The organism is Pseudomonas lundensis (genome assembly GCF_002269125.1).
Classification (GTDB): Bacteria; Pseudomonadota; Gammaproteobacteria; order Pseudomonadales; family Pseudomonadaceae; genus Aquipseudomonas; species Aquipseudomonas lundensis_A.
The window spans coordinates 56,320-113,140 of the sequence record NZ_NQKI01000003.1 but is presented as its reverse complement, the minus strand read 5'-3'; the positions used below and the strand labels follow the sequence as shown (position 1 = coordinate 113,140).

Sequence of the window (56,821 nt, the reverse complement as noted above, 5' to 3'; positions counted from 1 at the left end):
GGCCGGCCCTCTCCCCCAGGGAGAGGGTCACGGCGCGATGGAAACGACGTCCTGCTCTAACACCAACTGCTGTTTATCTGCATCCAGACGCACGTGCGCGCCCATTGGCAAGGTCAGGTTCGGGTCGCAATGCCCGCTGCGCCATCCAGCGAGTACTGGGATACCCAGAGGCCCCAGTTCCTGCCCGATCAGTCGCATCAACGCCTGAGGGTCCACCCCGGCCACATCCCCCACCAATACGCCCCGAACCTGTGCCAACTTGCCTGCCAGCCGCAACTGGGTGAGCAAACGATCAATCCGGTACAGCGGTTCGTTAACGTCTTCAATGAACAAAATGATGCCGTCTGCGTCCAGCTCGAATGCGGTGCCAAGCGTGCCGCAGATCATGGCCAGGTTGCCGCCCAGCAATCGCCCACTGGCCACACCCGGCGCCACGGTGGTCAACGCAAAGGCGGCGGGATGGGTCAAAACGGCGGCTTGTCGGCCACTGATCATGTCCAGCAGTGAGGTTTCAGTCGGCGCCTGTTTATTGCCCAGCAAGTCGGCATTAAGCATCGGCCCGTGAAAAGTCACGAAGCCTGCATAACGGGTGATTGCCAGGTGCAGCGCCGTAATGTCGCTGTAGCCGATAAACGGTTTGGGATGGCGCTTAAGGCACTCGAAGTCGATGCCATCGAGTAAACGCGGGCTGCCATAGCCGCCGCGCATGCATAAAATCGCGTCAATGCTGTCATCTGCAAAGGCGTCGTGCAGGTCCTGCAGTCGGGTGGTATCAGCGCCCGCCAGGTAACCGTCTTTTTCCCATACCCCCGGAAAGACCCGCAGTTGATAACCGCGTGCCTGTATCCATTGGGTGGCAAGGTGAAGATCGAGTTCGGCGGGGCCTGCCGGGGCGATCAGGCCGATCACCCCGCCAGCACGCAGCGCGGGCACCGCGCAGTGAGCCTTGTAAGACACCTGCGCGGTGAACCGGCTATTCATGGAGTCACTCACTGACCAGCATGTTTTTGACCAGTTTGGCCTGCTCATCCGCGTGGTACGACGAACGAACCAGCGGTCCGGAAGCAACGTTTTTGAAACCCATTTTGTAACCTTCCTCAGCGAACCAGGCAAAGGTGTCAGGGTGCACGAAACGCTGAACCGGCAAGTGGCTGCGCGACGGTTGCAGATACTGGCCAAGAGTCAGCATGTCGATATCGTGCTCACGCATGCGCTTCATCACTTCGATGACTTCTTCATCGGTTTCGCCCAGGCCCAGCATCAGGCCGGATTTGGTCGGGATATGCGGCATCATTTGTTTGAAGCGTTGCAGCAATGTCAACGACCACTGGTAATCCGAGCCCGGACGCGCAGCCTTGTACAAGCGCGGTACGGTCTCGAGGTTGTGGTTGAACACGTCAGGCGGCTCGGCGGCCGTGATGTCCAGGGCTACGTCCATACGGCCACGGTAATCGGGCACCAGGGTTTCAAGCAGGACGTTGGGTGACAGCTTGCGGATTTCGCGGATGCAATCAGCAAAATGCTGAGCGCCGCCGTCACGCAGGTCGTCACGGTCTACCGAGGTGATGACCACGTACTTCAAGCCCAGGTCAGCAATGGCGATGGCCAGGCTTTCAGGCTCATTGACGTCCAGAGGCTTCGGTCGACCATGGCCCACGTCACAGAACGGACAGCGACGGGTGCAGATATCGCCCATGATCATGAAGGTGGCAGTACCGCCCGAGAAGCACTCTCCCAGGTTCGGGCAGGACGCTTCTTCGCAGACGCTGTGCAGTTTGTGTTTGCGCAGCAGTTGCTTGATACGGTCGACTTCCGGCGAAACCGGGATGCGTACACGAATCCAGTCAGGCTTTTTCGGCAACTCGGTGGTCGGAATGATTTTGACCGGGATACGCGCAACCTTTTCGGCACCGCGCAGTTTGACGCCGGTCTCAACCTTGGAACGGGCCTCGCTGGCGCGGGCTGCACGTTCAGAGATGTCCAGCGTAGGGATCAGGGTTTCAACAGCGTCTTGCGCAGTAGTCATATCAATCGATTCCGCCCGTCAGGGTCGTCTGCTCAGCATAGTCGAGGTGTTTGACGAGCTGCGCACGCAGCCGGGCACGCACCTCGGCAAATTCAATCGGGCCTGTATGGTCACGCAACTGGGTCATCGCCAGCCCCGCGTATCCACAGGGGTTAATCCGTCGAAACGGTTCCAGGTCCATGTCCACATTCAGGGCCAGGCCATGGAAAGAGCAGCCATTGCGGATCCGCAAGCCCAATGAGGCGATTTTCGCGCCATTCACATAAACCCCCGGCGCATCGGGCTTGGCCTCGGCACTGACGCCATAACTGGCGAGCAGCTCGATCAGGCAGCGCTCCATCCGGCTGACCAGTTCGCGGACCCCAAAGCCCAGACGCCGCACGTCCAGCATCAGGTAAGCGACCAACTGGCCAGGCCCGTGATACGTCACCTGGCCGCCGCGATCCGATTTGACCACCGGAATATCACCCGGTAACAGCAAGTGCTCGGCCTTGCCGGCCTGCCCCTGGGTAAATACTGGCGGATGCTCTACCAGCCAGATTTCGTCTTGCGTCTCGGGCCGGTCTTTGCGCTGGTCGGTAAAACGTTGCATCGCCAGCCAAGTGGGCTCGTAGTCCAGCACCGACAACTCGCGAAAACCCAGGGCCCGCGACATCACAACACCATGTGAACGAAGCCGGTGGCCCGCAGTTCGCTGTTGATGTTGTACAGCTGGTCTTGATCCGTGGCCACAATGTGCAACTGGATGGTGGTGTACTTGCCGTTGGTGCTCTGGCGCTCGTCAACACGATCATCGTTGATCGTCGCGTGTTTTTTCACGATCACGAGGATTTTGTCCTTGTTGCCCACACCGGTGTCACTGATCACCTTAATCGGGTAATCGGTTTGAGGAAATTCGATCTTTGGCGCCTTTACTTCGTTATCGCTCATGGCGTATTGGCCTCGTAAGCCCGGAACTACAGACATGACCCCGCGCCGGGTAAGCGCAGGGTCACACAGGTGGGTGCAATCAGTTGAACAACCCGTAGAAGAATAGACGGATGCTATCCCACACGCGGCGGAAAATGCCACCTTCCTCAACCGGCTCAAGTGCGATCAAGTCCGCACTGTGAACAACTTTATCGTCGAGTTTGACTTCAACCTTACCGATCACGTCACCTTTGGCGATAGGCGCCATCAGTTGCGGGTTCATGGTCATGCTCGCGGCCAGCTTTTTCAATTGGCCTTTAGGCAGGGTCAGGGTCAGGTCGTTGGCCAGACCGGCTTTGACCTGGCTGGTGGTGCCTTTCCAGACGGGAGCTTGCGCCAGCTCGGTGCCTTTTTGATAGAAGGTCTGGGTTTCGAAGAAGCGGAAACCGTAGGTCAGCAGTTTTTGCGTTTCGGCCGCACGGGCCGCTTCGCTGTTGGTGCCAAACACCACGGCAATCAAACGCATGCCGTCACGTACTGCCGAAGACACCATGCAGTAGCCCGCTTCGTCGGTGTGACCGGTTTTCAGGCCGTCAACCGTCTTGTCGCGCCACAGCAACAGGTTGCGGTTAGGCTGCTTGATGCCATTCCAGAAGAACTCTTTCTGCGAGTAGATCGCGTAGTGAGTGGGGTCTTCGTGGATGATCGCGCGGGCCAGCAGCGACATGTCATGCGCCGACGAATAGTGCTCAGGGTTTGGCAGACCGGTCGGGTTCATGAAGTGGCTATTGGTCATGCCCAGCTCGGCGGCGGTCTTGTTCATCAGGTCCGCGAACGCATCTTCACTGCCGGCAATGTGTTCAGCCAATGCAACACTGGCGTCGTTACCCGACTGAATGATGATCCCGTGCAGCAGATCGCTGACCGACACTTGGGAGCCGACCTTGATGAACATGCGCGAACCACCGGTGCGCCAGGCGTTCTCGCTGACGGTGACCGGGTCGTTCTCACCGATCTGGCCACGACGGATTTCCAGCGTCGCAATGTACGCGGTCATCAGTTTGGTCAGGCTGGCTGGGGGCAGGCGCTGGTCGCCATTGTTCTCAACCAGCACGTTGCCACTATTGGCATCCATCAGCACGTAGGATTTGGCGGCAAGCTGTGGCGGCGACGGCATCATTTCGGCTGCCCAGGCGGCAGGCGTAATGATCAGCGGGACAAGCAGGCACAGGCGTTTGGCAAAGGTGGTGATGTTCATCCGTCTCTCGAAATTGTTGATGGAAACTTACCCTCGCGGGCAAAACTGTTCTGACAGCCCTGTTATAGAGGCTGTCGCGTATTCAGTTGCAGGCACCCCCTCGCAGGGCTTTTGTTCTTTGTCGCTGCAACTGCGTTTGAGCCCCAAACCTTCAGGGCCCAACGCGTTAATCAGTGTTACTGATCCGATGTCACAACGCTTGGCTGGCCCAGATTGGCCAGTCTCACGCTGTTTTGCGCTTGCTGTACTTCGCCGGCCGAGGCAATCGGCCCCAGCCGCACACGGTGCAAGGTCTGCTGATTGCGCACAATCGAGCTGATAAATACGGGGGCACTGACCATGCCACTGAGCTTGGAACGAAGCAACTCTGCAGCATCCGGGTTGGCAAAGGCGCCGACCTGCAAGTACGTGCCCTGACCGCCAGCCATACGCGGCACTGGCACGACATCAGTAGCGTGCTGCTGCGCAGGCGGCGTCCATTGCTCCACCTTGCCGGTGGCGATGGTAGGGCCCGGCGCATTCTGGGCCATTTTCGGCTCATTGAGCATCAACGGCGCAGGTCGACCGCGCTGCGCCCACCATTGTTGCGGGTCGATGCCTTCCACCTTGACGCGCGCCGTTCCGGTTTCGGCATAACCGAGCTTTTTGGCCGCTGCGTAGGACAAGTCGATGATACGGTCCGAATAGAACGGGCCACGGTCATTAACCCGCAGCACCACGGCTTTACCGTTGTCCAGATTGGTCACTTTGACGTAGCTGGGCAGCGGCAAGGTTTTGTGCGCTGCGCTCATGCCGTACAGGTCATACACCTCGCCATTGGCGGTGTTCTGACCGTGAAACTTGGTGCCGTACCAGGACGCCGTGCCCGAGGCCACGTATGTCTTGGATTCTTGCATCGGGAAATAGGTTTTACCCAGCACGGTATACGGGTTGGCCTTGTACGGTCCGGTGTGCAGGGTTGGCGTCGCGTCCGGGATACGCGAGACGTCTACGTCCCACCACGGTGCGCCGTCCTTGTGCGCCCGGTTGATATCCAGACCGGGGGTGGCGCGCACCACAGGGGCCGACTTTTGCTGCGGCGCGGTAGAGCGACTGCTGGAACAACTCACCACCAGCAATGCGACGGCGGCGCAGGCAGCGACTTTCAAGGGTGTACGGATCGCTAGAAACGGCATTACTTGTTGCCCCGTGCTTGAACCAGCAGGTCGGACAGTTGGTGCACTGCCATGGCGTACATCACGCTACGGTTGTAACGCGTAATCGCATAAAAATTCTTCAGGCCCATCCAGTATTCAGGGCCGTTATCGCCTTCGAGACGGAAAGCGGTGACCGGCATGTCGTCACGCAGCGCATCATGACTCGACCACCCCAGCGCTCGCAACTCCCCGACTGTTTTCACAGGCTCAATACCCTGGGTCAGGCCTTGGTCTGCGCTATCACCCTGGACATCGGCGCGAATCACCACCGGCTCCCCCGCGACCCAACCATGGCGCTTGAAGTAGCTGGCCACACTGCCAATGGCGTCGTCCGGGTTGCTCCAGATATTAATGTGGCCGTCGTTATCAAAGTCCACGGCATAGGCGCGGAAGCTGCTCGGCATAAACTGCGGCAAACCCATTGCTCCGGCGTACGAACCTTTGAGGGTCAGCGGATCAACCTGTTCCTCGCGGGCCAGCAGCAAAAATTCGCGCAGCTCTTTGCGGAAAAACTCAGCACGCGGCGGGTAATCGAAGCCCAGCGTCGACAACGCGTCGATCACCCGGTAGCTGCCCGTGTTGCGGCCGTAGAAGGTTTCAACGCCGATAATCGACACAATCACTTGCGCCGGTACGCCATATTCCTGCTCGGCGCGGGCCAGCGCGGCTTCGTGCTCACGCCAAAAATCGACACCACGTGCCACGCGGGCATCCGAAATGAAGATCGGGCGGTATTCCTTCCACTGCTTGACGCGCTCGGCCGGGCGCGAAATGGCGTCCAGGATGCTCTGCTTGCGCTGAGCCTCACGGAATACGTCCATCAGCTGTTCACCGGCGAACCCGTAATCGCGGGTCATCTCACCGACAAATTCAGCCACTTGGGGCGAGCCTTCATAGTCGCCGGCCACTGCGCTTTGCGCCGCCCCGAACAGACCCAACAGGCCTACCCAGGACGCGTATCGAGCAGCCCAGCCACGCATTACTTGCATTGAATTCTTCACCTTAATCAAACTTGCGCGATCCACTTGCGATGTGTGTGGATCGACATCAAAACCCCAAACGCTGACAGCAGCGTCACGAGCGAAGTTCCGCCGTAGCTAATGAACGGCAATGGCACGCCCACCACCGGCAACAGGCCACTGACCATACCGATGTTGACGAAAACATAAACAAAAAACGTCATGGTCAGGCTGCCCGCCAGCAATTTACCGAACAGCGTCTGCGCCTGGGCCGTAATCACCAGGCCGCGACCGATCAACAACAGGTAAATCAGCAGCAAGGCACAAATGCCCACCAGGCCGAACTCTTCGCCCATGACCGCGATAATGAAGTCGGTGTGGCTTTCGGGCAGGAAGTCCAGGTGCGACTGGGTGCCCAGCAACCAGCCTTTGCCAAACACGCCGCCTGAGCCGATGGCGGCCTTGGATTGAATGATGTTCCAGCCGGTGCCCAGCGGATCGCTTTCAGGGTCCAGGAAGGTCAATACGCGCTGCTTCTGGTAGTCGTGCATCACGAAAAACCACATGGCCACAGCGACCGGGACCGTGGCCGCCAGCACGCTGAGAATCCAGCGCCAGCGCAGGCCGCCCATGAACAGTACAAACGCGCCGCCGGCCAGTACCAGCAGCGCAGTGCCGAGGTCGGGCTGACGCACAATCAGCGCAAAGGGCACGCCAATCAGCATGAGGCTGATTGCCACGTGTTTGAGTTGGGGCGGCAGCGTGCGCTTGGAGAGGTACCAGGCGATGGTCGCTGGCATCAGGATCTTCATGAACTCCGAAGGCTGGAAGCGGATCACCCCCGGAATGTTGATCCAGCGCGTAGCGCCCATGGCGTTGTGGCCCATGACGTCCACCACCACCAGCAGCAACACGCCGATCAGGTAGCCAACCGGCACCCAGCGCGCCATGAAGCGGGGTTCAAGCTGGGCAATGATGAACATGGACACCAGACCGATACCAAACGAAGTGGCCTGCTTGCTCAGCAGGTCCCAGCTCTTGCCGCTGGCGGAGTACAGAACAAACAGACTGCCGGCCGCCAGGGTCAACAGCAAAATCAGCAGCGGGCCGTCAATGTGCAAGCGCTGCAACAGCGAGGCACGTCGACGCATCACATCCTCACTGGAGAGCATGCGATCAAAATTACTCATCACGGGCCGTAACCTCCGCCTTTGAAGGGCTGGCGTACTCAGGTTTGAGCTTGCCTTGTGCATCCAGCAACCAGGCATCCATGACCTTGCGCACGACCGGCGACGCGACGCGGCTGCCCGCCTCGCCGTTTTCAATCATGACCGAGACCGCAATCTGCGGGTTGTCAGCCGGGGCAAAGCCTACGAACAATGCGTGGTCGCGATGGCGCTCCTGAACTTTGGAGCGGTCATATTTTTCGCCCTGCTTGATCGCCACCACCTGCGCCGTACCACTCTTGCCAGCGATCAGGTATTGCGCACCAACGCCCGCCACCCGCGCCGTCCCACGTGCGCCATGCACCACTTGCTGCATGCCGTGGGTGACCTTGGCCCAGTTGGACGGGTCACGCAGCACGATGTCGGGCATCGGGTTCGGGTCAACGGGCGGTACGCCTTCAATGGTCTTGGCCAGGTGCGGACGGATCCATTTGCCCTTGCTGGCAATCAGTGCCGTGGCCTGGGCCAGTTGCAGGGGTGTGGACTGCATGTAGCCCTGGCCGATGCCCAGAATCAGGGTTTCGCCAGGGAACCATGCCTGGCGCCGCGTCGCCCGCTTCCACTCGCGGGACGGCATCAGACCGGCGGACTCTTCGAACATGTCGAGCGAGACTTTCTGGCCGATACCAAACTGATTCATGTACGACGACAGACGATCAATCCCCAGCTTGTGGGCGAGGTCATAAAAGTAGGTGTCGTTGGAACGCATGATCGCCGTGTCCAAGTCCACATAGCCATCACCGCTGCGGTTCCAGTTACGGTACTTGTGATCGTAATTGGGCAGCATGTAGTAGCCAGGATCGTAGACCCGTGAAGCACCGGTAATCACACCGCTGTCGAGTCCGGCAATCGCCACCGCAGGCTTGATGGTCGAACCCGGCGGGTAAAGCCCGCGCAAGATGCGATTGAACAGCGGACGGTCGATCGAATCGCGCAATTCGGCATACGCCTTGAAGCTGATACCGGTGACAAACAGGTTGGGGTCGAAGCTAGGCTGACTGACCATCGCCAGGACTTCGCCGGTATTCGGATTCAACGCCACCACGGCGCCACGTCGCCCGGCCAGCGCTTCCTCGGCAGCTTCCTGCAATTTGATGTCGAGACTGAGCACGATATCTTTGCCGGGAATCGGGTCCGTTCGCTTGAGCACGCGCAACACGCGGCCGCGGGCGTTGGTCTCGACCTCTTCGTAACCCACCTGACCGTGCAGCTCAGCTTCATAGAAGCGCTCGATGCCGGTTTTACCAATGTGATGGGTGCCGCTGTAATTCACCGGATCGAGGGTTTTAAGTTCTTTCTCGTTGATCCGCCCCATGTACCCCACCGAATGCGCAAAGTGCGCGCCCTGCGGGTAGTGACGTACCAGTTGCGCAACCACTTCAACCCCGGGCAGGCGGAACTGGTTCACGGCAATTCGGGCGATCTGTTCTTCAGTGAGCTCAAACAGAATGGGCACCGGCTCGAAGGGCCGACGCCCCTGCCGCATCCGCTTTTCGAACAAGGCGCGGTCTTCCGGCGTGAGCTGCAACACCTCGACAATCACATCGAGCACTTGCTGCCAGTCACCGGAACGCTCGCGGGTCATGCTCAGGCTGAAGCTGGGCCGGTTGTCCGCGATCACCACACCGTTGCGGTCAAAAATCAGGCCGCGTGTCGGGGGGATCGGCTGCACGTGCACCCGGTTGTTTTCAGACAGGGTCGAGTGGTACTCGTACTGCACGACTTGCAAGTAGTACAGACGCGCAATCAGCGCACAAATGAGCGCCACCACCACAATTGCGCCGACCACGACGCGGCTGCGCACAAGACGTGCGTCTTTCTCGTGGTCTTTGAGGCGAATTGGCTGAGACATTCGGGACGCTGACTATTTGTGATAAGGGTGCCCGGACAAAACCGTCCAGGCGCGATACAACTGCTCACCAATCAGAATCCTTACCAACGGGTGCGGCAACGTCAACGGCGACAGCGACCAGCGCTGATCGGCACGTGCACAGACTTCCGGCGCCAGCCCTTCGGGGCCGCCGACCATAAAGTTCACGGTGCGCGAGTCCAGGCGCCAGCGGTCCAGTTCGACCGCCAGCTGCTCGGTGCTCCAGGGTTTGCCATGCACTTCCAGCGTGACAATGCGCTCGCCCGGACCGACCTTGGCCAGCATGGCCTCGCCTTCCTGACGGATGAAGCGGGCCACGTCGGCATTCTTGCCGCGGGTATTGAGCGGTATTTCTACCAGTTCAAGGGCCAGCTCGGATGGCAGGCGCTTGGCATACTCATGCCAGCCTTCTTCCACCCATTTAGGCATACGCGAACCGACAGCGATCAAACGCAGGCGCACAGCTAACCCTTACTCTTGGTCTTTGTTGAGCTTGAGGAAATGCTCGTGGGTGTTTTCCGGGCTGTGGTGAGCAGCGCTGCCTGCACGGCTTTGTTCCGCACCGGCCCACAGACGCTCCAGGTCGTAGAACTGACGTGCACTGGCGGTCATCATGTGAACGATCACGTCGTCCATGTCCAGCAGAACCCAGTCGCTGTCGCCCTTGCCTTCTTCGCCCAACGGTTTGACACCCAGTGCCTTGACCGCTTCGCGAACCTTGTCCAGCATCGCGCCGATCTGACGGTTCGACGTACCGGTGGCAATGATCATGAAGTCGGTGATGCTGTGCTTGTCGCGCACGTCGATCACTTGAATGTCCTGAGCCTTGACGTCTTCCAGAGCCGTCACGGCCACTTTGACCAGTTCTTCGCCTTTCAGGATTTCAGTCGGCTGGGCTTTTTCAGGCAGGGGTGCGCTCTTGAACGTGCCTTTGCGCTTAACTTTGCTTACATCTTTGTTGGTCATATAAAACTCGTTTTGCTCGTATGTTCGGGTGTTTCAATACACGTCAAATCGCGCCTTGAAACACGCCTTTTCAGTTCGACGCACGGTACAGTCCGTGCGCATCGATGTAGGCCAGGACCGCGTCGGGCACCAGATAACGTACCGACTTACCGCTGGCCAGCAGTTGACGGATCTGGGTGGCGGATACCGCGAGCGGTGTCTGCCAGACGAATGCAATCTGTCCGCTCGGCCCTTTCAAGGCCAGCGGGTCGCTTACCGAGCGCGCTGCCAGCAGGTTGCGCAAGGCATCCGGCGGTTCGCTGTCGGCATCCGGGCGCTGAAGCACCAGGATATGGCAATGCTGGAGCAACTCTTCCCAGCGGTGCCATGTGGGCAGGCCGCAAAACGCGTCCCAACCCAGCAATAAAAACAACTGGTCATCAGCGGCCAGTTCGGCGCGCATCAGTTCCAGGGTGTCAATGGTGTAGGACGGCTTGTCCCGTTGCAGTTCCCGGGCGTCTACCACCAGCGTAGCCACTCCTTCAACCGCGCACTGGACCATCGCCAGACGATCATGCGCCGACACCTGTGGCGTGTCGCGATGGGGCGGCCGGGCGTTGGGTGTCAGACGCAGCTCATCGAGTTCCATCATCTCGGCAACTTCCAGCGCGCCGCGCAAATGCCCGATGTGCACCGGATCGAAGGTTCCACCCAGGACGCCTATGCGCCGGGGTAACGCGTCGTTCTTCGCTGCGTGCGCGGACGCTTCAAGGTCGATCAAATCACACCGGCTCCTGACCGCGCAGTTGTCCGTCACCGACCACAATGTACTTCTCGCAGGTCAGACCTTCGAGACCCACCGGGCCGCGGGCGTGCAGCTTATCAGTAGAAATGCCAATCTCCGCACCCAATCCGTATTCAAATCCATCCGCGAAGCAGGTCGGGGTGTTGAGCATCACCGAACTGGAGTCCACTTCAGCCATGAAACGCCGGGCGTCGCCTTGATGTTCGGTGACGATCGAGTCGGTGTGATGGGAGCCATAGTGGTTGATGTGTTCAATCGCCGCGTCCAGCCCGTCGACCACGCGGATCGACAACTTCGCGTCCAGATATTCGGTGTGCCAGTCGTCTTCTGTGGCCGGCGCAACGTCAATCAGCGCCTGGGTGCGCTCGCAACCACGCAGTTCGACGCCCTTGGCGCGAAATTGCTCAGCCATCGCGGGCAGAAATTCGGCCGCAACGGCTTGATCCACCAGCAGTGTTTCCATCGCCCCGCAAATGCCGTAGCGGTACGTTTTGGCGTTGAACGCAATACGTTGCGCCTTTGGCAGGTCGGCATGGGCGCTGACATACACATGGCAAATGCCGTCCAGATGCTTGATGACCGGCACCCGTGCATCACGGCTGACTCGCTCGATCAGGCCTTTGCCGCCACGGGGCACGATCACGTCCACGTATTCAGGCATGGTAATCAAGGCACCAACCGCTGCGCGATCGGTCACTTCAACGACTTGCACCACCGCCGGCGGCAGACCGGCCTCGGCCAGACCTCGCTGGATACAGGCTGCAATGGCCCGATTGGAGTGAATCGCCTCGGAGCCTCCGCGCAGAATGGTGGCATTGCCGGATTTCAGGCACAGGCTCGCGGCGTCGATGGTCACATTGGGGCGCGACTCATAAATGATACCGACCACGCCCAACGGCACGCGCATCTTGCCCACCTGAATACCCGAAGGGCGGTAGCTCATGTCACGAATGGCGCCGACCGGGTCCGGCAGGCTGGCCACCTGGCGCAGACCGACGATCATGCCGTCGATGCGCGCTGGGGTCAGCGCCAGGCGCTCCAGCATGGCAGGCTCAAGACCATTGGCCCGACCCGCCGCCAGATCCTGCTCATTGGCGGCAGTCAGTTCCGGTCGCGCAGCGTCCAGGGCAGCGGCAGCCGCCAGCAAGGCACGGTTTTTTTGCCCGGTGCTGGCTCGGCCAATCACACGGGAAGCTTCACGGGCAGCGCGACCCAGGCGGGTCATGTAGTCAAGAACGGACTCAGTCATGGTCTCAATGGTCTTGGCAGAGAGGAAAGCGGCCGATTATAGCGATCATGCTGCCTTACGCACAGCGGTGGCAGGCGGATGGTCGAAATGGACCACAAATACACAGTGTTCAGCGCGAATTAAGCAGGTCTTGCTATGATCTGCGCCCTTTTAGCCACTGATGTGATAGCCCTGAAGATGCCAAACGTGCTGCCGGATTCCTTTTTCGACCGAGATGCTCAACGTGTTGCCCGCGAACTCTTGGGCAAGGTCATCCGCCACCGGGTCAACGGCCTGTGGCTCAGTGCGCGCATTATCGAAACCGAAGCGTATTACTGCGTCGACAAAGGCAGCCATGCCTCGCTGGGCTACACCGAAAAGCGCAAGGCGCTGTTTCTCGATGGCGGGCACATTTATATGTACTACGCTCGCGGCGGCGATTCCTTGAACTTCAGTGCCCACGGCCCGGGCAATGCGGTACTGATCAAATCGGCTTACCCATGGGTCGACGACTTATCAGGCCCGGACAGTCTGGCGCTCATGCAGCGCAACAACCCCGATACTCAAGGTCGACCGCGCCCCGACCAAAAGCTCTGCGCCGGGCAAACCCTGCTGTGCAAGGCGCTGGGCCTGAAAGTGCCTGAATGGGATGCAAAATGTTTCGACCCCGAACGTTTACGGGTCGATGACGTCGCACAACAACCCTCGCATGTGATTCAAACCACGCGCCTGGGCATCCCCCACGGGCGGGATGAATACCTGATGTACCGCTTTGTCGACGCTGACTACGCTGCGTATTGCACGCGCAACCCGTTGAGGCGCGGCCAGGTTGAAGGCAAGGACTACGTGATCCTGGATCACGCGTAATTGCCACTGCTTAAAAGACTTAACCGACGATCAAAAGGAAATTGAAACATGGGCCCATGGCTCGATAGCGTAACTGGCTGGCTAACAGCCAACCCGCAGTGGCTGGGCCTCGCGGTATTTATTGTGGCGTGCGTTGAATGCCTGGCCATTGCCGGGATTATTGTGCCGGGCACCGTGCTGTTGTTTGCAATCGCCGTTATGGCGGGCAGCGGCGCCTTGTCCCTGGGCGAAACGTTATTGCTCGGCTTTCTCGGCGGCTTGCTGGGAGATGTTGCCTCATACGCGCTGGGCAGACGCTTCCATCAGAATATTCGGCGCCTGCCGCTGCTGCGCACTCACCCCGAGTGGATGAACGGCGCCGAAGGTTACTTTCACAAGTACGGCATCGTCAGTTTGCTGGTGGGGCGCTTCATCGGCCCGCTACGCCCCATGTTGCCGATGGTGGCAGGCATGTGCGACATGCCCATCCCGCGGTTTATCGGCGTCAGCCTGCTGGCCGGCATTGGCTGGTCGGTGGCGTACCTGCTGCCCGGCTGGGCGACCGGCGCCGCCATCCGCTTGCCATTGCCTGACGGCTTCTGGCCACAAGCGGCGATAGTCGCGGTCGGGCTGGCGGCCTTGTTGGGGTTGAGCATCAACGCCAGCATTCGGCGTCAATCCAGGGCCACCTTGCTGATCGGTGCACTGAGCCTGACGCTTCTGTTGGCGTTGTTCGTTGGCTACCCGTACATGACAGCGCTGGATCAGGGCATTTCTGCGCTGGTGCAGGAACATCGCAGCAGCACCATGGACATGGCCGCCGTGCTGGTGACGCAAATCGGCAACTTCCGCACCCAGTTTCTGGCGGCGGCACTGGTGTGCATCATCCTGTTGCTGACCCGGCAATGGCGCGCGATGTTTTTCTTCGGCGGGGTGACGTTATTCACAGCGCTGGCCAATACCGCCACCAAGCTGTTTTTCGCCCGGGTTCGCCCTGACGTACTGGTTGATCCGCTGACCAGTTACAGCATGCCTAGCGGCCACAGCTCGGGCGCGTTTGCGTTCTTTGTGGCGTTGGCGATTCTTGCCGGGCGCGAGCAACCGCAGCGTATGCGTATCACGTGGGTATTGCTGGGATGCCTGCTGGCGATCACCGTCGCCATGTCGCGGGTGTACCTCGGCGCTCACTGGCCAACAGACATCATGGCCGGTGCGTTGTTGGCAATCACGGTCAATGCCTTCGGTCTGGCCCTGTGTCAACGCTACATGCCATTAAACCCCGTACCGCAGAAAGTCTGGTGGCTGATCCTGCCCGCCAGCATGGCGTTGTATGGCTTTTTTATGTTGGCGCACATGTCCAAAGAGCTGCTGCGCTACGCGTATTGACAGCTGAAACGCAGGGCGGGGATCAATTCAAGGTTTCGCCTTGATACTCGCCCTGCATTTCGTCCAGCAACACCTGAATACCGTCCAGACGCTGCTGCGGGTCATCGACTTGCAGCAGTTCAAGCTTGTCTTCCTCGGCAAAAGGCAGCAAGTAGGCCAGTTGATTGGCCAGCGATTGCTGCCCCACAACGTCAGGGTTCATGTTCAGCGCCGCCACCATGGGGTGCTCGGCCAACGCTTTGAGCAGCGCCAGCAAGTCTTGGTCTTCGTCCGTCAGGGGTTGTTCGGGGATCTCGTCCAGCCATTCAACGTCGGCCTGTAATAACTGGTCGCGCTGCAGGTCCATGCTCAGAATTTCAAAGCGGCGCCCGCCTTCGACCCGTATGCCCAGCAGGCCGTTGTCCTGCTGTTGAAAATCGCGGATGAGCGCTTCGCACCCGATGAGTGCAATGTCTTCGGGGGCATCGCCCACTTCACTACCCTCCAGAATGCACACCACCCCAAAGCCGGTCCCCTGCTTCATACAACGGCTAATCATGTCGAGGTAGCGCGCCTCAAAAATTTGCAGATCCAGTACACACCCGGGAAACAGCACAGTCTTGAGAGGAAACAACGGCAATGTCATGTCTACGTCCTTACACCATGAGGCTGACGGCCAACGGTAGAAATACCGCTGTGCCCACACCCATTAAACTCATCGCCAACGCCGCGAAGGCGCCGCACTCTTCACCTTCCTGCAAGGCCACTGACGTCCCGACTGCGTGAGCCGTCATGCCCAGCGCCATGCCCCGCGCTTCAGCGCTGTGAACATGCAGCAGGCTAAGCAAGCCCGGCCCGGCAATCGCGCCAATGACCCCGGTAATCAGCACAAACACCGCCGCCAGTGCTGCGACACCGCCAATTTGCTCCGCCACCAGCATAGCAATCGGCGAGGTCACCGACTTGGGCGCCAGCGTCATCAGCACCATGTGCTCGGTGCCGAACCACCAGCCCAACACCACCACGAGACCGGTGGCAAACACCCCCCCAATCACCAGCGTAGTAAAGATGGGCCAGAACAGTTGCCGGATTCTTCGCAGGTTCAAGTACAGCGGCACGGCCAGCGCCACAGTGGCCGGCCCCAGCAGGATGCTCAGAATATCGGTGCTTTTGCGGTATTCGTCGTAGCTCAGGCCACAACTGAGCAGCACACCGATAACCAGCAGCATCGAAGCCAATACCGGTTGCAGGAAAATCCAGCGGGTTTTCTCAAAAGCCGCCAGCACCATCTGATAGGCACCCAGGGTAATGCCAATGCCGAACAGCGGATGATGGATCACAGCCTGCCATGCGCCTTGCCATTCCAGGGTCATGGCCGCTCCTCCGGCGCTTGATGACGCTTGAGCAAACGCTGCATCAGCACACCCACGAACGCCATCGACAACAGCAGCGACAGCACCAGAGCGCCAACAATCGCCCAAAAATCGGCAGCAATATCACTGGCGTAAACCATCACGCCCACCGCCGGTGGCACCAGCAGCAACGGGAGATAGCGCAACAGACCGCTGGCCGCCTGACTCAAGGGCTCGCTGACTTCACCGCGCACGATCAGAAAGACCAAAAGCAGCAACAACCCGATGATCGGGCCGGGCAGCACAGGGATGAACAAGTGATTGAGGGCAGTGCCGAGCAATTGAAACAGCACCAGCCAGGTCAGGCCGCGTAACAACATCTCTCATCTCCAGCGATCTTTTTTTGCGCCGCATTATAAGCACGCTCACCACAGCCTGGCTTGGCTAAAGGCAGGGGCCTTCGGGAATATCACAGGATGTTTCATGTCGCCCTATAGAGCGGCTTCCATTGCTGCGGCATACTCGCAGGCCTAACTTTTCGGATCCTGCCATGCGCCCATTTGTACCCCTTGCTCTGACGTTGCTGCTGACGGCCTGCGGTGACGGCGAATCGCTGTTGCCCCCGGACGCTCGCCTGCCCGATGGGGGGCGCTACCGCGGCGAAGTGGTCAATGGGCTGTTGCAGGGCCAAGGCCGCATCGACTACCCGAACGGCAATTGGTACGCGGGGGAATTCAGCAATGGGGTGTTTCAGGGCCAGGGCGAATGGCACGCCAGCAATGGGGACGTGTACCGCGGCAAATTCGAGGGTGGCCTGTACAACGGACAAGGCAGCCTGACCACCCACGACAGCGACTACGTCGGCGGCTTCAAACAAGGCCGCCGCGAAGGTGAAGGCACCCTCAAACAAGGCGGCATGAGCTATCGCGGCGACTTCAAAGATGACCAGTTTTCCGGCTTCGGCCACCTGGAACTGGAGGATGGCAGCGAGTATCAGGGCCAGTTTGCCCACGGCAAACCCCATGGCGAAGGCAAGCGCAGCGATGCCAGCGGCAACGAATTCACCGGCACCTTTGTCAATGGCCAGCTCGAAGGCAATGGCATTTTTAATAGTGCCGAAGGGGATCAATACGAAGGCGAGTTCAAGGACAACCAGCTCAACGGCAAGGGCCGCTTCGAAAACGCTGACGGCGACGTGTGGATCGGTGAGTTCAAGGACGGCGCGCTGACCGGCAAAGGCGAGTTCATCGGCGTTGATGGCAGCCACTACCGCGGCCAATTCAACGAATGGCGCTTCAATGGTCCCGGCCAGCTCAACATGGCCGATGGCAGCCGCTATGTCGGTGATTTCGCCAATGACACGTATCAGGGCTATGGCACCCTGACGCTGAGCGACGGCTCGGTCGAGAAAGGCTACTGGATCAACGGGCTGCGCGTGCGCGACGAAAAAGGCGAGCTGCTGCCGGACCCGCTTGAACTGGGCCTGCTCAATCAGGGCAAGTTGCTTGACCAAGCCCTCAAAGCGGTTCCACACACCACCCCGGCGGTAGAGCTGTACAGCCTGGTGCTGGGCGGCGACGGCAAGCAAAGCGTCTTTCTGCGTGAAGCCGATTACGTCAGCGACATGCTCACCAGCCGTTTCGGCAGCCGCGGCAACATCAGCCTGGTCAACCATCGCGACCACTTGATGGATCGCCCCATGGCCACCCGTGAAAACCTGCACCGTGCCGCCAAGACCCTGGCCGAGCGCACGGGCCCGGAAGACTTGGTGTTCATCTACCTGACCAGCCACGGCACCCACGATCACGAACTGGTGCTCGACCAGCCGCGCCTTGAACTGGCAGACCTGCCCGCCGAGGAGTTGGCCGCCGCGCTTGCCCCGTTGAAGCATCGCGACAAGATCATTGTGATTTCTGCCTGCTACTCGGGCGGATTCATCCCGGCGCTCAAGGATGAAAAAACCTTGATCATGACCGCTTCCGACGCTGACAAGGTTTCGTTTGGCTGCTCGGAAGAAGCCTACTTCACCTACTTCGGCAACGCACTGTTCGCTCAGGCCCTGAACCAGACCGACGACCTGCAGCAAGCGTTCACACTGGCCAAGCAATACGTGGCCGAGCGCGAACAGGCCGACAATTTCGATGCATCCGCACCTCAAATCTGGGCACCGAAAGGCGTCCTGAACCACTGGCAGCGCCTGCGTGAGCAACAAGCGCGGCAAGCGTTGCATTAATCCGATGGAACAGCATGGACGCCCAGAGTGACTAAGCTGAATGTATCAAGGGAGATTTCGCATGTACCTGACGCCTCAGCACATCCTGATAGCGGGTGCCTCCGGCCTGACCGGTGAACATTTACTCGACCGTGTGCTCAACGAACCTACGGTAGTACGCGTACTCGCCCCTTCGCGCAAACCGCTGGCCGCCCACCCGCGCCTTGAGAACCCGGTCGGCGAACCCGAAGCCTTTTTGCCCCTGCTCAGTGGCGAGGTCGAGGTGGCGTTCTGTTGCCTGGGGACCACCATCAAGCAGGCTGGCTCCGAAGAAGCCTTTCGCGCCGTGGATCACGACATGGTCGTGGCTTTTGGCAAACGCGCGCGTGAAATGGGCGCCAGGCATTTGATCGTCATCAGTGCAATTGGCGCAGACCCGGAGTCGTCCATTTTCTACAACCGGGTCAAAGGTGAGATGGAGCAATCCTTGCGCGCGCAGGGATGGCCTCAACTGACCATTGCCCGCCCATCGCTGCTCATCGGCGAACGCCTGGACGAACGGCCAGCAGAGAAAATTGCAGGTTTGTTTTCAAAACTGATCCCAGGCAAGTATCACGGCATTGAAGCCTGTGACCTGGCCCGGGCGCTGTGGCGCCTGGCGCTCGAAGAGCAGAAGGACGTGCGGGTGGTTGAATCCGACGAACTGAGAAAGCTGGGCAAGTAACCCGCTATAGCCCGCCGTTGGCCTGAACCCCGACGCCCAGCACGGTCAGCACCGACAACGGCAGCAATAGCGTATCGAGCAATGCACTGGCAGGCAGGTCCAGCCCAGGATAACGCGGGGCCTGGGCGCCAAATCGGTCCTGCGCACAGCAGCCGCCTTGCAATGCATACCAATCGAGTCGCGTGCCCGAATACACCACCGGCGCACCCGGCTTGGCGGCATCCAGCGTGCGAACGCTGGCGCAACCGCCGATGTGCATGAGCATCAACACGCCCAACAATGCTTTACTCATCGCCGCCCACATGGTGCTCGCCCCAACGCGGGAGCATGTCCTGCGGGATATTGAGCAGGTTAAGAATGCGCGCAACCATGAAATCCACGAGGTCATCAATGGTCTGCGGCTGATGATAAAACCCTGGCGACGCCGGCAAGATGATGGCGCCCATGTTCGACAGCTTGAGCATGTTTTCCAGATGAATGCTGGAGTACGGCGCTTCGCGCGGCACCAGGATCAACTGGCGACGTTCTTTGAGCGTTACGTCTGCCGCCCGCTCGACCAAATTGTTGCACGCGCCCGTGGCAATGGCTGACAGCGTGCCCGTGGAACAGGGCACCACCACCATCGCTGCCGGAGCGCCGGACCCCGACGCCACCGGCGACATCCAGTCTTCCTTGCCATACACGCGGATCTGCCCGGCAGCTGCCCCGGTGTATTCGGTCAGGAACGTCTGCATGGCCTGCGGCTTGGGTGGAAGATTGACGTCGGTTTCGGTCGCCATGACCAACTGCGCGGCCTTGGAGATCAGGAAATGGACTTCACGGTCTTCGCGCACCAGGCAATCGAGCAGGCGCAATGCGTAAGGCATGCCCGATGCACCGGTCACGGCCAGGGTAATGCGTTCCGGGCCACTCATCACAGTGCGTCCGCCAGTTTGCCGTGCAGGCCACCGAAGCCGCCGTTACTCATAATCACCACGTGGGTGCCGGGCTTAACGCGGGTTTTGACGTCCGCGATGATGGCGTCCAGCGAATCGCAGACCCGGGTCGACACAGGGCTCGATGCAACCGTTGCCGCCAGATCCCAACCCAGATTGGCCGGCGCGTACCAGACCACGTGATCGGCCTGAACCACACTCTGCGGCAGGCCATCACGGTGGGCACCCAGCTTCATGGAGTTTGAGCGCGGTTCAATGATCGCCACCAACGGCGCATCGCCGATACGCTTGCGCAACCCGTCCAGTGTGGTGGCGATGGCGGTCGGGTGGTGAGCGAAATCGTCATAGATCGTGACGCCATTCACTTCAGCCACTTTTTCCATTCGGCGTTTCACACTTTTGAACGCGCTCAGGCCGTCGATTGCCATGCTCGGCACGACCCCGACATGCCGGGCTGCGGCCAGTGTTGCCAGCGCGTTGGCGACGTTGTGCTGACCGGTCATGTCCCACTCGACAGTGCCCTGAACCACGCCCTCGAACAGCACGTCAAAGCGCGAGCCGTCATCGCTCAACAGGCGGGCTTGCCATTGGCCACCCTCACCCGTGGTTTGCACCGGGGTCCAGCACCCCATATCGATCACACGCTGCAACGCAGGTTCTGTGGTCGGGTGAATCACCAGCCCTTCGCTCGGAATAGTGCGCACCAAGTGATGAAATTGCCGCTCAATCGCAGGCAAATCAGGGAAGATATCAGCGTGATCGAACTCAAGGTTGTTGAGGATCGCGGTACGCGGACGGTAATGGACGAACTTGGAACGCTTGTCGAAGAAGGCGCTGTCGTACTCATCCGCCTCAACCACGAAAAACGGCGTGTCGCCCAACCGCGCCGACACGGCAAAGTTTTGCGGCACGCCGCCGATCAGGAACCCCGGCGCCATGCCGGCATGTTCCAGCACCCAGGCCAGCATGCTGCTGGTGGTGGTTTTGCCATGCGTACCGGCCACGGCCAGCACCCAGCGACCTTGCAGCACGTGATCGGCCAGCCATTGCGGCCCGGACACATAAGGCAGGCCCTTGTTCAGGACATACTCAACGGCCGGGTTACCCCGTGACAGCGCGTTACCAATTACTACCACGTCAGGTGCGGGGTCCAACTGGGCAGGGTCGTAGCCTTGGGTCAATTCAATGCCTTGAGCTTGCAGCTGGGTGCTCATCGGCGGATAGACGTTCGCGTCGGAACCTGTCACGTGATGGCCCAGTTCTTTGGCCAATACCGCCAGCGAACCCATGAATGTGCCGCAAATACCAAGAATATGAATGTGCATAGTCGACCTCGAAAATCATCGGCGAAGGGTAGCGTAGGGGACTTTTTTTCGCACCTGATGATTAGGATGAGCGCCTGGCTTAACGCTCAATGCCATGCTTGCGCAGCTTTCTGTACAGCGTATTGCGGCTGACCCCCAGTTGCAGCGCGGTATGTGTCATGTGCCAGCGATGCAACTCCAGCGCCATCAACAAGGCCATTTTCTCGGCTTCATCGAGCGGGTGTTCAGGCGTTTCAGGCGCTTTGGGTGAGGTTTGACGCATAGTGGCTGGCAAGTCCTGCAACCTGATGCGCCCGTCTTCACATAAGGCCGCCAAGGTACGCAACACCGTACGCATTTGTCGTACGTTGCCCGGCCAATTGAAATCAAGCAGCGCCTGACGTGCCTGCGGGTCAATCACCAACCGCTCCTGCCCCGCCTCCTCGGCCAGCAGAAAATCCAGCAACTGGCACTTGTCGCTGCGATCACGCAAGGCGGGCAAAGCGATTTCCAGTCCGTTGAGTCGGTAATACAAGTCTTCGCGAAAACTGCCCTGCTCCACGCGCTCGAGCAAGTTGCGGTGGGTGGCACTGATGATGCGCACGTTCACAGCCTGCGGCTCGCCACCAATCGGCACCACCAGTCGGTCCTCCAGTACACGCAGCAAACGGGTCTGCATGGCCAGTGGCATGTCACCGATTTCATCGAGAAACAAGGTTCCGCCATCTGCCTGTTGCAACTTGCCTTGCATGCCCTCTTTGCGCGCACCGGTAAAACTGCCGCTGCGATAGCCGAACAATTCACTCTCAATCAGGCTTTCAGGAATCGCCGCGCAGTTAAGCGCCACAAAGGGCTGGTCGGTGCGCAAGCTGGCCAGATGCACCGCTTTGGCGAAGGCTTCTTTGCCCGAGCCGGTTTCACCATTGACCAACAGCGGCACGTCGCGCTCGAAGACCCGCAACGCGCGGCGAAAATCAGTGTGCAACGCATCGTCGCCCAAGCAGATCCCACTCAGGCGCGCAGGCGCTGGGTCTGGTTGAACGCTGACCGGCGTGGGTTGACTGCGGGCCTGGCCGCGCAATGCCGCAAATAAAACGCGACCATCACGGGTGCGCAGCGGCCAACTGGCGCTGGCCTGCGGGCTGGCGCGGGCGAAAAGCTCATCGTGCGGGCAATCAAATACCTGATCGACGGTTTGCCCGATCAGCCCGCCGCGCACATGCCCCAGCAGGTTCAAGGCACTCTGGTTGACCGCAGCAATCACGCCCTCGCCATCGAACGCCAGCATGCCTTCGCTAAATAGCCCCACCGATTGTGCTTGCAGGTGAAAGCGCAACAGCCACTGGTCTTCGAAGTGACGCAAGAAATAGCTGCTTTCGATGATTTTTGCCGACAGGTTGACCAGCGCCATGGTGTGGAACTGGCTTTGGCGCGACACGTCGTGGCGGGCCGAAGACACGTCCAGCACGGCCAGCAAGTCACCCTGCGGGTCAAACACCGGGCTGGCCGAACACGTGAGTCCGGTGTGGCGACCGCGAAAGTGCTCATCCTGATGAATGGTCAGCGCTTGTCGCTCAACCAGACAAGTGCCAATGCCATTGGTACCTTCGCGGGCCTCACTCCAGTCTGCCCCCAGCCACAGCCCGGCCCGCTCAAACACTGTGCGCTCCGTGGGCGCGGTCACGCAGTTCAGGATCACGCCCCGAGCATCGGTCAGTAATACCGCATGACCGGCACCCGATAACTGTTGATGCAAGCTGTTCATTTCATGACTGGCAATGTGCAACACCTGCTGCAAACGCTCGCGCCCTTCCAGAATGCGACCGTGTTCAAGCACCGTCGGGGCGACAGTTTGAGCGGGATCGAGGTGGTAATCTTCCAGGCAGCGTTGCCAGGAGCGAACAATCGACGGGTCGCATCCTTGAGGACGGCCCTGAGTGACGTCGATGACTTGTCGGGCGTGCCGACTGATATCTGCACTGTGCATTTTTATTATTCTCCGCTCTGTCTCGGCGGTCTTGGCGTGTGCAGGGCAAATGCCCCGGGAGATGCGCCCAAGAACCAGTCCAAACCGAGCCCCCAGCATCCTCTTGCGCCGTATGCATTGCAATCGCCATCTGACTGGCCGGTCAGCCTCTGTACCGTTTTTGGTACAGAGTGTCACCCCGACTGTGCCAGCCATGTCACAGCCCAGGTGCAAGAGAACGCTCGAACTCTGCTCAAAGCCCCGTTTTAGAGCATTCGAAACAATTTGGCCCGGCCTTTGCTCCGGCTTAGGGCAGCGCCACAGCGCGTCCTCCCATAAGCACAATAAAGCCAGGAGACACTCACCATGCGTTACGCACAACCCGGTACTGAAGGCTCGATCGTCTCGTTCAAGAGCCAATACGGTAACTACATCGGCGGCGAATTCGTGGCTCCCGTCAACGGTCAATATTTCACCAATACCTCACCGGTGAACGGCAAACCCATCGCCCAGTTCCCGCGCTCGACAGCTGAAGACATCGAGAAAGCCCTCGACGCCGCTCATGCCGCTGCGGATGCCTGGGGCGCGACGTCGGTGCAGGCGCGCTCGCTGGTGCTGCTGAAAATCGCTGACCGTATCGAACAAAACCTTGAGCTGCTGGCCGTCACCGAAACCTGGGACAACGGCAAAGCCGTGCGCGAAACCCTGAACGCCGATGTACCGTTGGCGGCCGACCACTTCCGTTACTACGCCGGGTGCATCCGCGCCCAGGAAGGCAGCGCTGCCGAGATTGACGGCAACACCGTGGCTTATCACATTCACGAACCGCTCGGCGTGGTCGGGCAGATCATCCCGTGGAACTTCCCGCTGCTGATGGCCGCCTGGAAACTCGCCCCCGCGCTGGCAGCCGGTAACTGCATCGTGCTCAAGCCTGCCGAACAAACGCCGCTGAGCATCAGTGTGCTGATGGAACTGATCGGTGACCTGCTGCCGCCGGGTGTGCTGAACGTGGTGCAAGGTTTCGGCAAGGAAGCAGGCGAAGCCCTGGCCACCAGCAAGCGGATTGCCAAAATTGCTTTCACCGGTTCGACGCCTGTGGGCGCGCACATCATGAAATGTGCCGCTGAAAACATCATTCCTTCCACCGTAGAACTGGGTGGCAAGTCGCCGAATATTTTCTTCGAAGACATCATGCAGGCTGAACCGTCTTTCATCGAGAAGGCCGCTGAAGGCTTGGTGCTGGCGTTCTTCAACCAAGGCGAAGTCTGCACCTGCCCTTCGCGCGCGCTGGTGCAAGAGTCGATCTACGACGAGTTCATGAAAGTGGTGATGAAGAAGGTCGAGTCGATCAAGCGCGGCGATCCGTTGGACACAGACACCATGGTCGGCGCACAAGCGTCCGAGCAGCAGTTCGACAAGATCCTGTCTTACCTTGAAATTGCCAAAAACGAAGGCGCCGAGCTGCTGACCGGTGGCGCCGTGGCCAAACTCGAAGGTGACCTGGCAACCGGCTATTACATCCAGCCGACCCTGCTCAAGGGCACCAACAAAATGCGCGTGTTCCAGGAAGAAATCTTTGGCCCGGTGGTCAGCATCACCACCTTCAAAGACGAAGCCGAAGCGCTGGCCATCGCCAACGACACCGAGTTCGGACTGGGTGCTGGCCTGTGGACCCGCGACATCAACCGCGCTTATCGCATGGGCCGTGCGATCAAGGCAGGTCGTGTGTGGACCAACTGCTATCACCTCTACCCGGCGCACGCCGCGTTCGGCGGGTACAAAAAGTCCGGCGTCGGCCGTGAAACCCACAAGATGATGCTCGACCATTATCAGCAGACCAAAAACCTGCTGGTGAGTTACGACATCAACCCGCTGGGCTTCTTCTAACGGCCTGGTCTGCAGGAGCGAGCCAGCTTCGCTCCTGCAGACATCCGGGTTGGCCCTTCTCTTGCTTCACACCCTGTCAAATTTTCCAAACTATAAAAGAACAGGTGAATGCACATGCCTAGCGAACCAATCGCCGCCGCAGCGGCTCCCTCTTCGGTCGACTTTGAAAAAGTCGGCTCCGATTACTTTCAACAACGCGAACTGAAAAAAGGCGCCGCCGGCTGGGTCCTGCTGGTAGGGCTGGGCGTGGCGTATGTGATTTCCGGCGACTACGCCGGCTGGAACTTCGGCCTGGCCCAAGGCGGCTGGGGCGGTATGTTCCTCGCCACATTGCTGATGGCCACCATGTACCTGTGCATGTGTTTCTCGCTGGCCGAGTTGTCGTCAATGATCCCTACGGCAGGCGGCGGCTATGGCTTTGCCCGCAGCGCCTTCGGCCCATGGGGCGGATTCCTGACCGGCACGGCGATCCTCATCGAGTACGCCATCGCCCCGGCCGCCATTGCCGTGTTTATCGGCGCTTACTGCGAGTCGCTGTTCGGGATTGGCGGCTGGATGATCTATCTGGCGTTTTACATCATCTTCATCGGCATCCACATTTTTGGGGTCGGTGAAGCGCTCAAGCTGATGTTCATCATCACCGCCGTGGCCGCCATTGCGCTGGGGGTGTTTCTGGTGTCGATGGTGCCGCACTTCAGCGTCGCCAACCTGCTGGACATCCCGGTGACCGAGGCCAAGGGTGCCAGCCCGTTTCTGCCCTTCGGTTATGTGGGCGTGTGGGCAGCCATCCCTTACGCGATCTGGTTTTTCCTCGCCGTTGAGGGCGTGCCGCTGGCCGCCGAAGAAACCAAGAACCCGAAACGCGACCTGCCGCGCGGCTTGATCGGCGCCATGCTGGTGCTGGTGACATTCGCGTTGATGATCCTGGTCATCGGGCCGGGCGGCGCCGGGGCGCATCATTTGATGGCCTCGGGCAACCCGCTGGTAGAAGCCTTGAGCAAAGCCTATGGCGGCTCCACCTGGATGGGCGGTTTCGTCAATCTGGTCGGCCTGGCCGGTTTGATCGCCAGCTTCTTCTCGATCATTTACGCCTATTCGCGTCAGATCTTCGCCCTGTCCCGTGCAGGTTATCTGCCACGCAAACTGTCCGAGACCAACAAAAGCAAGGCGCCGGTTCTGGCCCTGATCATCCCCGGCATCATCGGCTTTGGCCTGTCACTGACCGGACAAGGCGACCTGCTGATTCTGGTGGCTGTGTTTGGGGCGACCATTTCCTATGTGTTGATGATGGCCGCCCACATCACCCTGCGCATTCGTCGCCCCAAAATGGAGCGCCCGTACCGCACACCGGGGGGCATTTTCACCTCCGGCGTCGCGCTGGTACTGGCGTGCGTGGCGGTGGTCGCCGGTTTCCTGGTCGACCCACGCGTGGTGATTGGTGCTGCCGTGATCTATGGCGTATTAATTGCCTACTTTGCGTTCTACAGTCGGCATCACTTGGTCGCCGGCACACCTGAAGAGGAATTCGCGGCGATCCAGAAAGCCGAAGAAACCTTGCACTGATCGCTGAGCATCCCGCCAGACGCCTCGCGTCTGGCGTCAAGGAGCACCCTGTATGGCAACGTTTTCCCATGCGGTAGGCACGCAGACTTACCGCTTTGACAGCCTCAAAGAGGTGATGGCCAAGGCCAGCCCGGCACGCTCCGGCGATTTTCTGGCGGGTGTGGCCGCGCAAAACGACGGCGAGCGGGTTGCGGCACAAATGGCACTGGCCGACATCCCGCTCACGCATTTCCTGCACGAAGCGCTGATTCCTTACGAGACCGATGAGGTTACGCGACTGATTATCGACAGCCACGACGCCCGGGCTTTCAGCGTGGTCAGCCACCTGACCGTCGGCGGGTTCCGTGACTGGCTGCTCAGCGACGCAGCCGATGAACACAGCTTGCGTGCCCTTGCGCCGGGGCTGACGCCGGAAATGGCCGCGGCCGTGTCGAAGGTCATGCGCGTTCAGGACCTGATTCTGGTGGCGCAGAAGATCCGCGTCATCACCCGGTTTCGCGGCACGCTGGGCCTGCACGGCCGCCTGTCAACGCGCCTGCAACCCAACCACCCCACCGATGACCCGGCCGGGATCGCCGCCAGCATTCTCGATGGCCTGCTCTACGGCAATGGCGATGCCATGATTGGCATCAACCCGGCCACCGACAGCATTGCCTCGATCTGCGACCTGCTGAAGATGCTGGACGCGATCATTCAACGTTACGAAATCCCCACTCAATCCTGCGTGCTGACCCACGTCACCACCTCCATTGAAGCGATCAACCGCGGCGTGCCGCTGGATCTGGTGTTTCAGTCCATTGCTGGCACCGAAGCGGCGAATGCCAGTTTCGGCATCAACTTGAATGTCCTGCAAGAAGGCTATGACGCCGGTTTGAGCCTCAATCGCGGCACGTTGGGCAACAACTTGATGTATTTCGAAACAGGTCAAGGCAGCGCGCTGTCGGCCAACGCGCACTTTGGCGTCGATCAACAAACCTGCGAAACCCGCGCCTATGCCGTGGCGCGGCATTTCAAACCGTTTCTGGTCAACACCGTGGTCGGTTTCATCGGCCCCGAGTACCTGTACAACGGCAAGCAGATTATCCGCGCCGGGCTTGAGGACCATTTCTGCGGCAAGCTGCTCGGGGTGCCGATGGGCTGCGACATCTGCTACACCAACCACGCCGAAGCGGATCAGGACGACATGGACACCCTGCTGACGTTGCTCGGCGTGGCCGGGATCAACTTCATCATGGGCATTCCGGGGTCGGACGACATCATGCTCAATTACCAGACCACCTCGTTCCATGACGCGCTGTATGCGCGCAAGACACTCGGGCTCAAGCCTGCACCCGAGTTCGAACAATGGCTGAGCAAGATCGGCATTTTCACCCAGCGCGATGGCCGCATCGAATTCGGTCACCAACTGCCGCCGGCATTTCGTCAGGCGCTGGCCCATTTGGGAGGTCATTGACCATGGCCGCTACCCCACACGACAACACAAATCCGTGGCGGGCGCTGCGCAGCCTGACCCCCGCACGCATTGCACTGGGCCGCACCGGCACCAGCCTGCCGACCCATGCGCAGTTGGATTTCCAGTTTGCCCACGCCCAGGCGCGCGATGCCGTGCATTTGCCATTCGATCATGCGAGCTTGAGCGCTCAACTGAGCGAACGCGGCCGTGACAGTTTGTTGCTGCACAGCGCGGCGGCCGATCGCCACACCTACCTGCAACGCCCTGACCTTGGCCGCAGACTGGACGAGGCCTCGGCGCAGCGTTTAAGCGATTACGCACACACCAACCCCGGCGGAGTCGACGTGGCTGTGGTGGTAGCCGATGGCCTGTCCGCGCTGGCGGTTCACCGGCACTCCTTGCCCTTTCTGGCGCGCATGGAAGAGCACATCGTCAGCGATGGCTGGTCGATGTCACCTGTGGTGCTGATCGAACAAGGCCGGGTGGCGGTGGCGGATGAAGTCGGCGAACGGCTCGGGGCAAAAATGGTGGTGATGCTGATTGGCGAGCGGCCCGGGCTCAGCTCCCCGGACAGTCTCGGGCTGTATTTCACTTATGCGCCCAAGGTCGGGCTGACTGACGCCTACCGCAACTGTATTTCCAACGTACGACTGGAAGGGCTTAGTTATGGCATGGCCGCTCATCGGCTGGCGTATCTGATGCGTGAAGCCTGCCGTCGGCAGTTGTCGGGTGTAAACCTCAAGGACGAAGCTCAGATTCAGACACTGGAAACGGACACGTCCCGCGATAATTTCTTACTGAGTGGCCAATAAATACAGCGGCTAGTCGCTATTCTGTTGACCTGCGGCTGCTCTTAAGCAGCGCAGGCCTGCAATCGACAGCCGCTGCGGGTTCTCTCTATCGTTCTGACCGTAATACACGCTTCGCTACAAACTCTAGAAGCAGAATTTGCTTCAATCCGTATAATCCGTCCGGTTCAAAATGTACGAAAAAACTACACCCCCTGTAGTTCATTACCTTTTTCCCCGCACAGACCTGCTGAGCCGGGTCATCAACACAGGTGCTTTACATGGATTTCAACCCGATCGACATCATCCTGCACCTCGATGTGTACCTGGACATGCTGGTAAGAGATTACGGCGTGTGGATTTACGCCATCCTGTTTCTGGTGATTTTTTGCGAAACCGGGCTGGTGGTCATGCCGTTCTTGCCAGGCGACTCGTTGCTGTTTATCGCAGGCGCTGTGGCAGCGGGCGGTGGCATGGACCCGGTGCTGCTCGGCGGTTTGCTGATGCTGGCGGCGATTTTGGGTGACAGTACCAACTACGTTATCGGGCGAACGGCGGGCGAACGGCTGTTCAGTAATCCGGACTCCAAGATTTTCCGTCGCGACTACCTGCAAAAAACCCATGATTTCTATGACCGCCACGGCGGTAAAACCGTGACCATGGCGCGCTTCCTGCCGATCATCCGTACTTTCGCCCCCTTTGTAGCCGGTGTGGCACGCATGCCCTACCCGCGCTTTTTCGGCTTTAGCGTATTCGGCACCATCCTGTGGGTCGGCGGTCTTGTCACGCTGGGTTACTTCTTCGGTAATGTACCGTTCATCAAGAAAAACCTGTCGCTGCTGGTGGTGGGTATCATCCTGCTGTCGCTGGTACCAATGATTGTCGGTGTGGTGCGCAGCCGTCTGGGGCGCACCCCTTCTAAAGCCTGATCGAGAAAAACCCATGTGGTCGCTGAGCGAATGGAGACGCCAGAGGATTCTTGCCCAGCACCCGGTAACCCCGGATGCCTGGCATGAGGTGCGCCAACACCTGAGCATTCTCGACGGTCTGGATGACGAACAAGACAAATGGCTACGTGAGCACAGCGTGCTGTTTTTGCAGGACAAACACCTGACACCGATGCCCGGTGTTGAACTCACCGACGTCGGCCGGTTGCTGCTGGCTGCGCAAGCGCAATTGCCGTTACTGAACCTGGGTGAGCTGGACTGGTATCAGGGCTTTCACGAAATCGTGCTGTACCCCGACGATTTCGTCAGCCCGCAGCGTCACCGCGACGCCAGTGGCGTGGAGCATCAGTGGGAAGGTCATCACAGCGGCGAAGCCTGGCAGCATGGCCCGGTGGTGCTGGCCTGGCCGGGCGTTCTGTCGAGCGGCGGCTGGGAAGGGTACAACCTGGTGATTCATGAGCTGGCGCACAAGCTCGACATGCTCAACGGTGCCGCTAATGGCATGCCGCCGCTGCACAGCAGCATGAATGTCAACGACTGGTCCAACGCCATGCAAGAGGCCTACGACCACCTCAACCACTACCTTGATCACCACAACCCCGATCACGCGCCTATCGACCCGTATGCGGCTGAAAACCCGGCGGAGTTTTTTGCGGTCATCAGCGAATACTTCTTCAGCGCTCCTGATCTGTTGAACCAGGCCTACCCGCGGGTTTACCAACAACTGAGCCTGTTTTATCGTCAGGACCCGTTGACCCGCTTACAAACGCTTCAGCGCGAACATGTCGGATACCGCGCACAGCACTGATCGCCCAGGCGTGACGTCGTTGCAGGAATACGCCTATAATCGCCGCCACTTTTTGGCCAAATCGGCCAAGCAAACTGGCCTACTAACGGGGGCACCGCCCAATGAGCTACAGCAAGATTCCGGCTGGCAAAGACCTGCCGAATGACATCTACGTCGCTATCGAGATTCCGGCTAACCACGCGCCGATCAAATATGAAATCGACAAAGACAGCGATTGCCTGTTCGTTGACCGCTTCATGGCCACCCCGATGTTCTACCCGGCCAACTACGGTTTCATCCCGAACACCCTGGCCGACGACGGTGACCCCCTCGACGTGCTGGTCGTGACCCCTTACCCGGTTGCACCAGGTTCGGTTATCCGTGCTCGCCCGGTCGGCATCCTGCACATGACTGACGACGGCGGCGGCGATGCCAAAGTAGTTGCAGTGCCACACGACAAGCTGTCGCAGCTGTATGTGGACGTAAAAGAGTACACCGACCTGCCACCTCTGCTGATCCAGCAGATCCAGCACTTCTTCGAGAACTACAAAGACCTCGAGAAAGGCAAGTGGGTGAAAATCGAAGGCTGGGGCGACGCAGAAGCTGCCCGCGCCGAAATCACCAAGTCGGTTGCTGCTTACAAAGGCTAAGTGTTGAGTCACTTGTTACGGCAAGTTCCTACACAAAAAACCCCGGTCTTCCGGGGTTTTTTTATGCCTGCTTAAACACCGTAAAACACTATGTTCACCGCGTACAAATACGTCGCACATCAAACGTAGGAAAAGGCTTTTGAAGCCCGCGATATCTCTGGTTCTTGCGTGTCTTTTTTGAACGTTTAGTTTATTTAAACGGCGCATTCTTCTCCGTAAACTCCGCCAGCATGAATACATCCGGTGATCGTCTAAGGCTCCTGTTAAGGGAATGCCATTTATCCGCTTCGGACTTCGCTGCCAATCGCCGCGTTACGCCGCAGCACGTCAATAACTGGTTCAAGCGCGGCATTCCCATGGCCCGACTTGACGAAATCGCCGAGCTGCTCTGTGTGAACAGTCGCTGGCTACGTACGGGTGAAGGTTCTAAACACCCTAAAGGGCCCAGCACACATGAACCTCTGCGTGCGCCATCAGAGGCACACCTCACACCCCTTCGACCCACCAGCGTTACACCCGACAGAACCGATGCCCGCCTCGCCTTTTACAACGAGGTGTTAACCCCCTGTGGCACCGGGACGCGCGTCATGGAAATACCTGACGGCCACATACGCCTCGACAACGCGATCTTGCGAGCCGCAGCCGTGAGCCCCGAACACGCCATTTGCGTCCCGATGATTGGCAACAGCATGGCGCAAAAAATTCAGAGCGGCTCCACCCTCGCCGTCGACAGCAGCCTGACACACATCGTGGACGGTGAGATTTACGCCCTCGAACAAGACGGCATGCTGCGCATCAAATACGCATACCGCCTGCCGGGCGACGGACTGCGGCTGCGCAGCCACAACAACAGTGAATACCCTGACGAGACGTACTCGGCCGAACAGATTCAGGCACTGAATATCCGCATATTGGGGTGGGTATTTTGGTGGTCGACCCTCAACACTCGCAGGCCTGCTGTGCCACACCCGCTTGAAGACAACTGACTGACGACCCGCACTGCCGGGCAACCCGGACCGGTTTTAGCTGGGAAACCTTCGCGAAGTTGAGTATGCTGCGCCGCACACCTTGCAACCGCCGCGAGCGGTTCGCACGACCAGACGGCCACACGCCTCTGCGTCCACATCCACATGCTTTAACGCTGGATGTCCAAATTGAAGGTGGGTACGGTTTACCAAAAATAAACCACATCCTCCCCCGAGAAGCCGGCCACAAGCCGGCTTTTTAATGCCCGTCGATTACATCTGCACTATTGCTGTGGGCATTGAAGGGCTAACGTTGGCCGATCGTTCGCGCACCACACGGGTACACCCCATGCTTATAGGGCTTACTAAGGGACTGATAGGTTTGGTTCAGCACTCACGCCCCACGTGTTTTCGGCCATTCCGTTAAACCAGTGATTGAGCGGGCGAGGCAAGCGTTGGGCGGTATGACGAAGTTGACTCAAAGCATCCCGCTGGTCGCTCATGTGTTGGCGGGCGATTTCGAAAGCGGCGTCAGCCGGTGCGCTCGCGCTGGCGAGTGCCGCCATTTGCATTTGCAAATCGGTGAGTCTGGCGAATAACAGCGAGAGAGGGTCCGCAAGGCCGTCGTTGTCGTCCAATAGATGATGAAGAGGTTCGAACTGCCGCTGCATGGCCTTTTTGGACGTGTCGGCCACATTGGCCGTCAATGGGTCAGCGCGCTTGGCGACGGCAGTACCGACGACGTTGACCACACCCGACAGCGCTCCGGCATCTACCGTACTGGCCAGGTCAGGCAGTTCATCTGCCAGCGTGATGAAGCGCGTGTTATTGCGCACTGCCAACAGCATGCGCAGGATCGGCGAGTTGGCTGAGGTCATGCCGGCCAAGTACTCAGCACCTTCGCGGGCGTCATTGAACGGCTTCAAACCCAGTCGCCCGACCGCTGCCGCCCAGTGCTCGGCGTAGTCCCGAAAGTACAGCTGCTCCACTTCAACCATGAGTTTGCGCATGCCCATCGCGCTGGTGCTGTTGCTCTCCCCAAGCACCCAGTTATTACCCAAGATGTCGCTCACCAGGCTCACGCCCTGGATCGAGAGATACTGTTGATACGCTTGCTGCGTGTAAAACCCCGGAACGTTGTAATCGGCGCCAGTCAAGAGATGGCCGTGCGGCCCTAGGTCTAGAGCAATACAGTAAGGCGGCAATGAGCGCGCCTGCTCACGGAGCGTGCGGTAGACCACGGTTGCCAGCGATTCGCTGCGCAGAACCTGACGCGCTTGAGCAATCAGTGCCGTATCGAGCGCAGGCTTTACCGGGGTGTTCAGCAAACGTTCGAGGTGCTGATTCAGGCCGTTCTGCACATGCGTCAGGCCGGGGTAGCGCATCGACCAGTCGTTGGCCATCCAGCCTTTGAGCCAGGCGGGGTCGCGTTTGTCACTGACGTCGAACATCAAGTAGGCGCGCAGGCTGTTGAGCAAACGTTCACGGTTGCTCAAGTTGGCGTGTATCTGTTGTTCAAGCTGCTGGACCACCCGCGGCATCAACTCGGTTTGCAAGGTGTGTTGATAAGCGCGCTCGACCCGCTCGCGCACCTCTGCGCCTTGATACAGCCCGGTGCGTTCATACAAGGCCGCATCCCATGCCGAAGGGAATACGTGAGTGGCGGCGTAATACGTGTCCAGGATTTGCAGTACGGCCAGGGCATCATCTTGAGGATTGAGTTGCCCATGTTGTTGAGTCCAGTGCGGAGTCAGCTGACGCAGTTGGTCAAAACGCGCATGGTTGGACAAAAAACTGCTGGTCCACAACACACCCATTCCCCCTACCACCCCCATCGCCAAGAGGTAGTGAAAACGCTGGCCCCAGCACAAACGTTGGCGCTTAGGCTTGTCGAGCCCGGCCCTCTGCGCTTCAGGCAACATCACACGCCTGAACAGATGGTGAATGAAGTAAGACTGGCCCGGGAGCTGCACGGGCAGGGTGCGGATTTTATCTCGCGCAACCTCGGCGGGTTGCGAGACGTCGGCAGCGCTGGTCAGGTAAAACCCCCGCAGCGGGCTGACCTGTGGATAGCGGTTGAGCGAAAACGTCATGTCGGTAAACACACAAAGCCGTGTCGCGACTTCACTCAATTGCCGAGGAAAGTCCAGTATTCGCCCGCGCCGCTGCGCATCGCGCTCTTGATGCATACGCACGATGATCTGACTGTTAAGCCGCTGCAACAACGCCTCGCACTCGGCACGCATAAGCGCAGCACCGCCCTGCCCCTGCTCAAAGCTGGCACCGAATACCTGAGCGCGTTCTTCAAGGGGCAAAGGCTCGAAAAACTCGGTAAAGCCAGGTATCAGGTCAGTCTTGGTCAGCACCAGGTACACCGGCAACTCGATGCGCAACACCTCATGCACATCTTGCAACCGTGCCCGGATCTGATCCGAAAGACCGGACAGCGTGTCAGTGCGGCCGAGCATCAGGGTATCTACAGGAATGGTCACCAACACTCCGTTCAACAGCCCCCCGCGCGCGCGTTTGCGCAACTGGCCAGGCAAGGTCCGCCAGTCGCTGGCATTGCGCGGCTCAATGCCGGAAGGCAAGCATCCTCCGGCGGTGTCGATTAATCCCCCGAGTTCAGCAAAGTACCACTCACAGTCCAGGGTGCTGCGCAGGTCGCGGGTGGGGCTGCCATCAAGGGTGTGCAGCGCAAATTCCAGACCGGAGACATCCAGCAAACGGGTTTTGCCGGCGCCTGGCGGCCCGAGCACCATGAGCCAGGGCAATTCGTCGCGCCAATGTTCAGGTCGGTCGAGGTGCACGCAGGTATCTTTTAGGGTGTACAGCGCCTGCCTGAAACGTTTTTGCAGGGTGTTGCAGGCGGCATCACCCCCGAAAGCTTCGCGTTCAGCCTCGTTTTTTTTACGCAGCCCTGCGCGCCCGCTGACAAACACCATGGTCACCCCCCAAAGAAGGACCACGGCACTGATGCTCAACGACCGCGCAACGGGGTCGACCCAAAACCTGTGACCGTTCACGGCCAGCAAATACCCGGCCCACCACACCAACAGCGCAACAGTCGGCACCCCAAACAGCGTCCACCGCCAGGTGTGATTCAGCAACGCCATGGCCTTGTGCAAGCAGTTGCTCATCATGACTTCCTGTTCACAGCTGCGGCCTGATCCTCAGCCGCGTGCTGTTCGTAGTGTTGCATCACCGCTTCACGCTGTTGACTCAGCACCCAGGCGAACCCCGAATACATGACCGTCAGGCAGCCCAGGGTCAACGTGACCAGTAACCAACGCGGGACGATGCGCACCCGATGGCCGCGCCGGGCCTTCAGGCCCTGGCAGTGAGGCGAGGCATCACGGATCATATCGCCGCGCACATGACGGATCTGGCGATAGAGGCTGTCGCGTATCGCCTCTCGTTCGAGCGCACCGCCCCTCTTCACGTGAAAGCGGCCTTCGAAGCCCAGCGACAGGCTGACATAGAGCAACTCAAGCAAATACAGGTTCTTCGCGGGCTCCAGGCAAAGCCGATCGATCAATTGAAAAACGTTGGCGCCGCCCAAGGTTTCATTGTGAAAACGGCTCGACAGGCTCTTTGGCGGCCCGTCGTTCTCATTGCCCCACTCCGAGGTTGAAATGGCCTCATCCAGTACCGTGCACAGGACATAACGGGCGCTCATGACTTGCCCGCGTTCACACCCCGAATACAGGGCGTTGGCTTCGAACGCGTTCACGCCTGCACTGAGCCGGGCATGCAGGACTGGCAAGTCGTATTCCGCCATTGAGTGACGAAGGCCCACCACACATGACAACAACTCGCTGGCAGCCGCCACCAAGGGATTTGGGCCGACACTGAAGAGATCCGTCGGCTTGAGGTGAGCGTGGTAGGCGATCCGTTCATCGACATGTTCACTACGCGGCAAGGGCCTCATCTTTATGGGGCCTGTTGAAGGAGCGCAAAGCAAACGCCGCTGCTCTTCGCTGACGACTGCGGCTGATGACGTGCGGAGCACCAACGGACGATGGCGTCCACCATCGAAGGTGGAAGTGCCTTTGCATCTGGCCAGTGCGCGGGGATCACGAGGCGTAGGCCCGAATCTCATCCGTACTGATGTTCAGACGCCCGAGGCGATACAGGAGCGTGCGCCGTGCGAGACCCAGCTCAAGGGCGGCCTGGGTCTGGTTTCCGCCGTTGCGCCGTAAACAATCGAGCAGTAAACCGCGCTCCATGGCGTCCATGCGCTTGCGATAATTGAGGCCCCCCCACTCATCGGTCAGTTCGGAGGGCAGCACAAAATGCTCGGCCAGTAGCTCATGCCCGTCGCACAGCAGGACCGCACGCTCGACCAACCCTTTAAGCTCGCGCACATTGCCCGGAAAGGAATAACAGGCCAGTTGCGCCAGTGCGCTGTCGGCCAGCACGACGGGGCGGCGCTGCAAAAAAGCACAGGTGCTGGTTGCGAAATGAGTGGCCAGCTCACAGATGTCACTGCCGCGCTCACGCAGGGCGGGCAGCACCACCGGGAACTGCGCGAGGCGGTAATACAGGTCTTCACGGAAACGCCCCTGCCTCACTCGCTGCTTCAAATCACAATGGGTCGCGGCAATGATGCGAACGTCGATGGTGTGCGTTTCATTGCTCCCCAAAGGCCGGATTTCGCCTTCTTGCAGCACGCGCAATAATTTGGCTTGCAGCGCCAGTGGCATGTCCCCAATTTCATCCAGCAAGAGGGTGCCGCCGTGTGCAGCATCGAACAGCCCTTTGCGATCCCGCTCCGCTCCAGTAAAGGCACCTTTGCGATAACCAAACAATTCGCTTTCCAGCAGGTCCTCCGGAAAAGCGGCGCAGTTCTGCACGATGAAGGGATGGGCGCGCCGGGGGCCTGTATCGTGAATCGCCCGTGCCACGACTTCCTTCCCGGTGCCGGTCTCCCCCAGCAGGAGCACGGTTAAGGGGCTGTGCACAACGCGATTGATCAAACGGTAGGTTTTGCGCATGACCGGGCTGGAACCGATCAAGGTCCCGTTACTCACGCAACGGCTCAACGACTTGCCGCGTTGCGGGTTGCGCTCCAACAGCTTCATTTGCATCAATACAAAGCTACCCAAGGCGCTTAATGACGCGGCATAACCTTGCAGTTGCTGGCTGGTGTGACTGGCCAGCATCAGCACGCCAGCCACTGTTTGACGCGAGTCCAGCATCGGTACAGCCAATAGTCCACGCCAAGGGACTCCGGCACTGGGCAAAAAATCGAGGTTGTGCAAACAGCTATCGAGGTTGCTCAAGTCAACAGCTCGATTTTGGCTGATGGCGTATTGCAACAAAGGCGTTTGGCCATAGTCGGCCTGACGTCCGGCGCCGAACGCCGGGCGCAGCGTACCTTCAAACCACTGAGCCTTGAGCTCCAGCCGTTCACGCGAGGCATCCAACAGGTAAAGCTGGCTCAATTGGCACCCGATGAGCTGCGCCATTGCCTGAGCCGTTTGGCTCAGTAGCGTACGGCTGTCAGCGCTCAGCGACAGCCGGGCGAAATGAGCCAGCAGGGTTTCGGCATACTCCAGCGGCTGCGGGACGTGAGCGAACATCACACGCCCCTCACTCGCATTCACACGTTAGCGGGCCACGGCGCCGCAACGGGGCCGGGGCTTGGGTCAGGTCTTGCAGGTCTGCGTTGATCATGTCTTCTGTCCTTAATGAAGTGTGCTGCTCAGGATCACGACTGCGTATGTCCGTTCGTGGGAAAGCCCCCGGCAGATATGCGCGAATACGTTGCCGACCCAGTCAACGGGTAGGTATGAATACGGAATTAGCCCTGAAGCAGGCGGTTGCCGTGTGTTTGAAGCCGTGCAAGGGTTGGCGCCCTGCCCCGTGTACGCCCCAGCGCCTCAAACACAGTGGAAAAATGAACGTCACGCCCGGCAAAGTTGGCAGTAACCACAGGCGTTTGGGCCAATCCGATCAAGCGCTTGCGCACCTTGCTGGGACACGTCAACACCCGATGCTGCCTAACTGTCGGAGAAGCTATAAAACGTGCCATCGGTCACTCCTCGCGTCCGACCATGGAGCGCGACGATAGGGGAATGACTAACGAAAAAAAGTCGGAAATTTCGGTATTTCTATAGGAAGCGTCTCCGAGATTTAAAAAACGCCCAAAAAAAGTGTTTGGGTAGAAAAACACGCCAAATAACTTAGTTATCCCTACAAAGCCTCAGGAAAAATTCAGACTTGGCCTAAGCCTCGTGGCTCAGTTCCTGTAGTCCAGCTTTTAAGCGGTGAAACACCTTCAAGCGACCGCCCTTGCAGCACGCTCAACGCCGTCAGATTTGCCCCAAAACCCGCTGTCTGCTAGTGTCAGCCGGTTTTAACGCCTACCGAGAACGCCGCCATGGCCCGCAAAAAAGCTTCCCTTGATTTCGAGCAGTCCCTCGCTGACCTGCAAACACTGGTCGAGCGTCTGGAAAACGGCGAGTTGTCGCTGGAAGACTCGCTGACAGCATTCGAGCAAGGCATCCGCCTGACCCGCGAATGCCAGGGCGCACTGGCTCAGGCCGAACAGAAAGTGCACATCCTGCTCGAACGTGATGGTGAATTAGCCCAAGAGCCATTTGATGCGGAACAACCCGAATGATTGATGCTTATCAAGCCAGCAGCCAGGCCCGTGTCAACGCGGCCCTTGAACGCTTGTTTGTCGCTCCGGCACCGGAGCTGGCCCGCCTGTACGAGGCGATGCGCTACAGCGTCATGAATGGCGGCAAGCGGGTCCGACCGCTGCTGGCCTATGCCGCGTGCGAGGCCTTGGGGGCCGACCCCGCGCAAGCCAATGGTGCGGCATGCGCAGTGGAGCTAATACACGCCTACTCGCTGGTGCACGATGATTTGCCAGCCATGGACGACGACGACCTGCGCCGTGGTCAGCCGACCACCCACAAAGCGTTCGACGAAGCCTGTGCGATTCTGGCCGGTGACGGGCTGCAAAGTCTGGCGTTTAGTGCCCTGCTCGATCCACACATGAACACGCTGGACGCTGACACGCGACTGCGCATGGTCTCTGACCTGGCGATGGCCGCAGGCCCGGCAGGCATGGTGGGCGGGCAAGCCATTGACTTGGGTTCGGTCGGGGTCAAGCTTGACCAGACTGCCCTCGAATACATGCACCGCCACAAGACGGGCGCGCTGATTGAAGCCAGCGTGCAGCTGGGCGCCCTGGCCAGTGGTCGCGCCCGCCCTGAAGACCTGCACGCCCTGAAGGTTTATGCCAGGGCCATTGGTCTGGCGTTCCAGGTTCAGGACGACATCCTTGATGTAGAGGGCGATACGGCTACGCTTGGCAAACAGTCAGGCGCCGACGCGGCCCGTGACAAACCGACTTATCCCTCATTGATGGGTCTGCCAGCGGCAAAAGCCTACGCGCTCGAACTGCGCGATCAGGCCATTAACGCCCTGCGACCTTTTGATGCAGCTGCCGAACCGTTGCGTGAACTCGCACGCTACATCGTGGGGCGCCGCCACTAAAAAGCGGCGCAATACAGATTTTTCAGACCTGCTCTACTGCCAAGGTCTGACTAACGAATACCAGACTCCGTGGGCAGCTTCCGTTGCATAAGGTAAACTGCCGCCTCTTCTTATACCTATAACGATTCGCCTGATGCCAACGACGTTTCATGAGATTCCCCGCATACGCCCGACCACGCCCCTGCTCGACCGAGCCGGCACGCCTGCGGGCCTGCGCCGGTTAGCCGAAGCCGAGCTGGAACCTTTGGCCGATGAATTGCGCCAGGAACTGCTCTACACCGTCGGTCAGACGGGCGGGCATTTCGGTGCCGGCCTGGGCGTCATTGAACTCACCATTGCGTTGCACTACGTGTTCGATACCCCGGACGACCGTCTGGTATGGGACGTGGGCCATCAGGCGTATCCGCATAAAATCCTGACCGGGCGCCGCGAACACATGGCGACCTTGCGTCAGAAGGACGGCATAGCCGCCTTCCCGCGCCGCTCCGAGAGCGAGTACGACACCTTTGGCGTTGGCCACTCCAGCACCTCGATCAGCGCCGCGCTGGGCATGGCCATTGCCGCCCGCCTGCAAAACAGTGACCGCAAGGCAATTGCCGTCATCGGTGATGGCGCCCTGACTGCTGGCATGGCATTCGAAGCCTTGAACCATGCCCCCGAAGTCGACGCCAACATGCTGGTGATCCTCAACGACAACGACATGTCGATCTCGCGCAATGTCGGGGGGTTGTCCAACTACCTGGCCAAAATTCTTTCCAGCCGCACTTACGCCAGCATGCGCGAAGGCAGCAAGAAAGTGCTGTCGCGCTTGCCGGGCGCCTGGGAAATCGCGCGCCGCACCGAAGAATATGCCAAAGGCATGCTGGTGCCCGGCACGTTGTTTGAAGAACTCGGCTGGAACTACATCGGCCCGATTGACGGCCATGATTTGCCAACGTTGATCGCAACGCTGCGCAACATGCGCGACCTCAAAGGCCCGCAATTCCTGCACATCGTCACTAAAAAGGGGAAAGGCTTTGCGCCAGCAGAAGCCGACCCGATTGGTTACCACGCCATCACCAAGCTTGAACCGCTGGACGCACCGGTTGCAGCGCCCAAAGTGGCCAGTGGGCCCAAGTACTCCGCCGTATTTGGCGACTGGCTGTGCGACATGGCCGCGGCCGATCAGCGCCTGGTGGGCATTACTCCGGCGATGAAAGAAGGCTCGGACCTGATCAAGTTCAGCGAGCGCTTCCCGCTGCGTTATTTTGATGTGGCCATCGCTGAACAGCATGCCGTGACCCTGGCCGCGGGCATGGCCTGTGAAGGCGCCAAACCGGTAGTGGCGATCTACTCGACATTCCTGCAACGCGGCTATGACCAACTGGTGCATGACGTTGCGGTACAAAATCTGGATGTCCTGTTTGCCATTGACCGTGCCGGTCTGGTGGGCGAAGACGGCCCGACCCACGCTGGCAGTTTCGACCTGTCGTACCTGCGTTGCATACCGGGCATGGTCATCATGACCCCGAGTGATGAAAACGAATTGCGCAAAATGCTCACCACCGGCCACCTGTACAACGGCCCGGCGGCGGTGCGCTACCCGCGCGGCACGGGGCCGAATGCGCCCATCGAGAAAACCCTGGAACCGCTGGAAATCGGCAAAGGCGTGATTCGTCGCAAAGGCAGCAACGTCGCGATGCTGGTGTTTGGCGTGCAGCTGGCTGAAGCCCTGAAAGTGGCTGAAACCCTCGACGCGACCGTGGTCGACATGCGTTTCGTCAAGCCGATGGACGAAGCCCTGGTGCGTGAAATGGCCAACAGCCACGAACTGTTGGTGACAATCGAAGAGAACGCCATCATGGGTGGTGCGGGAGCCGGGGTCAGCGAATTCATGGCCCGCGAAAACCTGCTCAAACCGATCCTGCACCTCGGTTTGCCCGACGTGTACGTCGAACACGCCAAGCCAAGCCAAATGTTGGCCGAATGTGGTCTGGATGCCGCTGGCATCGAAGCGTCTGTGCGTCAGCGCATGGCACTGCTGGGGCTGTAAACCTGTGTAGTCGCTGTCGAATCCTGGGGATCGGCAGCGACTACAAGGGACTATAGAATTCGCACATCATGACATCTCTTCGCCTGGCCTTGATTCTCAGCGTCATTCCAGCCAGTTCGGTGCTGGCTGATACCGAGGGGCGCGACAATGCCCTCAAGCTGCCGCAAACACTGATTACCGGCAACCGTCAGGTGCAAGCACGTTCTGACAGTTCCAGCGCCAACACCGTCTTTACCCGCGACGACATCGACCGCTTGCAGCCCACAGGCCTTACCGACCTGCTGGGCCGTGTGCCGGGCGTACAAGTGGCGCGCAGCGGTGGGCGCGGTGCACTGCCGGGCATCTACATTCGCGGCACCAAATCGGCGCAGAGCCTGGTGCTGGTCGACGGCCAGCGCATGGCCAATGCCACCTCGGCCGACAGCAACCTGCAATACCTGAACATTGATCAGATCGAGCGCGTGGAGGTGCTGCGCGGCTCGCGCTCGGTGATTTATGGCAGCGATGCGATCGGCGGCGTGATTCAGATTTTCACCCGGCGCGGCGCCGATCAAGCGCCGCAACTGCGCCTGCACAGTGCGCAGGGCAGCTACGGCAGTTCGCAAAACAGTGTCGGGGTGTCTGGCGGCGATGACCACACGCGCTTCAACCTCAGCGGTGCGCTGGAAAACACAGCGGGGATCAACCGCACCACGGTGTCCTACCCGGTCGATAACGACCACGATGCGTATCGCAACAAATCGGTCAGTCTGAACCTCAATCATCACCTGAACGACGGCCTTGAGATCGGCCTCAGCGCCATCAAAAGCGAGGGCAAAACCGAACTTGATGCGACGTTCGGGCAAAAGTCTTACAGCAATTTCGACATCAGCAGCGTAGGCAGCTTCATTGATGCACAGCTCTCTGAGCGCTGGAACTCGCGCCTCGAACTCGGCCACAGCGAGAACCGCGAAAAAACCCGAGACAAATTGAGCCCCGACCTTTACAGCTTCAACACCTACCGCGATTCCCTGAACTGGCAAAACAGCCTCTCGCTGGATGATCAAAACAGCCTGATGCTGGGCTTCGACGCGTATCAGGATCGGGTTCGTAGCAGCACCGCGTTCGACAAAGACAGTCGCTGGAACCGCGCCGTATTTGTGCAGCACCGCTTTCAGGGTGAGGGCTTTTCAACGGAGCTGGGGCTGCGTCATGACAAAAACCAGCAATTCGGCAGCAATAACACGTGGAGCGCCAGCCTGACAGTGCCGCTCAATGCCGCTAACGATGTGCTGCTGTCCTACAGCGAAGGCTTCCGGGCGCCTACGTTCAACGATCTGTACTACCCGCAGTTTGGCAATCCGGCGCTTGAGCCCGAACACTCCAAAAGTTACGAACTGCAGTGGCGCAGCCAACTGAGTGAAACCAGCCGACTGGAAACATCGCTGTATCGCACAGACATTCAAGACGCAATCGTCGCAGATGCCGACTGGATTCAGCAGAACATCGGGGCTGCACGCATCACCGGTTTCGAAAGCGCACTGCAACAGGAATGGTTCGGTTGGCAGAGCAGCCTCGGCCTGGCCATCATCGACCCGCGTGACCGCGACACTGGCAAAACCTTGAGCCGCCGGGCGCGCCGCACCTTGAGCCTCGATCTGGATCGACAGTTTGACCGGCTCGGCGTGGGCGCCAGCTGGCAAGCCGTAAGCAGCAGCTATAACGATGAACAGAATCAGCAGCCGATGGGCGGTTATGCCCTGCTGGGGTTGCGGGCGCATTGGCAGGCCAACTCAGACGTGCGACTGGACGTGAAAGTCGACAATCTGCTGGATAAAACCTTCACCCGCGCACTGTACGGATATGACGGCAACTATTACGGCTATCGCGAAGAGCGGCGCAGCCTACAGGTTGCCGTGACCTGGACCCCCAGCCTGTAAAACTGTGTGATTGCTGCCACACGCACGCCGTCAGCAGCTACTAAGCACGCCCAGCCAATTGTTCGCACAAACGAGCCGTGGCTTCGATCATCTGTCCGCTTGGGCGCTCAAGACCTTTGTCGTTGAGTAGCAACAAGCGCCCGTGCTTTACGGCGTCGAGCTGTGGCCAGGCCTTCCAGGCATTCAACTGCGCTTGGGTGCCTGCAATGATCACGTCGGGATTACGCTGCAAAACCGACTCCACGCTGACTTGGGGTGCCGGCAACGACAAGTCGGCAAACACATTGCGGGCACCGCAAATAGCCAGCGCGTCACTGATGATTTGCTGGCCGCCTACCGTGTACAACGGCTGATCCCAGACTTGATAAAACACGCGTAACGGTTCTTCGCGGGTGTATTGCTGCTGCAATTGCTCCAGACGAGCGCGCAACCGGGTCGCCAACTCGCGTCCGCGTTCTGGGCGATTGAGCGCAGACGCTAACGCTTCGACCTGATCGGCCAGTTGGGTCAGGCTTTTCGGTTCGGCGGTGAAAGTGGGAAGGTTCAGGCGTTTCAACTGGTCGCGCTGAGCCACGCCAACGCTGCCTGGCCACAGCAGGACCAAGTCCGGGCGCAGGCTGAGCAGGCGCTCCATGTCCAGTTGGCCATAGCCGCCCACCGAGGGCACATTGGCCAACTCTGGCAAGGTCTCGCCCGCGTCCAGGCGCCCGACCAGCACGTCGGCCGCACCCAGTTCCACGACGATTTCAGACAGTGAAGGCGCCAGGCTGACGACCCGCATGCCTGCCATGGCCGAGGTGCTCACGGCCAGCAGCAGAACCGCCAGCCAGAGGCGCATCAGCCGACCTGACGCGGGATGCGGTAGAGGTAAAACAGCACCAGCGTCGACAACCCCAGCAGCAGCAGCGGCACACCTTCAAGGCCGACAAACACGGCCAACGCAGCGATCCATGCGGGCAACCCTGCTGCCAGCAACGCACGACGCCGCACGTGCGCCAATTCATCCCAGGCCGCAGGTTCCTGGGCTGTATCAAGGGACTTTTGCAAATGGATCAGGCCATGTTTATAAGGCCCGAACGTGCGTAGGGTGACGAACATCGACAAGAGGCCCGCAATAAACAGAGGCATGGCCAATTCAGGCAAGAGCGGTTCGGACGCGCCGAAAAACACGTTAATCAGTACCAGCGGCAACAGGGTCAACACCAGCTGTTGCCACCAACTGAAACTCAGGCGCCGACGACGCTGGCCCCGAGTCACGCCGGGTCAGCCTCATTCTGGTGCTGATTGCCCATCATGTGCCCGAGCTTGTTGGCCTTGGTCGCCAAGTACAGTTTGTTATGCGGGTTCTGACCGGTGTGAAGCGGCACACGCTCGGCCACGGTGATGCCCATGTCGGTCAAGGCTTTGACCTTGCGCGGGTTGTTGGTCATCAGGCGCAATGACTTGACGCCCATGTGTTCCAGCATTGGCAGACAGATCGCGTAGTCGCGCTGATCGGCGGCAAAGCCCAGTCGCTCGTTGGCTTCAACGGTATCGGCACCACCGTCCTGCAATTCGTAGGCGCGCACTTTGTTCAGCAAGCCAATGCCACGGCCTTCCTGACGCAAGTACAACAGCACACCCCGGCCTTCACGGGCGATGGCCTGCAGGGCAGCTTCGAGTTGAGAGCCGCAGTCGCAGCGCTGGCTGAACAGGGCATCGCCGGTCAGGCATTCGGAATGCACGCGGCCCAGAACCGGCGCACCGTCCGCCACGTCGCCCAAACTGAGCACAACGTGTTCACGACCCGTGGCCTTCTCAAGGAAACCATGCATGGTGAATTCGGCAAAGGGAGTAGGGAGTTTGCAAGCGGCAACAAAAGCGACGGGCACCGTGTGCTCCTGATCAATTTGAGGACTGGAAATTCGCAGAGGCGGCATTGTAACAGGACGTTCCTACAGACGCTTAGGCTGAATTATCGAGGATAAATATCTAAAAGTTTGATCAGACATACCCCGTAACGACTGCTGTAACAGGTGTTCGCCTTAAAAATGCTGATAGCCATGGGTTGCCGGGGTAATGTCCTGCCCCTGCGCATCCAGCACGCCAACGCCCTGCCCTTCAACCACACAACCGATGACATGAATTGGCCAGCCATCGGCCAGCAGTGTAGGCAACTCAACAGCTGGCAGCGTAAATGCCAGTACGTAGTCATCGCCGCCGCTTAACGCCGCCAGTTGCGCTGGCGCATCACCCAGAAACTCCTGCAGCGCCACAGAGATGGGCAGGCGCTCGTTCTCAATCAGCAGCCGAACGCGCGATGCCTGCGCGATATGCCCGCAGTCAGCCAACAAGCCGTCCGAGATATCCAGCGCCGACGTTGCTTTGCCACGCAGCGCCTGACCCAGTGCCAGTTGCGGCTGCGGTGACCAGTAATGCGCCAGCAGCGGCTCTGCGATAAAGGATTCGGCGTTGCGCTGACCGAGCACCAGAGGCAAAGCACCCGCGGCATTGCCCAGCTCACCGCCCACGCAGAGCAGATCCCCCGGCCGGGCGCCACTGCGGGTCAGGGCGTGCCCCGTCGGGACGCGACCGAATACTGTCAACGTCAGGCACAAGGGACCACGGGTGGTGTCGCCACCGATCAGGCGCACGTTGCAGCGTTGCGCCATGTGATTCAAACCCCGGGCAAACGCTTGCAGCCAATCGGCTTCCACCGTCGGCAAGGTCAGGGCAAGGGTAAACGCGAGGGGGGTTGCGCCCATGGCCGCCAGGTCACTGGCCGCCACTGCCAGCGAACGCTGACCGAGCAAAAAAGGGTCGCAAGGGTCTGCGAAGTGCACGCCAGCTACCAGCGTGTCTGTGGAAATGGCCAGTTGTTCCCCGAAGGGAACATCCAGCAGGGCGCAGTCGTCGCCAATTCCCAAGGCAACGCCCTCGCCGCCCTGCGCACAAGGCGCGGCAGCGAACACGGTACGGATCAGCTCGAACTCGCCCATGGCCGACAGCGCTGTTTAGCGCTTGAACGCCTTGACTTCAGCTTCACGCAGGCGCGGCGCCAATTTATCCAGCACACCGTTGACGAACTTGTGCCCGTCGGTGGAACCGTACACTTTGGCCAGCTCGATGCCTTCGTTGATTACCACGCGATAAGGCACGTCAACACGCTTGATCAGTTCCCAGGTAGACAGGCGCAGTACGGCCAGTTCAACCGGGTCCAGCTCTTCGATGGTGATGTCCAGGCACGGGGCCAGGGCAGCATCGATATCCGCTTTGATTGCAGGCACGCCGTGCAGGATTTCACGGAAGTACGCGGCATCAACGTCGGTGAAGTCGTTATCAACGCGGAACTGCGCTTCGATCTCGTTCAGCGAGTGCTTGGCCATGTGCCACTGATACAGCGCCTGTGTCGCGAGCTGACGCGCTTCACGACGTTTGGCGCTTTTGGAAGGCTTGCCAGCGTCCGCAGGTTTTGGATCGCGCGGGTTGAAACGATCGCTTTCGTCGGAAATCACTTGGCCTCCAACTGCGCCAACAGGCTGACCATTTCGAGGGCGGACAAGGCGGCTTCGGCGCCCTTGTTACCGGCTTTGGTGCCGGAGCGCTCGATGGCTTGTTCGATGGAGTCAACGGTCAACACGCCGAATGCAACCGGTACGCCGAACTGCATGGACACCTGAGCCAAACCTTTGGTGCACTCGCCTGCCACGTATTCGAAGTGCGGAGTACCGCCGCGAATCACAGCGCCCAGGGCGACAATGGCAGCGAATTCATTGCGCTGGGCAACTTTTTGCGCAACCAGCGGGATTTCGAACGCGCCCGGCGCACGAATGATGGTGATGTCGTTTTCGTTCACACCGTGGCGAACCAGGGCATCAACGGCACCACTCACCAGGCTTTCGACAACGAAGCTGTTGAAACGGCCAACGACGAGTGCGTAGCGGCCTTTGGGGGCAATGAAGGTACCTTCGATGGTCTTCAGGGTCATTCGGTATGTCTCGTATTAAAGAGCCAGAACGCACTTGCGTGCGTTCTTTAATGAGTTTGGGCCACGAATTTCAGGCGGGAAACACCCGGTCATTATTCGGAGGGCACGTATTCTACAACTTCCAGATCGAAACCGGATATGGCATTGAACTTCATCGGTGAACTCATCAGGCGCATTTTTCGCACGCCGAGGTCACGCAGGATCTGCGAACCTGCCCCCACGATGCTGTAGGTGGTCGGTTTTTTGACCGGTAATGCATCGGCCGTTTCGCGGATATGGGCGAGCAACACATCGCCATCCAGCGGGTGCCCCAACAGCAGCACGACACCGCTGCCGGCCGCCGCAACGGCGCTCATGGCGGCTCGCAGGCTCCAGCGGCCGGGCTGTTTGACCATCAACAGATCACGCAGCGGGTCCATGTTATGCACCCGCACCAGCGTCGGTTCGTCGGCGCAGATCTTGCCCAGGGTCAGTGCCATGTGCACGTCGCCTTCGACTGAATCACGATAGGTCACCAGGTTGAATTGGCCCAGTTCGCTGTCCAATGGCTGCTCGGCAATCCGCTGAACGGTACGTTCGTGGATCATGCGGTAGTGAATCAGGTCGGCAATGGTGCCGATTTTGATGTTGTGTTCAGCCGCGAATTTTTCCAGCTCGGCGCGACGGGACATGGTGCCATCGTCGTTCATCACTTCGCAGATCACACCACTTGGCTCGAAACCGGCCATGCGCGCCAGGTCGCAGGCGGCTTCGGTGTGGCCGGCACGGGCCAGCGTGCCGCCCGCCTGTGCCATCAGCGGGAAGATATGCCCCGGGCTGACGATGTCTTCAGCCTTGGCGTCCTTGGCCGCAGCGGCTTGCACGGTGCGGGCACGATCGGCGGCCGAGATGCCGGTGGTGACGCCGGTTGCGGCTTCGATGGAAACCGTGAACTTGGTGCCAAACCCCGAGCCGTTGCGCGGTGCCATCAACGGCAGCTTGAGCAGCTCGCAACGCTCGCGGGTCATCGGCATGCAAATCAGGCCACGGGCAAAACGCGCCATAAAGTTGATGTGCTCGGCCTTGCAGCACTCGGCGGCCATGATCAGGTCGCCTTCGTTCTCGCGGTCTTCGTCATCCATGAGGATGACCATCTTGCCTTGGCGGATGTCTTCAACCAGTTCTTCGATGCTGTTGAGCGCCACGCGGCACCCCCTTAAGTCAGGATTTGAGGTAGCCGTTGGCGGCCAGAAAACTTTCGCTGATGGTGCTGCCCTTGGTCGGCTCGGCGGCCTTGTCGCCCAGCAGCAAACGCTCCAGATAGCGCGCCAGCAGATCGACCTCAAGGTTCACCCGACGGCCCGGACGGTAGTCGTCCATGATGGTTTCGCTCAAGGTGTGCGGGATGATGGTCAACGAGAACTCGGCGCCATTGACCGCGTTCACGGTCAGGCTGGTGCCGTCGACCGTGATCGAGCCTTTGTGGGCGATGTATTTGGCCAGCTCTTTTGGCGCACGGATGCGGAATTCAATGGCGCGGGCGTTCTCTTCGCGGGATATCACCTCACCGACGCCGTCCACGTGACCGCTCACCAGATGACCGCCCAGACGCGTCGTCGGGGTCAGGGCTTTTTCGAGATTGACCCGGCTGCCCGCTTTCAAATCGTTGAAAGCCGTGCAGTCGAGCGTCTCGCGACTGACGTCGGCCATGAAGCCGTTGCCCGGCAGCTCAACCGCCGTCAGGCAAACGCCGTTGATGGCAATGCTGTCGCCGAGTTTAACGTCGCTCAGGTCGAGCTTGCCGGTCTCTACATAAACCCGTACATCACCACCTTTTGGGGTCAGTGCACGGATGTTGCCGATGGATTCGATGATGCCGGTAAACATGGCGTTCCCCTTGAGAACAAAACCTGCGTAAAACGGAGGCTGTGAATTATACGCTGGCTAATGGCACTGGGATGGCAGTGACTCGCCAGTCATCCCCAACTGCGCGCAGATCTGTGATCTTGAGTTCGGTCGCTTCGCTCATGCGGGTCAATGGCAGCTCCAGCAGAGGACGCGCGGTTGAACCCAAGAATTTGGCCGCGATGAAGATTTGATATTCATCCACCAGCCCTTGCTCGGCAAATGCGCCCGCCAGACGTGGACCGGCTTCAACCAGTACCTCGTTAACGCCCCGGGCCGCCAGCGCCACCAGCAATTGACGCAAATCGACCTGACCGTTTTCGCCGGGGATCACCAGGCACTCTGGCCCTGTGCGGTATTGCCCCGCTGGCGGTACACACGTGGCAACGAGTGCCGGACCTGCTTTGAAAAACGGCGCATCGAGCGGCACGCGCAGGCGGCCATCGATCAACACGCGCAACGGCGGCCGGCTCATGACCAGCGCGGTCTGCTCGGCATCCAGGCCCAGCTCATCAGCACGCACGGTCAGGCGCGCGCCGTCGGCCAGCACAGTGTCTGCACCCGTCACCACGACGCTGGCCTCGGCGCGCAGACGCTGCACGGCCGAACGTGCGGCGGGGCCTGTGATCCATTGGCTTTCGCCGCTGGCCATCGCCGTGCGCCCGTCCAGGCTCATTGCCAATTTGACCCGCACAAAGGGCAAGCCCAGCTCCATGCGTTTGAGAAACCCTTTGTTCAGGGCACGCGCTTCGGTTTCGAGCACGCCGCAGCGCACGTCGATACCGGCATCGGCCAAACGCTTGAGGCCACGCCCGGCGACTTCCGGGTTAGGGTCTTGCATGGCGGCCACCACGCGGGCGACCCCGGCAGTGACCAACCCTTCGGCGCACGGCGGGGTACGGCCATGATGGCTGCACGGCTCAAGGGTGACATAGGCGGTCGCCCCCCGGGCAAGTTCGCCAGCGGCACGCAATGCGTAGACCTCGGCATGGGGTTCACCGGCCCGCACATGCCAGCCCTCGCCCACGATCTGGCCGTCACGCACAATCACGCAGCCGACGCGCGGGTTGGGATGGGTGGTGTACAGACCCTTTCGGGCCAGCTCGATGGCACGCGCCATGTAATGGGCGTCCAGGACGGTTTGCTCAGTGGACACAATCACTCCTTTGAAGGCTCACGGGCAAGGCGGTCGATCTCTTCGCGGAACTCGTTGAGGTCCTGGAAACGTCGATACACAGAAGCGAAACGGATGTAGGCCACTTCGTCGAGTTTTTGCAGTTCGGTCATGACCAGCTCACCGACCACCAGCGATTTGACTTCGCGTTCGCCGGTGGCGCGCAACCTGCTTTTGATATGCGCCAGCGCCGCTTCAAGACGCTCGACACTGACCGGGCGTTTTTCCAGCGCACGCTGCATACCGGCGCGCAGTTTTTCTTCGTCGAACGGCTGACGGCTGCCGTCCTGTTTGATAAGGCGGGGTAAGACCAACTCAGCTGTTTCAAAGGTGGTGAAGCGTTCACCACAGGCCAGGCATTCGCGCCGGCGACGCACCTGATCGCCCTCGGCGACCAGACGCGAGTCGATGACTTTAGTGTCGTTGGCACCGCAGAAGGGACAGTGCATGGTGGCAGGCAACAAAAAATGGGGAGCGCCATGGTAGCGCATCCCACTGGCAAGACAAGCCATAGGCTTTACGGTATACAGTCCGCCTACTACGTTTTACACAATCCGATACGTCGACTGACCTGCTGCTGGAGCCCTCTATGTCGCTACGAACGCTTGTTTTGCTGTGCCTCGCCAGTGTGCTGGTCGCGTGTAGCAGTGAGCCGCCCAAGTCGGCGCAACCTCAAGTGCTGACCCAGCCTAAAACCGATGCGCCTGCGGATCTCGGCCCCTTGCCCGCCCATCAGCGTGAACTGAGCGGCGTACTGACAGGTGCGCCCGCGGGCGCCGAAGTTGAACTGGCGATGTTGATCGTGGATGAACGAGGCCGTCCTCAAGGGCTGATGGCCAGCAGCAAGATAGTCGGCAACAACCAGCCGCTGCCGTTCAAGCTGCGCTTCAATCCGCAGGCATTCCCGGCCGGTGCGCGGGTTGAACTGCGCGGGCGCGCCAGCCAGTCCGGGCAACTGATCCTGCACTTGCCGTCACGCATCATCCAGCAGCCGACAACGCAAGCCTTGGGCACCTTGGCATTTGTCAAAGCACCATGAGCCCGCCGCTCGCCCTGCAACAGTCGCTAAGTGAGCTGCTGGGGGATGCGCGACTGGTGGTCACCGACTTGCCTGACACGTCACTCAAGCTGTGGCTGATCGACGCGCAGAACATGAACCGCGCCTTCACCCCGGACGAGACCCGTCGGATTTTGTACGAACCTCCGTACTGGGCGTTTTGCTGGGCCAGCGGTTTGGCACTGGCACGTTACCTGGCCGACCAGCCGCACTGGGTCAAAGGCAAGCGCGTGCTGGACTTCGGCGCAGGCTCAGGCGTAGCTGCGATTGCTGCAGCCAAAGCAGGCGCACTGGAAGTGCTGGCGTGCGATCTCGACCCGCTTGCGCTGGCAGCCTGCCAGGCCAATGCGGCGCTCAATCAGGTGCAATTGAGCTATTCCAGCGATTTCTTTGGCGAGGCGGACCGTTTCGATCTGATCCTGGTGGCTGATGTGCTGTACGACCGCGAAAACCTGCCGTTGCTTGACCAGTTTTTGACCCGCGGCCAACAGACGCTGGTGGCCGATTCCCGGGTGCGTGATTTCAGGCATCCGTTGTACCGCCAGTTGGAAAGCCTCAAGGCACTCACGTTGCCGGATCTGGCCGAGCCCCATGAGTTCCGCGACGTGAGCCTGTATCACGCGCAGCGCTGCCAAGCCACTTTCAGCGTGCCCGCACAGCCTTTATAGTTGCCTTCATTTACCTGTTTCGAGACCCACAATGACTCAACCTACGACTTCTTATAGCTTCGACGTGACGTCGGCAGACTTCGACAAACAGGTTGTTGAAGCCTCGTTTGATCAACCCGTACTGGTGGATTTTTGGGCTGAGTGGTGCGCGCCGTGCAAGGTGATGCTGCCGATTCTGGAGCAGATTGCCCAGGACTATCAGGGCGAACTGCGGCTGGCCAAGGTTAACTGCGACGTGGAGCAGGACATCGTGGGCCGCATCGGCATTCGCACCCTGCCGACCGTAGTGTTGTTCAAAGACGGTAAAGTGGTTGACGGCTTTCAGGAAGCGCAACCCGAATCCGCCATTCGCGCCATGCTTGAACCTCATGTCGTCATGCCTGCCCCGGCTGCTGAAGACCCGATGGTGCAAGCGCAGGCCCTGTTTACCGAAAGCCGCTTTGCCGACGCTGAAACGTTGCTCAAGCAGGTACTCACCGAAGACAACACCAACGCCAAGGCGCTGATTCTGTATGGCCGCTGCCTGGCTGAGCGTGGCGAGCTGACTGAAGCGCAAGCCGTACTGGACGCGGTTAAAAGCGACGAGCATAAAGCCGAGCTGGCAGGCGCCAAGGCGCAACTGACCTTCTTGAGCCAGGCCAAAGACCTGCCGGATGTTGCTGACCTGAAAACCCGCGTGGCGCAAAACCCGCTGGACGACGAAGCCGCCTATCAACTGGCAGTTCAGCAGCTGGCGCGCCAGCAATACGAAGGGGCCCTGGAAGGCTTGCTGAAGCTGTTTATCCGCAACCGCAGCTTCCACGAGGGCATTACTCACAAGACGCTGCTGCAAGTGTTTGATCTGCTGGGCAATGATCACCCGCTGGTCACCACCTATCGCCGCAAATTGTTTGCCGCGCTGTACTGACCTGCGCACCGCAACAGCGCGCCCTCACCGGTTTACTCAACCCAGCTGTAAACCGGTGAGTCGGCGCCGCTCACCACTTTCACTTCGCGGCTATGGCGCAGACGCACCAACAGGCGTTTTCCCGCCCCTGTGCTGCCGGTCAAAGCCTCCAGTTGCTCCAACAACTGCGGCCCGGTCATTTGTCCGGCCTTACGCAGTATGTCTTTGGTCATTTCCCACACCGTGTCGTCCTGACTCACCGGGGGGCTGACGACTGCAGCATGGCCGGGCGCAGACGTTTTAATCTGCCCACCCAACTGCGCCCACTCCGCCTCATCCAGTTCAACCGTCAAGTCGACGGGCCAATCGCCTATTGTTCCGCGAATCCGCACCATTGCAGGGCTCCTCAAGTTTCATGTGCGCATGCTCCCATGCGTCTTGCGTAACGCCAAGCACACGGGCAAACTCTCGCGATCTCGTTATAAGATCACATAACAAAACATTCATCCATTTCTTGCTGGAGTCATGCTATGCGTCGTTTGCTGCTCGCTTTGCCGTTCGCTTTATTACCGCTGGCCGTGGTGCACGCGGCTCAAGCGCATGATCACGAACATGGCAGCCTTGCCCCCCATGAACACGGCGTCGGCACATTGAATGTGGCACTTGACGACAACACACTGGAACTGGACCTCGACAGCCCTGCGATGAACCTGGTGGGGTTTGAACACGCGGCCACTACCGATGCAGACAAAGCCAGCGTTGCGGCCGCCAAGGCCCGACTGGAAAACCCGCTGACTCTGTTCAACCTGCCGTCGGTGGCAAAGTGTGTGGTTGAGGCGCAGGACCTTAATAGCCCGCTGTTCGACCCCGCGCCTGAAGAAGGCGCGAGCAAGGCCAAGACTGAACATCACCACAGCGATGTCGAAGCACACTACGCGTTTACCTGCGCCGAACCGGGCCAGTTGAAAAACCTCGACCTCGGCACGTTTTTCAAGACATTCCCCGGGACCCACACATTCAAGGTACAACTGATCGGTCCGAACGGTCAGCAAGCAGTCAACGTGTCAGCGAAAGCGCCGACGCTGACGTTCTGACTACGGCGAGTGGCTGGTGCAGCTCTTTAGCAGGCTGCGCCAGTGACACCCACTTTTCCCGACATTGCAGGCGATTCTGACGACCCATGACCCAAGCACTCATCGAGCTGAGCGACCTGACTTTTAGTTGGCCGGGCCATCCCGTGCTGCTGGACATCCCCGAATTCAGCCTGCAGGCCGGCGAAACCCTGTTTCTCAAAGGCCCCAGCGGCAGCGGCAAAACCACCTTACTGGGTTTGCTGGGAGGCGTGCAAAAAGTCGACCACGGCTCAATCCGTTTACTGGGCCAGGAACTGAGTGAATTGGGTTCTGGCGCACGCGACCGTTTTCGCGTCGATCACACGGGTTACATCTTCCAGCAATTTAACTTGCTGCCGTTTTTGTCCGTGCGTGAAAACGTGGAACTGCCTTGCCACTTTTCCAAACTGCGGGCCAGCCGCGCCGCTCAGCGTCATGGCAGTGTCGACAAGGCCGCGCACACCTTGCTCGCCCACTTGGGCCTTAAAGACCCGGCGTTGCTGGAGCGACGAGCCGACTCGCTGTCCATCGGCCAGCAACAACGGGTGGCCGCCGCCCGCGCACTGATCGGCCAACCCGCACTGGTAATCGCTGACGAGCCCACCTCGGCCCTTGACGCCGATGCACGCGAAGCCTTCATTCAGTTGTTGTTCGCCGAATGCCGCGAAGCAGGCGCCAGCCTGTTGTTCGTCAGCCACGATCAAAGCCTGGCCCCGCTATTCGACCGCAACCTGTCGCTGTCTGAACTCAATCGTGCCGCCGCCCCGGCAGAGGTCTGAGATGTATTTGTTTCGTCTTGCGCTGGCCAGTCTGGCCAACCGCCGCTTTACCGCCCTGCTGACGGCGTTCGCGATTGCCTTGTCCGTGTGTTTGTTGCTGGCCGTGGAGCGGGTGCGTACCGAGGCCCGTGCCAGCTTTGCCAGCACCATCAGCGGCACCGACCTGATCGTCGGCGCCCGCTCAGGGTCGGTGAATTTGCTGCTGTATTCGGTGTTCCGCATTGGCAATGCCACCAACAACATTCGCTGGGACAGCTTTGAACACTTCGCCACTAACCCCAAGGTGAAATGGGCGATCCCCATGTCGCTGGGTGACTCCCACCGCGGCTACCGGGTCATGGGCACCAGCGAAGCCTATTTTGAGCACTATCAATACGGTCACCGGCAAAATCTGCAGTTGGCCGAGGGCCGCGCCTTTGCCTCCGACCCTTTTGAAGTGGTGCTTGGCGCCGAGGTCGCACAGGCGCTGCACTACAAACTGGGTGACAAACTGGTGCTGGCCCACGGTGTCGCAGCCGTGAGTCTGGTTAAGCACGACGACAAACCCTTCACAGTGGTCGGCATTCTCAAGCGCACGGGTACGCCAGTGGACCGCACGCTGCACATCAGCCTGGGCGGCATGGAGGCCATTCACATCGACTGGCACAACGGCGTGCCCGCTCGTGGCGCAGGTCGTGTGACGGCCGACCAGGCCCGCAACATGGACCTCACGCCTCAGGCCATCACGGCTTTCATGCTAGGGCTGAACAGCAAGATTTCGACCTTTGCCTTGCAGCGTGAAATTAACGAATACCGGGGCGAACCGATGATGGCCATTTTGCCCGGCGTCGCCTTGCAAGAACTGTGGAGCCTGATGAGCACCGCTGAAAAAGCCTTGTTTGTGGTATCGCTGTTTGTGGTGCTAACTGGGTTGATCGGCATGCTGACCGCGATTTTGACCAGCCTCAATGAGCGACGCCGCGAAATGGCGATCCTGCGATCAGTTGGCGCCCGCCCGTGGCACATCGCTACCCTGCTGGTATTCGAAGCCTTGGCATTGGCGCTGAGCGGTGTAGTGGCAGGCGTGGCCCTGTTGTATGTGGGTATCGCGCTGGCGCAAGGTTACGTGCAATCGAACTACGGACTGTATTTACCGCTGGCTTGGCCGAGCGAATATGAATGGACCCTGCTGGCAGGTATTCTGGCCGCCGCCCTGTTAATGGGTTGCGTGCCCGCCTGGCGCGCTTACCGCCAATCGCTGGCCGATGGCCTGTCCATTCGCTTATGAGCCTGTGTATGAAAAAGTCCGTCTTGCCACGCGTACTGCTGGCCCTGTTACTGATGGTTTCAACCCCTGTGTGGGCAGCCGAACCGAAGGAGTTGACGTGGTCGGAGATGATTCCGCCTGATGCAGCGCCCGAAGTGCCAGAGATGGCGCCGATGCATGACCTGTCGCAGCTGGGCAATCTTGACCCCGAGGCAGCGCCCGCGGCGGCGCAGAGCATGCCCAATGCGCCGGTAGTGCCTGCGCTGGACGGGCAAAACATTCGTCTGCCGGGGTACATCGTGCCCCTGGAGGTCAACGAAGAAGGCCGCACCACGGAGTTTTTGTTGGTGCCGTATTTCGGCGCCTGCATCCATGTCCCGCCGCCGCCCTCGAACCAGATCGTGCACGTGACCAGTAAA

The 56,821-nt window shown here is 59.7% G+C and carries 57 protein-coding genes (1 of these 57 cut by a window edge); 23 read left to right on the top strand and 34 right to left on the bottom strand.

Annotated elements, in window-relative coordinates; translation table 11 throughout:
- Positions 1-27: 27 nt before the first annotated feature.
- The 13 genes from CJF39_RS03550 to CJF39_RS03490 form a co-directional block, all read right to left on the bottom strand.
- Positions 28-981 (bottom strand): S66 peptidase family protein, encoded by a 954-nt coding sequence (locus CJF39_RS03550; protein ID WP_094992170.1) that lies wholly within the window; start codon positions 979-981, stop codon positions 28-30.
- A gap of 4 nt (positions 982-985) precedes the next feature.
- Positions 986-2,026, bottom strand: coding sequence for a lipoyl synthase (gene lipA, locus CJF39_RS03545; protein ID WP_094992169.1), 1,041 nt, complete (start codon positions 2,024-2,026; stop codon positions 986-988).
- A gap of 1 nt (position 2,027) precedes the next feature.
- Positions 2,028-2,681: a lipoyl(octanoyl) transferase LipB gene (gene lipB / locus CJF39_RS03540; protein ID WP_094992168.1), complete on the bottom strand. Its 654-nt coding sequence runs from the start codon at positions 2,679-2,681 to the stop codon at positions 2,028-2,030.
- On the bottom strand, positions 2,681-2,956 hold the full coding sequence (locus CJF39_RS03535; protein ID WP_094992167.1) for a DUF493 domain-containing protein: 276 nt from the start codon (positions 2,954-2,956) through the stop codon (positions 2,681-2,683). Before CJF39_RS03535 ends, lipB begins: the two co-directional genes overlap by 1 nt.
- Positions 2,957-3,035: 79 nt before the next feature.
- Positions 3,036-4,193, bottom strand: coding sequence for a D-alanyl-D-alanine carboxypeptidase family protein (locus tag CJF39_RS03530; RefSeq protein ID WP_094992166.1), 1,158 nt, complete (start codon positions 4,191-4,193; stop codon positions 3,036-3,038).
- A gap of 176 nt (positions 4,194-4,369) precedes the next feature.
- Positions 4,370-5,368, bottom strand: a complete 999-nt coding sequence (locus tag CJF39_RS03525; protein WP_094992165.1) for a septal ring lytic transglycosylase RlpA family protein — start codon at positions 5,366-5,368, stop codon at positions 4,370-4,372.
- Complete coding sequence (gene mltB / locus CJF39_RS03520) at positions 5,368-6,390, bottom strand: lytic murein transglycosylase B (protein ID WP_169963967.1); 1,023 nt, start codon at positions 6,388-6,390, stop codon at positions 5,368-5,370. Before mltB ends, CJF39_RS03525 begins: the two co-directional genes overlap by 1 nt.
- 5 nt (positions 6,391-6,395) lie before the next feature.
- Entirely contained in the window at positions 6,396-7,499 is a 1,104-nt protein-coding gene (gene rodA / locus CJF39_RS03515; protein ID WP_170047043.1) for a rod shape-determining protein RodA, read from the bottom strand.
- Between the two features lie 31 nt (positions 7,500-7,530).
- Positions 7,531-9,426 carry a penicillin-binding protein 2 gene (gene mrdA, locus CJF39_RS03510; protein ID WP_094992162.1) on the bottom strand — a complete coding sequence of 632 codons (1,896 nt, stop codon included), beginning with the start codon at positions 9,424-9,426 and terminating at the stop codon, positions 7,531-7,533.
- A gap of 12 nt (positions 9,427-9,438) precedes the next feature.
- Positions 9,439-9,906, bottom strand: a complete 468-nt coding sequence (gene rlmH / locus CJF39_RS03505) for a 23S rRNA (pseudouridine(1915)-N(3))-methyltransferase RlmH (protein ID WP_003444191.1) — start codon at positions 9,904-9,906, stop codon at positions 9,439-9,441.
- 9 nt (positions 9,907-9,915) lie between these two features.
- Positions 9,916-10,410, bottom strand: coding sequence for a ribosome silencing factor (gene rsfS, locus CJF39_RS03500; RefSeq protein ID WP_047279125.1), 495 nt, complete (start codon positions 10,408-10,410; stop codon positions 9,916-9,918).
- 70 nt (positions 10,411-10,480) lie between these two features.
- Positions 10,481-11,170, bottom strand: a complete 690-nt coding sequence (nadD, locus tag CJF39_RS03495) for a nicotinate-nucleotide adenylyltransferase (RefSeq protein WP_094992161.1) — start codon at positions 11,168-11,170, stop codon at positions 10,481-10,483.
- A 1-nt stretch (position 11,171) separates the two neighbouring features.
- Positions 11,172-12,443: a glutamate-5-semialdehyde dehydrogenase gene (locus CJF39_RS03490; protein ID WP_094992160.1), complete on the bottom strand. Its 1,272-nt coding sequence runs from the start codon at positions 12,441-12,443 to the stop codon at positions 11,172-11,174.
- A gap of 177 nt (positions 12,444-12,620) precedes the next feature.
- On the opposite strand from CJF39_RS03490, the gene CJF39_RS03485 reads away from it, so the two are divergent.
- Both CJF39_RS03485 and CJF39_RS03480 read left to right on the top strand, forming a co-directional pair.
- Complete coding sequence (locus tag CJF39_RS03485; RefSeq protein WP_094992232.1) at positions 12,621-13,289, top strand: DNA-3-methyladenine glycosylase; 669 nt, start codon at positions 12,621-12,623, stop codon at positions 13,287-13,289.
- A 48-nt stretch (positions 13,290-13,337) separates the two neighbouring features.
- On the top strand, positions 13,338-14,654 hold the full coding sequence (locus CJF39_RS03480) for a bifunctional DedA family/phosphatase PAP2 family protein (protein WP_094992159.1): 1,317 nt from the start codon (positions 13,338-13,340) through the stop codon (positions 14,652-14,654).
- 22 nt (positions 14,655-14,676) lie between these two features.
- Here the strand turns inward: CJF39_RS03480 and CJF39_RS03475 are convergent, their stop codons facing one another.
- Genes CJF39_RS03475 through CJF39_RS03465 form a run of 3 tightly spaced genes read right to left on the bottom strand, consistent with a single transcriptional unit; the run spans position 14,677 to position 16,365 of the window.
- Positions 14,677-15,279, bottom strand: coding sequence for an LON peptidase substrate-binding domain-containing protein (locus CJF39_RS03475; RefSeq protein WP_094992158.1), 603 nt, complete (start codon positions 15,277-15,279; stop codon positions 14,677-14,679).
- 10 nt (positions 15,280-15,289) lie between these two features.
- Positions 15,290-16,006 (bottom strand): LrgB family protein, encoded by a 717-nt coding sequence (locus CJF39_RS03470; RefSeq protein ID WP_094992157.1) that lies wholly within the window; start codon positions 16,004-16,006, stop codon positions 15,290-15,292.
- Complete coding sequence (locus tag CJF39_RS03465; protein ID WP_094992156.1) at positions 16,003-16,365, bottom strand: CidA/LrgA family protein; 363 nt, start codon at positions 16,363-16,365, stop codon at positions 16,003-16,005. Before CJF39_RS03465 ends, CJF39_RS03470 begins: the two co-directional genes overlap by 4 nt.
- Positions 16,366-16,535: 170 nt before the next feature.
- Between CJF39_RS03465 and CJF39_RS03460 the strand changes: the two genes are divergently transcribed.
- Both CJF39_RS03460 and CJF39_RS03455 read left to right on the top strand, forming a co-directional pair.
- Positions 16,536-18,218: a C13 family peptidase gene (locus CJF39_RS03460; RefSeq protein ID WP_094992155.1), complete on the top strand. Its 1,683-nt coding sequence runs from the start codon at positions 16,536-16,538 to the stop codon at positions 18,216-18,218.
- A 61-nt stretch (positions 18,219-18,279) separates the two neighbouring features.
- Positions 18,280-18,921 carry an oxidoreductase gene (locus CJF39_RS03455; RefSeq protein ID WP_094992154.1) on the top strand — a complete coding sequence of 214 codons (642 nt, stop codon included), beginning with the start codon at positions 18,280-18,282 and terminating at the stop codon, positions 18,919-18,921.
- A gap of 4 nt (positions 18,922-18,925) precedes the next feature.
- Here the strand turns inward: CJF39_RS03455 and CJF39_RS03450 are convergent, their stop codons facing one another.
- The 4 genes from CJF39_RS03450 to CJF39_RS03435 form a co-directional block, all read right to left on the bottom strand.
- A complete protein-coding gene (locus CJF39_RS03450; RefSeq protein WP_094992153.1) occupies positions 18,926-19,213 on the bottom strand; it encodes a YceK/YidQ family lipoprotein in 288 nt (95 codons plus the stop codon).
- Positions 19,206-19,835 carry a flavin prenyltransferase UbiX gene (gene ubiX / locus CJF39_RS03445; RefSeq protein ID WP_047273487.1) on the bottom strand — a complete coding sequence of 210 codons (630 nt, stop codon included), beginning with the start codon at positions 19,833-19,835 and terminating at the stop codon, positions 19,206-19,208. The genes CJF39_RS03450 and ubiX overlap by 8 nt, the downstream gene beginning before the upstream one ends.
- Entirely contained in the window at positions 19,835-21,181 is a 1,347-nt protein-coding gene (gene mpl, locus CJF39_RS03440; RefSeq protein ID WP_094992152.1) for a UDP-N-acetylmuramate:L-alanyl-gamma-D-glutamyl-meso-diaminopimelate ligase, read from the bottom strand. Before mpl ends, ubiX begins: the two co-directional genes overlap by 1 nt.
- Positions 21,182-21,260: 79 nt before the next feature.
- On the bottom strand, positions 21,261-23,147 hold the full coding sequence (locus CJF39_RS03435) for a sigma-54-dependent Fis family transcriptional regulator (RefSeq protein ID WP_094992151.1): 1,887 nt from the start codon (positions 23,145-23,147) through the stop codon (positions 21,261-21,263).
- 345 nt (positions 23,148-23,492) lie between these two features.
- On the opposite strand from CJF39_RS03435, the gene exaC reads away from it, so the two are divergent.
- The 8 genes from exaC (at position 23,493) to CJF39_RS03395 (ending at position 32,187) form a co-directional block, all read left to right on the top strand.
- The gene (gene exaC / locus CJF39_RS03430) at positions 23,493-25,013 is read left to right on the top strand and encodes an acetaldehyde dehydrogenase ExaC (RefSeq protein WP_094992150.1); all 1,521 of its coding nucleotides are present in this window, start codon (positions 23,493-23,495) and stop codon (positions 25,011-25,013) included.
- A 114-nt stretch (positions 25,014-25,127) separates the two neighbouring features.
- A complete protein-coding gene (eat, locus tag CJF39_RS03425; RefSeq protein WP_094992231.1) occupies positions 25,128-26,576 on the top strand; it encodes an ethanolamine permease in 1,449 nt (482 codons plus the stop codon).
- Between the two features lie 52 nt (positions 26,577-26,628).
- Positions 26,629-28,029: an ethanolamine ammonia-lyase subunit EutB gene (locus CJF39_RS03420; protein ID WP_094992149.1), complete on the top strand. Its 1,401-nt coding sequence runs from the start codon at positions 26,629-26,631 to the stop codon at positions 28,027-28,029.
- 2 nt (positions 28,030-28,031) lie between these two features.
- Complete coding sequence (gene eutC, locus CJF39_RS03415) at positions 28,032-28,841, top strand: ethanolamine ammonia-lyase subunit EutC (RefSeq protein ID WP_094992148.1); 810 nt, start codon at positions 28,032-28,034, stop codon at positions 28,839-28,841.
- Positions 28,842-29,098: 257 nt separating this feature from the next.
- Positions 29,099-29,746: a DedA family protein gene (locus tag CJF39_RS03410; RefSeq protein ID WP_094992147.1), complete on the top strand. Its 648-nt coding sequence runs from the start codon at positions 29,099-29,101 to the stop codon at positions 29,744-29,746.
- 13 nt (positions 29,747-29,759) lie between these two features.
- Positions 29,760-30,572, top strand: a complete 813-nt coding sequence (locus tag CJF39_RS03405) for a zinc-dependent peptidase (RefSeq protein WP_094992146.1) — start codon at positions 29,760-29,762, stop codon at positions 30,570-30,572.
- Positions 30,573-30,673: 101 nt separating this feature from the next.
- On the top strand, positions 30,674-31,201 hold the full coding sequence (gene ppa, locus CJF39_RS03400) for an inorganic diphosphatase (RefSeq protein ID WP_016779241.1): 528 nt from the start codon (positions 30,674-30,676) through the stop codon (positions 31,199-31,201).
- A 230-nt stretch (positions 31,202-31,431) separates the two neighbouring features.
- Positions 31,432-32,187 carry a LexA family transcriptional regulator gene (locus tag CJF39_RS03395; RefSeq protein WP_094992145.1) on the top strand — a complete coding sequence of 252 codons (756 nt, stop codon included), beginning with the start codon at positions 31,432-31,434 and terminating at the stop codon, positions 32,185-32,187.
- Between the two features lie 344 nt (positions 32,188-32,531).
- Here the strand turns inward: CJF39_RS03395 and tssM are convergent, their stop codons facing one another.
- The 3 genes from tssM to CJF39_RS03380 all read right to left on the bottom strand — a co-directional run bounded on the left by tssM (position 32,532) and on the right by CJF39_RS03380 (position 37,751).
- A complete protein-coding gene (gene tssM / locus CJF39_RS03390; RefSeq protein WP_170942638.1) occupies positions 32,532-35,306 on the bottom strand; it encodes a type VI secretion system membrane subunit TssM in 2,775 nt (924 codons plus the stop codon).
- Entirely contained in the window at positions 35,306-36,088 is a 783-nt protein-coding gene (gene icmH / locus CJF39_RS03385) for a type IVB secretion system protein IcmH/DotU (protein ID WP_170942637.1), read from the bottom strand. The genes tssM and icmH overlap by 1 nt, the downstream gene beginning before the upstream one ends.
- Positions 36,089-36,242: 154 nt before the next feature.
- Positions 36,243-37,751, bottom strand: a complete 1,509-nt coding sequence (locus tag CJF39_RS03380) for a sigma 54-interacting transcriptional regulator (protein ID WP_094992142.1) — start codon at positions 37,749-37,751, stop codon at positions 36,243-36,245.
- Positions 37,752-38,551: 800 nt separating this feature from the next.
- Here CJF39_RS03380 and CJF39_RS03370 point away from each other — a divergent pair.
- From CJF39_RS03370 to CJF39_RS03355, 4 genes are all read left to right on the top strand, one after another.
- Positions 38,552-38,794 carry an exodeoxyribonuclease VII small subunit gene (locus tag CJF39_RS03370; RefSeq protein ID WP_047295759.1) on the top strand — a complete coding sequence of 81 codons (243 nt, stop codon included), beginning with the start codon at positions 38,552-38,554 and terminating at the stop codon, positions 38,792-38,794.
- Positions 38,791-39,678, top strand: a complete 888-nt coding sequence (locus tag CJF39_RS03365) for a polyprenyl synthetase family protein (protein WP_094992140.1) — start codon at positions 38,791-38,793, stop codon at positions 39,676-39,678. Before CJF39_RS03370 ends, CJF39_RS03365 begins: the two co-directional genes overlap by 4 nt.
- A gap of 133 nt (positions 39,679-39,811) precedes the next feature.
- Positions 39,812-41,710: a 1-deoxy-D-xylulose-5-phosphate synthase gene (dxs, locus tag CJF39_RS03360; RefSeq protein WP_094992139.1), complete on the top strand. Its 1,899-nt coding sequence runs from the start codon at positions 39,812-39,814 to the stop codon at positions 41,708-41,710.
- A gap of 68 nt (positions 41,711-41,778) precedes the next feature.
- On the top strand, positions 41,779-43,629 hold the full coding sequence (locus CJF39_RS03355; RefSeq protein WP_094992138.1) for a TonB-dependent receptor domain-containing protein: 1,851 nt from the start codon (positions 41,779-41,781) through the stop codon (positions 43,627-43,629).
- Positions 43,630-43,669: 40 nt separating this feature from the next.
- Here CJF39_RS03355 and CJF39_RS03350 read toward each other — a convergent pair whose 3' ends face one another.
- From CJF39_RS03350 to nrdR, 10 genes are all read right to left on the bottom strand, one after another.
- Entirely contained in the window at positions 43,670-44,467 is a 798-nt protein-coding gene (locus tag CJF39_RS03350) for a cobalamin-binding protein (protein WP_094992137.1), read from the bottom strand.
- Positions 44,467-44,886, bottom strand: coding sequence for an MFS transporter (locus tag CJF39_RS03345; protein WP_094992136.1), 420 nt, complete (start codon positions 44,884-44,886; stop codon positions 44,467-44,469). The genes CJF39_RS03350 and CJF39_RS03345 overlap by 1 nt, the downstream gene beginning before the upstream one ends.
- Positions 44,883-45,500, bottom strand: coding sequence for a GTP cyclohydrolase II (gene ribA / locus CJF39_RS03340; protein WP_169963935.1), 618 nt, complete (start codon positions 45,498-45,500; stop codon positions 44,883-44,885). The genes CJF39_RS03345 and ribA overlap by 4 nt, the downstream gene beginning before the upstream one ends.
- Positions 45,501-45,653: 153 nt before the next feature.
- Entirely contained in the window at positions 45,654-46,607 is a 954-nt protein-coding gene (thiL, locus tag CJF39_RS03335) for a thiamine-phosphate kinase (protein WP_094992134.1), read from the bottom strand.
- Between the two features lie 15 nt (positions 46,608-46,622).
- On the bottom strand, positions 46,623-47,123 hold the full coding sequence (gene nusB, locus CJF39_RS03330) for a transcription antitermination factor NusB (protein WP_094992133.1): 501 nt from the start codon (positions 47,121-47,123) through the stop codon (positions 46,623-46,625).
- Positions 47,120-47,596: a 6,7-dimethyl-8-ribityllumazine synthase gene (ribH, locus tag CJF39_RS03325; protein WP_047277819.1), complete on the bottom strand. Its 477-nt coding sequence runs from the start codon at positions 47,594-47,596 to the stop codon at positions 47,120-47,122. The genes nusB and ribH overlap by 4 nt, the downstream gene beginning before the upstream one ends.
- Positions 47,597-47,688: 92 nt before the next feature.
- A complete protein-coding gene (ribBA, locus tag CJF39_RS03320) occupies positions 47,689-48,780 on the bottom strand; it encodes a bifunctional 3,4-dihydroxy-2-butanone-4-phosphate synthase/GTP cyclohydrolase II (protein WP_094992132.1) in 1,092 nt (363 codons plus the stop codon).
- A gap of 16 nt (positions 48,781-48,796) precedes the next feature.
- A complete protein-coding gene (locus CJF39_RS03315) occupies positions 48,797-49,462 on the bottom strand; it encodes a riboflavin synthase (RefSeq protein ID WP_094992131.1) in 666 nt (221 codons plus the stop codon).
- Positions 49,463-49,508: 46 nt separating this feature from the next.
- Entirely contained in the window at positions 49,509-50,600 is a 1,092-nt protein-coding gene (ribD, locus tag CJF39_RS03310) for a bifunctional diaminohydroxyphosphoribosylaminopyrimidine deaminase/5-amino-6-(5-phosphoribosylamino)uracil reductase RibD (RefSeq protein WP_094992230.1), read from the bottom strand.
- Positions 50,601-50,638: 38 nt separating this feature from the next.
- Complete coding sequence (gene nrdR, locus CJF39_RS03305; RefSeq protein ID WP_162199719.1) at positions 50,639-51,103, bottom strand: transcriptional regulator NrdR; 465 nt, start codon at positions 51,101-51,103, stop codon at positions 50,639-50,641.
- Positions 51,104-51,243: 140 nt separating this feature from the next.
- On the opposite strand from nrdR, the gene CJF39_RS03300 reads away from it, so the two are divergent.
- From CJF39_RS03300 to trxA, 3 genes are read left to right on the top strand one after another with little or no spacing between them, the layout of a single operon-like run.
- Complete coding sequence (locus CJF39_RS03300; RefSeq protein ID WP_094992130.1) at positions 51,244-51,693, top strand: YbaY family lipoprotein; 450 nt, start codon at positions 51,244-51,246, stop codon at positions 51,691-51,693.
- The gene (locus CJF39_RS03295; RefSeq protein ID WP_094992129.1) at positions 51,690-52,379 is read left to right on the top strand and encodes a class I SAM-dependent methyltransferase; all 690 of its coding nucleotides are present in this window, start codon (positions 51,690-51,692) and stop codon (positions 52,377-52,379) included. The genes CJF39_RS03300 and CJF39_RS03295 overlap by 4 nt, the downstream gene beginning before the upstream one ends.
- A gap of 31 nt (positions 52,380-52,410) precedes the next feature.
- Entirely contained in the window at positions 52,411-53,286 is an 876-nt protein-coding gene (gene trxA / locus CJF39_RS03290) for a thioredoxin (RefSeq protein WP_094992128.1), read from the top strand.
- Between the two features lie 32 nt (positions 53,287-53,318).
- Here the strand turns inward: trxA and CJF39_RS03285 are convergent, their stop codons facing one another.
- Positions 53,319-53,660: a hypothetical protein gene (locus CJF39_RS03285; RefSeq protein WP_094992127.1), complete on the bottom strand. Its 342-nt coding sequence runs from the start codon at positions 53,658-53,660 to the stop codon at positions 53,319-53,321.
- Positions 53,661-53,795: 135 nt separating this feature from the next.
- Here CJF39_RS03285 and CJF39_RS03280 point away from each other — a divergent pair, with 135 nt between their 5' ends.
- From CJF39_RS03280 to CJF39_RS03265, 4 genes are all read left to right on the top strand, one after another.
- Positions 53,796-54,359 carry a DUF2796 domain-containing protein gene (locus tag CJF39_RS03280; protein WP_094992126.1) on the top strand — a complete coding sequence of 188 codons (564 nt, stop codon included), beginning with the start codon at positions 53,796-53,798 and terminating at the stop codon, positions 54,357-54,359.
- A gap of 86 nt (positions 54,360-54,445) precedes the next feature.
- Positions 54,446-55,156, top strand: coding sequence for an ABC transporter ATP-binding protein (locus tag CJF39_RS03275; RefSeq protein WP_094992125.1), 711 nt, complete (start codon positions 54,446-54,448; stop codon positions 55,154-55,156).
- Between the two features lies 1 nt (position 55,157).
- Entirely contained in the window at positions 55,158-56,423 is a 1,266-nt protein-coding gene (locus CJF39_RS03270; RefSeq protein WP_094992124.1) for an ABC transporter permease, read from the top strand.
- Positions 56,424-56,431: 8 nt separating this feature from the next.
- Positions 56,432-56,821, top strand: partial view of a DUF3299 domain-containing protein gene (locus CJF39_RS03265; protein ID WP_094992123.1) — the 5' portion only. 141 nt of this gene lie beyond the right edge of the window; only the first 390 of its 531 coding nucleotides appear in the window; its start codon is at positions 56,432-56,434; the stop codon falls past the right edge of the window.

Bases quoted from the DNA above. Each gene is read 5' to 3' on its own strand.
- CJF39_RS03550 (WP_094992170.1), bottom strand. From the start codon at position 981: ATGAATAGCCGGTTCACCGCGCAGGTGTCTTACAAGGCTCACTGCGCG.
- lipA (WP_094992169.1), bottom strand. From the start codon at position 2,026: ATGACTACTGCGCAAGACGCTGTTGAAACCCTGATCCCTACGCTGGAC.
- lipB (WP_094992168.1), bottom strand. From the start codon at position 2,681: ATGTCGCGGGCCCTGGGTTTTCGCGAGTTGTCGGTGCTGGACTACGAG.
- CJF39_RS03535 (WP_094992167.1), bottom strand. From the start codon at position 2,956: ATGAGCGATAACGAAGTAAAGGCGCCAAAGATCGAATTTCCTCAAACC.
- CJF39_RS03530 (WP_094992166.1), bottom strand. From the start codon at position 4,193: ATGAACATCACCACCTTTGCCAAACGCCTGTGCCTGCTTGTCCCGCTG.
- CJF39_RS03525 (WP_094992165.1), bottom strand. From the start codon at position 5,368: ATGCCGTTTCTAGCGATCCGTACACCCTTGAAAGTCGCTGCCTGCGCC.
- rodA (WP_170047043.1), bottom strand. From the start codon at position 7,499: ATGCGTCGACGTGCCTCGCTGTTGCAGCGCTTGCACATTGACGGCCCG.
- mrdA (WP_094992162.1), bottom strand. From the start codon at position 9,426: ATGTCTCAGCCAATTCGCCTCAAAGACCACGAGAAAGACGCACGTCTT.
- rsfS (WP_047279125.1), bottom strand. From the start codon at position 10,410: ATGACCAACAAAGATGTAAGCAAAGTTAAGCGCAAAGGCACGTTCAAG.
- CJF39_RS03490 (WP_094992160.1), bottom strand. From the start codon at position 12,443: ATGACTGAGTCCGTTCTTGACTACATGACCCGCCTGGGTCGCGCTGCC.
- CJF39_RS03485 (WP_094992232.1), top strand. From the start codon at position 12,621: ATGCCAAACGTGCTGCCGGATTCCTTTTTCGACCGAGATGCTCAACGT.
- CJF39_RS03480 (WP_094992159.1), top strand. From the start codon at position 13,338: ATGGGCCCATGGCTCGATAGCGTAACTGGCTGGCTAACAGCCAACCCG.
- CJF39_RS03475 (WP_094992158.1), bottom strand. From the start codon at position 15,279: ATGACATTGCCGTTGTTTCCTCTCAAGACTGTGCTGTTTCCCGGGTGT.
- CJF39_RS03470 (WP_094992157.1), bottom strand. From the start codon at position 16,006: ATGACCCTGGAATGGCAAGGCGCATGGCAGGCTGTGATCCATCATCCG.
- CJF39_RS03465 (WP_094992156.1), bottom strand. From the start codon at position 16,365: ATGTTGTTACGCGGCCTGACCTGGCTGGTGCTGTTTCAATTGCTCGGC.
- CJF39_RS03460 (WP_094992155.1), top strand. From the start codon at position 16,536: ATGCGCCCATTTGTACCCCTTGCTCTGACGTTGCTGCTGACGGCCTGC.
- CJF39_RS03455 (WP_094992154.1), top strand. From the start codon at position 18,280: ATGTACCTGACGCCTCAGCACATCCTGATAGCGGGTGCCTCCGGCCTG.
- CJF39_RS03450 (WP_094992153.1), bottom strand. From the start codon at position 19,213: ATGAGTAAAGCATTGTTGGGCGTGTTGATGCTCATGCACATCGGCGGT.
- ubiX (WP_047273487.1), bottom strand. From the start codon at position 19,835: ATGAGTGGCCCGGAACGCATTACCCTGGCCGTGACCGGTGCATCGGGC.
- mpl (WP_094992152.1), bottom strand. From the start codon at position 21,181: ATGCACATTCATATTCTTGGTATTTGCGGCACATTCATGGGTTCGCTG.
- CJF39_RS03435 (WP_094992151.1), bottom strand. From the start codon at position 23,147: ATGCACAGTGCAGATATCAGTCGGCACGCCCGACAAGTCATCGACGTC.
- exaC (WP_094992150.1), top strand. From the start codon at position 23,493: ATGCGTTACGCACAACCCGGTACTGAAGGCTCGATCGTCTCGTTCAAG.
- eat (WP_094992231.1), top strand. From the start codon at position 25,128: ATGCCTAGCGAACCAATCGCCGCCGCAGCGGCTCCCTCTTCGGTCGAC.
- CJF39_RS03420 (WP_094992149.1), top strand. From the start codon at position 26,629: ATGGCAACGTTTTCCCATGCGGTAGGCACGCAGACTTACCGCTTTGAC.
- eutC (WP_094992148.1), top strand. From the start codon at position 28,032: ATGGCCGCTACCCCACACGACAACACAAATCCGTGGCGGGCGCTGCGC.
- CJF39_RS03410 (WP_094992147.1), top strand. From the start codon at position 29,099: ATGGATTTCAACCCGATCGACATCATCCTGCACCTCGATGTGTACCTG.
- CJF39_RS03405 (WP_094992146.1), top strand. From the start codon at position 29,760: ATGTGGTCGCTGAGCGAATGGAGACGCCAGAGGATTCTTGCCCAGCAC.
- ppa (WP_016779241.1), top strand. From the start codon at position 30,674: ATGAGCTACAGCAAGATTCCGGCTGGCAAAGACCTGCCGAATGACATC.
- CJF39_RS03395 (WP_094992145.1), top strand. From the start codon at position 31,432: ATGAATACATCCGGTGATCGTCTAAGGCTCCTGTTAAGGGAATGCCAT.
- tssM (WP_170942638.1), bottom strand. From the start codon at position 35,306: ATGAGCAACTGCTTGCACAAGGCCATGGCGTTGCTGAATCACACCTGG.
- CJF39_RS03380 (WP_094992142.1), bottom strand. From the start codon at position 37,751: ATGTTCGCTCACGTCCCGCAGCCGCTGGAGTATGCCGAAACCCTGCTG.
- CJF39_RS03370 (WP_047295759.1), top strand. From the start codon at position 38,552: ATGGCCCGCAAAAAAGCTTCCCTTGATTTCGAGCAGTCCCTCGCTGAC.
- CJF39_RS03365 (WP_094992140.1), top strand. From the start codon at position 38,791: ATGATTGATGCTTATCAAGCCAGCAGCCAGGCCCGTGTCAACGCGGCC.
- dxs (WP_094992139.1), top strand. From the start codon at position 39,812: ATGCCAACGACGTTTCATGAGATTCCCCGCATACGCCCGACCACGCCC.
- CJF39_RS03355 (WP_094992138.1), top strand. From the start codon at position 41,779: ATGACATCTCTTCGCCTGGCCTTGATTCTCAGCGTCATTCCAGCCAGT.
- CJF39_RS03350 (WP_094992137.1), bottom strand. From the start codon at position 44,467: ATGCGCCTCTGGCTGGCGGTTCTGCTGCTGGCCGTGAGCACCTCGGCC.
- thiL (WP_094992134.1), bottom strand. From the start codon at position 46,607: ATGGGCGAGTTCGAGCTGATCCGTACCGTGTTCGCTGCCGCGCCTTGT.
- ribH (WP_047277819.1), bottom strand. From the start codon at position 47,596: ATGACCCTGAAGACCATCGAAGGTACCTTCATTGCCCCCAAAGGCCGC.
- CJF39_RS03315 (WP_094992131.1), bottom strand. From the start codon at position 49,462: ATGTTTACCGGCATCATCGAATCCATCGGCAACATCCGTGCACTGACC.
- ribD (WP_094992230.1), bottom strand. From the start codon at position 50,600: ATGGCGCGTGCCATCGAGCTGGCCCGAAAGGGTCTGTACACCACCCAT.
- nrdR (WP_162199719.1), bottom strand. From the start codon at position 51,103: ATGCACTGTCCCTTCTGCGGTGCCAACGACACTAAAGTCATCGACTCG.
- CJF39_RS03300 (WP_094992130.1), top strand. From the start codon at position 51,244: ATGTCGCTACGAACGCTTGTTTTGCTGTGCCTCGCCAGTGTGCTGGTC.
- CJF39_RS03295 (WP_094992129.1), top strand. From the start codon at position 51,690: ATGAGCCCGCCGCTCGCCCTGCAACAGTCGCTAAGTGAGCTGCTGGGG.
- trxA (WP_094992128.1), top strand. From the start codon at position 52,411: ATGACTCAACCTACGACTTCTTATAGCTTCGACGTGACGTCGGCAGAC.
- CJF39_RS03285 (WP_094992127.1), bottom strand. From the start codon at position 53,660: ATGGTGCGGATTCGCGGAACAATAGGCGATTGGCCCGTCGACTTGACG.
- CJF39_RS03280 (WP_094992126.1), top strand. From the start codon at position 53,796: ATGCGTCGTTTGCTGCTCGCTTTGCCGTTCGCTTTATTACCGCTGGCC.
- CJF39_RS03275 (WP_094992125.1), top strand. From the start codon at position 54,446: ATGACCCAAGCACTCATCGAGCTGAGCGACCTGACTTTTAGTTGGCCG.
- CJF39_RS03270 (WP_094992124.1), top strand. From the start codon at position 55,158: ATGTATTTGTTTCGTCTTGCGCTGGCCAGTCTGGCCAACCGCCGCTTT.